The organism is Paenibacillus sp. VMFN-D1, from assembly GCF_003386155.1.
Classification (GTDB): domain Bacteria; phylum Bacillota; class Bacilli; order Paenibacillales; family Paenibacillaceae; genus Paenibacillus_AQ; species Paenibacillus_AQ favisporus.
Genome location: NZ_QRDU01000001.1, coordinates 459,265 through 516,935, shown reverse-complemented (window position 1 = coordinate 516,935; position 57,671 = coordinate 459,265). Strand labels below are relative to the sequence as shown.

The 57,671-nt window shown below is 54.4% G+C and carries 55 protein-coding genes (2 of these 55 only partly in view); 15 read left to right on the top strand and 40 right to left on the bottom strand.

Translation table 11 applies throughout. The annotated features are described in order from the left end of the window. Positions 1 to 245, bottom strand: partial view of a YqhR family membrane protein gene (locus tag C7820_RS02405; RefSeq protein WP_240913293.1) — the beginning only. Its footprint begins 265 nt before the window's first position; 245 of the gene's 510 nt are visible here — the first part of the coding sequence; its start codon is at positions 243 to 245; its stop codon lies off the left edge, out of view. Positions 246 to 374: 129 nt separating this feature from the next. Between C7820_RS02405 and C7820_RS02400 the strand changes: the two genes are divergently transcribed. Both C7820_RS02400 and C7820_RS02395 read left to right on the top strand, forming a co-directional pair. Beyond that, entirely contained in the window at positions 375 to 1,370 is a 996-nt protein-coding gene (locus tag C7820_RS02400; RefSeq protein WP_116229635.1) for a DUF1385 domain-containing protein, read from the top strand. Positions 1,371 to 1,376: 6 nt separating this feature from the next. Then, complete coding sequence (locus C7820_RS02395) at positions 1,377 to 1,697, top strand: MFS transporter (protein WP_076170000.1); 321 nt, start codon at positions 1,377 to 1,379, stop codon at positions 1,695 to 1,697. An 84-nt stretch (positions 1,698 to 1,781) separates the two neighbouring features. On the opposite strand, the gene C7820_RS02390 is transcribed toward C7820_RS02395, so the two are convergent. The 3 genes from C7820_RS02390 to mntR form a co-directional block, all read right to left on the bottom strand. Beyond that, on the bottom strand, positions 1,782 to 2,702 hold the full coding sequence (locus C7820_RS02390) for a patatin-like phospholipase family protein (protein ID WP_116229634.1): 921 nt from the start codon (positions 2,700 to 2,702) through the stop codon (positions 1,782 to 1,784). Between the two features lie 79 nt (positions 2,703 to 2,781). After that, positions 2,782 to 4,365 (bottom strand): family 10 glycosylhydrolase, encoded by a 1,584-nt coding sequence (locus C7820_RS02385; RefSeq protein ID WP_116229633.1) that lies wholly within the window; start codon positions 4,363 to 4,365, stop codon positions 2,782 to 2,784. Positions 4,366 to 4,627: 262 nt separating this feature from the next. Beyond that, positions 4,628 to 5,053, bottom strand: coding sequence for a transcriptional regulator MntR (mntR, locus tag C7820_RS02380; RefSeq protein ID WP_076169997.1), 426 nt, complete (start codon positions 5,051 to 5,053; stop codon positions 4,628 to 4,630). 203 nt (positions 5,054 to 5,256) lie between these two features. Between mntR and splB the strand changes: the two genes are divergently transcribed. Next, positions 5,257 to 6,327, top strand: coding sequence for a spore photoproduct lyase (splB, locus tag C7820_RS02375; protein ID WP_116229632.1), 1,071 nt, complete (start codon positions 5,257 to 5,259; stop codon positions 6,325 to 6,327). On the opposite strand, the gene C7820_RS02370 is transcribed toward splB, so the two are convergent. From C7820_RS02370 to C7820_RS02335, 8 genes are all read right to left on the bottom strand, one after another. Continuing rightward, positions 6,324 to 7,037, bottom strand: coding sequence for a cytochrome c biogenesis CcdA family protein (locus C7820_RS02370; RefSeq protein ID WP_076169995.1), 714 nt, complete (start codon positions 7,035 to 7,037; stop codon positions 6,324 to 6,326). The genes splB and C7820_RS02370 overlap by 4 nt on opposite strands. 13 nt (positions 7,038 to 7,050) lie before the next feature. Then, positions 7,051 to 7,854 (bottom strand): metal ABC transporter permease, encoded by an 804-nt coding sequence (locus C7820_RS02365; protein WP_076170170.1) that lies wholly within the window; start codon positions 7,852 to 7,854, stop codon positions 7,051 to 7,053. Between the two features lie 56 nt (positions 7,855 to 7,910). Further along, positions 7,911 to 8,618: a metal ABC transporter ATP-binding protein gene (locus C7820_RS02360; protein ID WP_411829678.1), complete on the bottom strand. Its 708-nt coding sequence runs from the start codon at positions 8,616 to 8,618 to the stop codon at positions 7,911 to 7,913. 76 nt (positions 8,619 to 8,694) lie between these two features. Then, positions 8,695 to 9,654 (bottom strand): metal ABC transporter substrate-binding protein, encoded by a 960-nt coding sequence (locus tag C7820_RS02355; RefSeq protein WP_116231595.1) that lies wholly within the window; start codon positions 9,652 to 9,654, stop codon positions 8,695 to 8,697. Positions 9,655 to 9,907: 253 nt separating this feature from the next. Further along, entirely contained in the window at positions 9,908 to 11,890 is a 1,983-nt protein-coding gene (metG, locus tag C7820_RS02350; protein ID WP_116229631.1) for a methionine--tRNA ligase, read from the bottom strand. A gap of 447 nt (positions 11,891 to 12,337) precedes the next feature. Next, positions 12,338 to 12,619, bottom strand: a complete 282-nt coding sequence (gene yidD / locus C7820_RS02345) for a membrane protein insertion efficiency factor YidD (RefSeq protein ID WP_116229630.1) — start codon at positions 12,617 to 12,619, stop codon at positions 12,338 to 12,340. A gap of 4 nt (positions 12,620 to 12,623) precedes the next feature. Continuing rightward, a complete protein-coding gene (locus C7820_RS02340) occupies positions 12,624 to 13,091 on the bottom strand; it encodes a Fur family transcriptional regulator (protein ID WP_116229629.1) in 468 nt (155 codons plus the stop codon). Positions 13,092 to 13,231: 140 nt separating this feature from the next. Further along, on the bottom strand, positions 13,232 to 14,209 hold the full coding sequence (locus C7820_RS02335) for an ABC transporter substrate-binding protein (protein ID WP_116229628.1): 978 nt from the start codon (positions 14,207 to 14,209) through the stop codon (positions 13,232 to 13,234). A 300-nt stretch (positions 14,210 to 14,509) separates the two neighbouring features. On the opposite strand from C7820_RS02335, the gene C7820_RS02330 reads away from it, so the two are divergent. Both C7820_RS02330 and C7820_RS02325 read left to right on the top strand, forming a co-directional pair. Further along, complete coding sequence (locus C7820_RS02330) at positions 14,510 to 15,523, top strand: FecCD family ABC transporter permease (protein WP_116229627.1); 1,014 nt, start codon at positions 14,510 to 14,512, stop codon at positions 15,521 to 15,523. Further along, positions 15,520 to 16,578 (top strand): FecCD family ABC transporter permease, encoded by a 1,059-nt coding sequence (locus tag C7820_RS02325; RefSeq protein WP_258875101.1) that lies wholly within the window; start codon positions 15,520 to 15,522, stop codon positions 16,576 to 16,578. Before C7820_RS02330 ends, C7820_RS02325 begins: the two co-directional genes overlap by 4 nt. 145 nt (positions 16,579 to 16,723) lie before the next feature. Here C7820_RS02325 and C7820_RS02320 read toward each other — a convergent pair whose 3' ends face one another. The 7 genes from C7820_RS02320 to C7820_RS02290 form a co-directional block, all read right to left on the bottom strand. Further along, positions 16,724 to 19,219, bottom strand: a complete 2,496-nt coding sequence (locus tag C7820_RS02320; RefSeq protein ID WP_116229626.1) for a copper amine oxidase N-terminal domain-containing protein — start codon at positions 19,217 to 19,219, stop codon at positions 16,724 to 16,726. A 288-nt stretch (positions 19,220 to 19,507) separates the two neighbouring features. After that, positions 19,508 to 21,121, bottom strand: coding sequence for a beta-N-acetylhexosaminidase (nagZ, locus tag C7820_RS02315; RefSeq protein WP_116229625.1), 1,614 nt, complete (start codon positions 21,119 to 21,121; stop codon positions 19,508 to 19,510). A gap of 45 nt (positions 21,122 to 21,166) precedes the next feature. Further along, positions 21,167 to 21,955 (bottom strand): response regulator transcription factor, encoded by a 789-nt coding sequence (locus tag C7820_RS02310; protein ID WP_234489329.1) that lies wholly within the window; start codon positions 21,953 to 21,955, stop codon positions 21,167 to 21,169. Then, positions 21,930 to 23,777: a cache domain-containing sensor histidine kinase gene (locus C7820_RS02305; RefSeq protein WP_089548110.1), complete on the bottom strand. Its 1,848-nt coding sequence runs from the start codon at positions 23,775 to 23,777 to the stop codon at positions 21,930 to 21,932. Before C7820_RS02305 ends, C7820_RS02310 begins: the two co-directional genes overlap by 26 nt. 25 nt (positions 23,778 to 23,802) lie before the next feature. Further along, complete coding sequence (locus tag C7820_RS02300; RefSeq protein WP_089548111.1) at positions 23,803 to 24,630, bottom strand: carbohydrate ABC transporter permease; 828 nt, start codon at positions 24,628 to 24,630, stop codon at positions 23,803 to 23,805. Further along, the gene (locus C7820_RS02295) at positions 24,630 to 25,514 is read right to left on the bottom strand and encodes a carbohydrate ABC transporter permease (protein ID WP_076169984.1); all 885 of its coding nucleotides are present in this window, start codon (positions 25,512 to 25,514) and stop codon (positions 24,630 to 24,632) included. The genes C7820_RS02300 and C7820_RS02295 overlap by 1 nt, the downstream gene beginning before the upstream one ends. A 126-nt stretch (positions 25,515 to 25,640) precedes the next feature. Continuing rightward, on the bottom strand, positions 25,641 to 27,026 hold the full coding sequence (locus C7820_RS02290) for an ABC transporter substrate-binding protein (protein ID WP_181909051.1): 1,386 nt from the start codon (positions 27,024 to 27,026) through the stop codon (positions 25,641 to 25,643). 247 nt (positions 27,027 to 27,273) lie between these two features. Between C7820_RS02290 and C7820_RS02285 the strand changes: the two genes are divergently transcribed. Both C7820_RS02285 and C7820_RS02280 read left to right on the top strand, forming a co-directional pair. Continuing rightward, a complete protein-coding gene (locus C7820_RS02285) occupies positions 27,274 to 27,990 on the top strand; it encodes a Crp/Fnr family transcriptional regulator (protein WP_116229623.1) in 717 nt (238 codons plus the stop codon). 436 nt (positions 27,991 to 28,426) lie between these two features. Then, complete coding sequence (locus C7820_RS02280; protein WP_089548113.1) at positions 28,427 to 29,311, top strand: hypothetical protein; 885 nt, start codon at positions 28,427 to 28,429, stop codon at positions 29,309 to 29,311. A 63-nt stretch (positions 29,312 to 29,374) separates the two neighbouring features. Here C7820_RS02280 and infC read toward each other — a convergent pair whose 3' ends face one another. The 9 genes from infC to C7820_RS02235 all read right to left on the bottom strand — a co-directional run bounded on the left by infC (position 29,375) and on the right by C7820_RS02235 (position 37,067). Continuing rightward, a complete protein-coding gene (infC, locus tag C7820_RS02275) occupies positions 29,375 to 29,857 on the bottom strand; it encodes a translation initiation factor IF-3 (protein WP_116229622.1) in 483 nt (160 codons plus the stop codon). A gap of 140 nt (positions 29,858 to 29,997) precedes the next feature. Beyond that, positions 29,998 to 30,726: a hypothetical protein gene (locus C7820_RS02270; protein ID WP_116229621.1), complete on the bottom strand. Its 729-nt coding sequence runs from the start codon at positions 30,724 to 30,726 to the stop codon at positions 29,998 to 30,000. Between the two features lie 130 nt (positions 30,727 to 30,856). After that, the gene (locus C7820_RS02265) at positions 30,857 to 31,579 is read right to left on the bottom strand and encodes a hypothetical protein (protein ID WP_116229620.1); all 723 of its coding nucleotides are present in this window, start codon (positions 31,577 to 31,579) and stop codon (positions 30,857 to 30,859) included. Positions 31,580 to 31,744: 165 nt separating this feature from the next. After that, positions 31,745 to 32,065 carry a winged helix-turn-helix transcriptional regulator gene (locus C7820_RS02260; RefSeq protein ID WP_076169977.1) on the bottom strand — a complete coding sequence of 107 codons (321 nt, stop codon included), beginning with the start codon at positions 32,063 to 32,065 and terminating at the stop codon, positions 31,745 to 31,747. 273 nt (positions 32,066 to 32,338) lie between these two features. Further along, complete coding sequence (locus tag C7820_RS02255; protein ID WP_076169976.1) at positions 32,339 to 33,070, bottom strand: ThuA domain-containing protein; 732 nt, start codon at positions 33,068 to 33,070, stop codon at positions 32,339 to 32,341. A gap of 12 nt (positions 33,071 to 33,082) precedes the next feature. Then, positions 33,083 to 34,051, bottom strand: a complete 969-nt coding sequence (locus tag C7820_RS02250) for a sugar phosphate isomerase/epimerase family protein (protein ID WP_116229619.1) — start codon at positions 34,049 to 34,051, stop codon at positions 33,083 to 33,085. A 62-nt stretch (positions 34,052 to 34,113) separates the two neighbouring features. After that, positions 34,114 to 35,208 (bottom strand): Gfo/Idh/MocA family protein, encoded by a 1,095-nt coding sequence (locus C7820_RS02245; protein ID WP_076169974.1) that lies wholly within the window; start codon positions 35,206 to 35,208, stop codon positions 34,114 to 34,116. Beyond that, on the bottom strand, positions 35,201 to 35,968 hold the full coding sequence (locus C7820_RS02240; protein ID WP_116229618.1) for a sugar phosphate isomerase/epimerase family protein: 768 nt from the start codon (positions 35,966 to 35,968) through the stop codon (positions 35,201 to 35,203). The genes C7820_RS02245 and C7820_RS02240 overlap by 8 nt, the downstream gene beginning before the upstream one ends. Before the next feature lie 49 nt (positions 35,969 to 36,017). Beyond that, a complete protein-coding gene (locus tag C7820_RS02235) occupies positions 36,018 to 37,067 on the bottom strand; it encodes a Gfo/Idh/MocA family protein (RefSeq protein ID WP_116231593.1) in 1,050 nt (349 codons plus the stop codon). Positions 37,068 to 37,222: 155 nt separating this feature from the next. Here C7820_RS02235 and C7820_RS02230 point away from each other — a divergent pair, with 155 nt between their 5' ends. From C7820_RS02230 to C7820_RS02220, 3 genes are all read left to right on the top strand, one after another. Next, positions 37,223 to 38,071 carry an AraC family transcriptional regulator gene (locus C7820_RS02230; protein ID WP_116229617.1) on the top strand — a complete coding sequence of 283 codons (849 nt, stop codon included), beginning with the start codon at positions 37,223 to 37,225 and terminating at the stop codon, positions 38,069 to 38,071. Positions 38,072 to 38,250: 179 nt separating this feature from the next. Beyond that, on the top strand, positions 38,251 to 39,426 hold the full coding sequence (locus C7820_RS02225; protein ID WP_116229616.1) for a glycosyltransferase family protein: 1,176 nt from the start codon (positions 38,251 to 38,253) through the stop codon (positions 39,424 to 39,426). A gap of 76 nt (positions 39,427 to 39,502) precedes the next feature. Then, complete coding sequence (locus tag C7820_RS02220) at positions 39,503 to 40,576, top strand: glycosyltransferase WbsX family protein (protein ID WP_116229615.1); 1,074 nt, start codon at positions 39,503 to 39,505, stop codon at positions 40,574 to 40,576. Positions 40,577 to 40,670: 94 nt separating this feature from the next. Here the strand turns inward: C7820_RS02220 and C7820_RS02215 are convergent, their stop codons facing one another. The 3 genes from C7820_RS02215 to C7820_RS02205 all read right to left on the bottom strand — a co-directional run bounded on the left by C7820_RS02215 (position 40,671) and on the right by C7820_RS02205 (position 42,716). Continuing rightward, positions 40,671 to 40,979 (bottom strand): hypothetical protein, encoded by a 309-nt coding sequence (locus tag C7820_RS02215; protein ID WP_076169969.1) that lies wholly within the window; start codon positions 40,977 to 40,979, stop codon positions 40,671 to 40,673. After that, the gene (locus C7820_RS02210) at positions 40,972 to 41,937 is read right to left on the bottom strand and encodes a Gfo/Idh/MocA family protein (RefSeq protein WP_116229614.1); all 966 of its coding nucleotides are present in this window, start codon (positions 41,935 to 41,937) and stop codon (positions 40,972 to 40,974) included. The genes C7820_RS02215 and C7820_RS02210 overlap by 8 nt, the downstream gene beginning before the upstream one ends. A 92-nt stretch (positions 41,938 to 42,029) precedes the next feature. Then, entirely contained in the window at positions 42,030 to 42,716 is a 687-nt protein-coding gene (locus C7820_RS02205; protein ID WP_076169968.1) for a TerC family protein, read from the bottom strand. A 396-nt stretch (positions 42,717 to 43,112) separates the two neighbouring features. Between C7820_RS02205 and C7820_RS02200 the strand changes: the two genes are divergently transcribed. Together C7820_RS02200 and msrA are read left to right on the top strand one after the other, a co-directional pair. Continuing rightward, on the top strand, positions 43,113 to 43,727 hold the full coding sequence (locus C7820_RS02200) for a TVP38/TMEM64 family protein (RefSeq protein ID WP_116229613.1): 615 nt from the start codon (positions 43,113 to 43,115) through the stop codon (positions 43,725 to 43,727). Between the two features lie 84 nt (positions 43,728 to 43,811). After that, the gene (gene msrA, locus C7820_RS02195; RefSeq protein WP_116229612.1) at positions 43,812 to 44,777 is read left to right on the top strand and encodes a peptide-methionine (S)-S-oxide reductase MsrA; all 966 of its coding nucleotides are present in this window, start codon (positions 43,812 to 43,814) and stop codon (positions 44,775 to 44,777) included. A gap of 130 nt (positions 44,778 to 44,907) precedes the next feature. Here the strand turns inward: msrA and C7820_RS02190 are convergent, their stop codons facing one another. Continuing rightward, positions 44,908 to 45,699, bottom strand: coding sequence for a lipid II flippase Amj family protein (locus C7820_RS02190; RefSeq protein ID WP_116229611.1), 792 nt, complete (start codon positions 45,697 to 45,699; stop codon positions 44,908 to 44,910). A 128-nt stretch (positions 45,700 to 45,827) separates the two neighbouring features. On the opposite strand from C7820_RS02190, the gene C7820_RS02185 reads away from it, so the two are divergent. Further along, the gene (locus C7820_RS02185) at positions 45,828 to 46,292 is read left to right on the top strand and encodes a DUF2188 domain-containing protein (protein WP_116229610.1); all 465 of its coding nucleotides are present in this window, start codon (positions 45,828 to 45,830) and stop codon (positions 46,290 to 46,292) included. Between the two features lie 134 nt (positions 46,293 to 46,426). On the opposite strand, the gene C7820_RS02180 is transcribed toward C7820_RS02185, so the two are convergent. Beyond that, on the bottom strand, positions 46,427 to 47,131 hold the full coding sequence (locus C7820_RS02180; RefSeq protein ID WP_116229609.1) for a YitT family protein: 705 nt from the start codon (positions 47,129 to 47,131) through the stop codon (positions 46,427 to 46,429). Between the two features lie 652 nt (positions 47,132 to 47,783). On the opposite strand from C7820_RS02180, the gene hmpA reads away from it, so the two are divergent. After that, positions 47,784 to 48,986: an NO-inducible flavohemoprotein gene (gene hmpA / locus C7820_RS02175; RefSeq protein ID WP_116229608.1), complete on the top strand. Its 1,203-nt coding sequence runs from the start codon at positions 47,784 to 47,786 to the stop codon at positions 48,984 to 48,986. A 282-nt stretch (positions 48,987 to 49,268) separates the two neighbouring features. Here the strand turns inward: hmpA and C7820_RS02170 are convergent, their stop codons facing one another. Continuing rightward, positions 49,269 to 49,766 carry a Crp/Fnr family transcriptional regulator gene (locus C7820_RS02170; RefSeq protein ID WP_105444605.1) on the bottom strand — a complete coding sequence of 166 codons (498 nt, stop codon included), beginning with the start codon at positions 49,764 to 49,766 and terminating at the stop codon, positions 49,269 to 49,271. 204 nt (positions 49,767 to 49,970) lie between these two features. On the opposite strand from C7820_RS02170, the gene C7820_RS02165 reads away from it, so the two are divergent. Beyond that, on the top strand, positions 49,971 to 50,354 hold the full coding sequence (locus C7820_RS02165) for a YhjD family protein (protein WP_105444604.1): 384 nt from the start codon (positions 49,971 to 49,973) through the stop codon (positions 50,352 to 50,354). Between the two features lie 134 nt (positions 50,355 to 50,488). On the opposite strand, the gene C7820_RS02160 is transcribed toward C7820_RS02165, so the two are convergent. The 6 genes from C7820_RS02160 to C7820_RS02135 form a co-directional block, all read right to left on the bottom strand. Further along, entirely contained in the window at positions 50,489 to 51,403 is a 915-nt protein-coding gene (locus tag C7820_RS02160; RefSeq protein ID WP_116229607.1) for a hypothetical protein, read from the bottom strand. 16 nt (positions 51,404 to 51,419) lie between these two features. Continuing rightward, positions 51,420 to 52,781: a nucleotide sugar dehydrogenase gene (locus tag C7820_RS02155; protein WP_076169958.1), complete on the bottom strand. Its 1,362-nt coding sequence runs from the start codon at positions 52,779 to 52,781 to the stop codon at positions 51,420 to 51,422. A 69-nt stretch (positions 52,782 to 52,850) separates the two neighbouring features. Further along, positions 52,851 to 53,657 carry a response regulator gene (locus tag C7820_RS02150; RefSeq protein WP_116229606.1) on the bottom strand — a complete coding sequence of 269 codons (807 nt, stop codon included), beginning with the start codon at positions 53,655 to 53,657 and terminating at the stop codon, positions 52,851 to 52,853. A 49-nt stretch (positions 53,658 to 53,706) separates the two neighbouring features. Further along, a complete protein-coding gene (locus C7820_RS02145; protein ID WP_181909050.1) occupies positions 53,707 to 55,074 on the bottom strand; it encodes a glycosyltransferase family 2 protein in 1,368 nt (455 codons plus the stop codon). Between the two features lie 43 nt (positions 55,075 to 55,117). After that, entirely contained in the window at positions 55,118 to 56,311 is a 1,194-nt protein-coding gene (locus tag C7820_RS02140; protein WP_076169956.1) for a HEAT repeat domain-containing protein, read from the bottom strand. A gap of 36 nt (positions 56,312 to 56,347) precedes the next feature. Beyond that, positions 56,348 to 57,671 carry the 3' portion of a hypothetical protein gene (locus C7820_RS02135; protein WP_397334076.1) on the bottom strand. Its footprint extends 911 nt past the window's final position, so only the last 1,324 of its 2,235 coding nucleotides appear in the window; its start codon lies beyond the right edge, outside the window — the gene reads right to left on this strand; the stop codon is at positions 56,348 to 56,350.

Genomic DNA, 57,671 nt, shown 5'->3' with positions numbered 1-57,671 from the left:
ATGGAAAACGCAATAAAAAAGAGCCAGCCAAGCAGATCTCCTGACCCGCTTTTCAAAAAAGAATGCTTGAAGAAAGGCTCGGCCAAAAAGGCCGGGATGACGATCGTGAAACGCAGCCAATGGAAAACCCAGTGGACCGCCCCCCAGAGCAACCCGGCAAAAAAGCCGAGCTCCAGCGAGAAGCTGAGCGGATTCGTATGGCCAGTATTTGTATGCTGCCGGATGGCAGCTCCCTGTGAACTCACTTTGAATATCACCCTTTTTGTTTTTCTTAGTATGTTCATTTGGGGCCGGGGCTAATCCAACTAGAAATCGCACGGGAAATTCGTTACAATAAAGGCATCACAACTAATCATTCGGGGAAGGTGAATTGTTTGTCGGAGCAATCCAAAACGGTCAGCTACGGTGGCCAAGCCGTCATTGAAGGCGTTATGTTTGGCGGTAAGCACGTCAATGTCACCGCTGTGCGGCGGAAGAATCAGGAAATTACATTTTTGGAGGTGCCGCGCGAGGATAAGCCTTGGGTCGGCAAATTGCGCAAAATCCCTTTCCTTCGCGGTATTGTCAGTATTATAGATGCAAGCGCCAAAGGTACGAAGCACCTGAATTACTCGGCGGAATCCTACGCGGATGACGAAGTGGAGCCGGAGGAGCGCGCCAAGCAAAAGCAGAAAGAAGAATCCGGCTGGAGCTTAGGGATGATTATCGGCGTTGCCGCGGTCGGCGTGCTTTCGTTTCTCGTGGGCAAGCTGGTGCTGACGCTGGTGCCTGTATTTTTAGAGGATTTCATCTTCGGCAAGATGTTTGACAACTATATCCTGCATAACCTTATAGAAGGCGGCATTAAACTGCTGCTGCTGCTCGTTTACCTATGGGGCATTTCCCAGACCCCGGTCATCAAGCGGTTGTTCCAGTACCATGGAGCGGAGCATAAGGTGATCAGCACCTATGAAGCGGGTGAAGAGCTGACGGTAGCCAACGTGCAAAAGCACAGCCGTCTGCATTACCGCTGCGGCAGCAGCTTCATGATGCTGACGATCGTACTGGGCGTACTGATTTATTCGCTCGTTCCGTGGGATAATATGACGCAGCGGGTTCTGCAGCGGATCATTCTGCTTCCGGTCGTCATCGCCATTTCGTTCGAGTTTCTGAAACTGACCAACGCGCTTCGCGACGTACCGGTGCTGCGGTATCTCGGTTACCCGGGCCTTTGGCTTCAGCTGTTGACGACGAAGGAACCGAAGGATGACCAGGTTGAGGTGTCCATCGCCTCCTTCAACCGCATGCTTGAGCTTGACGCCCAGATGGAGAAAGCTCCCGGGGCGGAACAACCTGTGAGAAACGGAGTCTTGGATCCCCTGAAAGGATGAGATGACATGAAAAGGCAGGCTGTAATTTTCTGGATCGCCATTGTACTGGCAGCCATCGGACTGCTCGGCAACATTTTGTTTGGCGGTGCAGGATCGCTTATGAATTTGCTTGTGCCCTTGATCGTGTTCGGTGTGGTTTTCCTGCTGTACAAATTCCCGCCTGCCCGTTACAACAAGCGGCCCAAGGTTAAGCCGTCCCAGCGGACGATGGAGAAATACAATGCGTCCAAACGCGGTCAATCTTCAGCCAAGCGCAAAAATTACCCTTTCCAGGTGATTGAAGGCTCAAAGGGTAAGAATGACGATCAACAGCCGAAATACCACTAAGCGCAGTTTGAACATATCAAAAACAAGGCATTCGCCCCTCCTTCTGAAGGAGGACCAGCGAATGCCTTTTATTTTTCTTCGATGTCACGGCTTCCAGCCCGCAAAAAACTTTTTCCCTGCCTGCATGCCGGACTCATACAGCTGCTGACTTTCTTCCGGTGTAATATGAAACTGCGTCGTTCCGACGCCGAGAGTCGGAATTTTGATCGTCCGGAAACGGTTTTCCTGCTCGATGTACCGCTCATCATGAGCGGACAGCATCGTTTCAAACATCGCCTGCAGCATGCTGATCGGCCCGCGGATCAGATGCGGCTTGTTCGTCGTCCTGCCGACCATTTGAAATCCGATCGTCGGAACCGGCTTCTGCCCGGCCCCTTCCGAAGCGTCGTCAAAGAGCCACAGCGGGAAGTTGCTGAGCAGCCCTCCATCTACAATATAGACAAACTGGTCGACGAACGATTTTCCCCTGGCCGCTTCGCCTGTCATTCTCAGCATGACCGGATCAAAAAAGTACGGAATGCTCGTACTCATCCGGATGGCCTTGGAAACCGCAAATCTGGACGGGTTGGCTCCCAGCTTGCCCAGGTCTTCGGGGAGCACCAGAATGCGCCCGTTCGTAATATCCGAGGCGATGATCATCAGCTTGCCTTGGGGGATATCCGCAAACGTCTTGACCCCTTTGGCCGCCAAAATATGGTGGATCCAGACTTCGAGCGCTTCTCCGGAATACAGCCCTTTCTTCAGAAACAAACGCGCGGCGGGTCCGATCACTTTGGTATTGAATATGGGCGCGCGGTGAAGAAAGGACTCAAAAGGGGTCGTCTTCACGATCTCGCTCATCTCGTCGGCCGAAAACCCTGCCGCCAGCAGCGCCGCCACAATGGAACCCGACGAGGTACCCGCCACCCGGTTAAACACAACGCCGGCTTGCTCCGCAGCCTTGACGGCCCCCGCCAGTGATATTCCTTTCACTCCGCCGCCCTCGAACACCGCGTTGACGATCATAATAAAACCCCCGTGTCTCAATATCCCACAGTAAGATATGAGCACGGGGGTTCATTCATGACAATGTTCTATGAATTTATCATTGCTGGTAATAGGCGGTCAGTGCCTGAACGATGCCAAGCGGATTTTTGATCAAATCCTTGGCGCTGTAAAAAATGCTGCCTTTGACTGCGTCGTATTTGGTATTGTATTGAAGCTGGTTGATGATCTCCTGCGCCGACTGCCACCCAGCTTCGGCAGTTCCCAGCTTGTACGGGGCATGGCCGATATAGAGATCCACGCCGGTGCCCTGCACTTCTTGCGCCCACCAGTCGACGAGCTTGTCGTACTGGGCGTTCTTGAAGGACATGCTCCAATAAATTTGCGGTGCCACGTAATCGATCCAGTGCTGCTTCACCCAGGTTCTCACATCCGCGGACATGGAGTCGTACGCCGTAACTCCCGCTTTGGTATCAGAACCCGTCGGATCGGTAGACTGGTTGCGCCATACGCCGAACGGGCTGATGCCAAACTGAACGGCCGGCTTGGACGCGTGAATCGATTGGCCCAGCTGCTGCACGAACTGGTTAATGTTATCACGGCGCCAATCCGCTTTGCTCAAGCCCTGCGTATTGTATGCCTTGAAAGCAGCATCATCGTTAAACGTTACGCTCGACGGATAGAAATAATCGTCCAGATGGACGCCGTCGATATCGTACTTGCTTACCACTTCCATCACGACGTCGATAATATGCTGTCTCGCTTCCGGAATACCCGGGTTGAGGATCAGCTGGTTATTGACGGATACGACCCAGTCGGGATGCTGAACCGCCACATGATTGGCCGCCAGCTTGCTTGTGGTCGTGTCCAGATTCGCCCGGAACGGATTGAACCAGGCATGGAACTGCATCCCCCGTTTGTGGGTTTCTTCGATCATATACTGGAGCGGATCATATCCCGGATCCTTGCCTTGGGTGCCGGTAAGCACCTTCGACCACGGAACCAGATCCGACGGATACAGCGCATCGCCGGCCGTCCGAACCTGGACGAACACCGCGTTCAGCCCCATGGCCTGCAGCTTGTCGAGCAGAGCGGAATATTCCTGCTTCTGCTGCTCGATTTTGCCGTAAGAGGACGTTGTCGGCCAATCCAGGTTGTACACGGTTGAGATCCAGGCTCCCCGGAGCTGGCCGGAGCTGCTTCCCCCGCCCTCAGCAGGCGGCTCGGTAGGTATGTAAGCACTTGATGTTAAGGTAATCGTTCTTGCCACCTGGTCCCAGTCTACCTGCAGACCGAGCTGTTCGCCGACAAAACGGAGAGGGACCAGCACGCGGCCACCCCGAAGCTGCACGGAGGCATCAAGGGCGACAGAGGCTCCATCCACCAAAGCTGTCTTTTTGCCGCTGGTCAACGTAATCGTATGACCTCCGCCCGAGATATCAGCGGTTTTCGCGCTTTGTTTCCATGCGACGGCAGCCCCCAGCCCTTCGCTGATCACGCGGATCGGAACCATCGTCACATTCACTTTTGGCATGATGTACGGAGGGATGTCACTGACCAGCTGCTTCCCGTCCAGGACCATCGTGATGTTGTTTGCAGCCTTCGCCTGCTGCCCCGTAAACGGAATCAGCAGCACCAACAGCAGCGATGCCACGATCCACCTATGAAACTTCCGAAACGCCATTCTACTAATCCTCCACTATTGATAGATTTGCGGGTAAAAAAATCGGTCATTCGCGCTCTCTAGAGATCACTAGCCGGCATCAGACAACCTTGGAATCATGATCTGCTGTATAAAGCGCAAACGACCGATCGGGCAGAAAAGCTGTAACCTTTGCTGCGTGTGCAATCCGGGTTTTGCCAGTCTTGGCTCCAAAAAATTACCGGATTACGTGCTGGGAATGAAAGAGGCACCTGTCGTTTGAGGGTGCGGACAGATGCCTTGTTTACGAATCGCTGACCAATTCATTATGAATGTTCCGCAGCTCCTCCAGACGCTGTCCATCCCGGCGGAAATACTCCACCAGCGTCTCGATACGCGTTATGGAATCCCAGCTTAAGTGATGCTCGATGCCTTCGACATCTCCATAAATATTTTCCTGCTGAACTCCGATCATCGTCAGGAATTCCTCCAGAAGCTGATGCCGGTCAACCAGGCGTTTGCCCATTTTCTTACCTTTGCTAGTCAGAACAAGGCCTCGGTATTTTTCATAAATCAAATATTCGTCCTTGTCCAATTTCTGGATCATTTTGGTAACGGATGAGGGATGAACCTCCAAGCCTTCGGCAATGTCCGAAACACGCGCGTATCCCTTCTCGTCAATCAATTTATAGATACGCTCCAAATAATCCTCCATGCTGGGCGTTGGCATTATATTCCCTCTTTTCTGTAATAAACGTCAATCATCTGGCCCGATTACCTGCTCTTGTAATGATACATGTTCTCAAGAGGACTTGGCAAGTCCTGCCGCCTGCCGTGCTTCCCATCCCGGTCATTAATTGCCACGGGTTGCCCCTGCTGCCCGCACACATACTAAACCGAAGCACTCATATTTTCCTGGAAAGGAGCCGTTCTATGGGAACTGGCGTTAAAGAAAAGCCCAGGCGGACGCTGCGGCCGACCAAGCCGTTTGTCCCCGATCTTGTTTATTTTGAACCGGATGCGCTGAACTATCCCAAAGGCCAGCACATCATGGAATGGGTCAAGTCCAAAGACATCCCTTACCGGATGACCAGCTCTCATAACCGGATCACCAATTTACCAGGCGAAACTGATCAGGAAAAATACAGGAACGCCAAACGAACGCTCGTCGTCGGCGTGCGGAAAACGCTGAAGTTCGACCAGTCCAAGCCTTCGGCCGAATATGCTATCCCGATCTCGACCGGGTGCATGGGGCACTGCCATTACTGCTATCTGCAGACGACGCTCGGGGCCAAGCCCTATGTCCGTGTCTATGTGAACACACCCGATATTATTGGCGCCGCCAAGCAATACATCGAGGAGCGCGCACCGGAAATCACCAGGTTTGAAGCCGCTTGTACTTCTGACCCGGTGGGACTGGAACATATTACGGGCTCCCTCGCGGAGCTGATTACCTTCATGGCCGGCGAAGAGTTCGGCAGACTGCGGTTCGTGACCAAGTATCACCATGTCGATCCGCTGCTCTCACTGAAGCATAACGGCCATACCCGCATCCGGTTCAGCATCAATTCGGACTACGTCATCCGCAACTTCGAGCCATCCACATCGCACTTCGAGGAACGGATTGAGGCCGCGGGAAAGGTCGCCAGGGCCGGCTATCCGCTCGGTTTTATCATCGCCCCGATCATTTGGTATGACGGCTGGCAGGACGGCTATGCCGAGCTTCTGAAGCGTCTGGCGGATACGCTCCCGGCCGAGGCAGCGAAGGATTTGACGTTCGAAATGATTCAGCACCGCTTCACGAAAACCGCCAAAAACGTCATTGAGCAGCGCTATCCCAAAACTAAGCTGGAGATGGATATTGCGAGGCGCAAGCAAAAATGGGGACGCTGGGGCCAATTCAAATACGTGTACCCGGATGAACAGCAAAACGCCCTGCGCGAGTTTATCACAGAGCGGATTTTTGAGCACTTTCCGGAAGCTACCATCGACTACTTCACCTAAAACTTAAGCCATTCGGGCGTGATGGCCTGCAGCCAAATCGTTATTTTGGTCATTTGGTTCGTGAACAGCAGTACGCCCATAAACAGCATGAGCGCCCCGCCGATTTTCATCATCATCCCCGAGTACTTCACAATCCACTTGGTGGACCCGATGAAGAAGGCAAGCACAAAAAATGGAATGGCGAATCCGACGGTATAGGCCGTAATCAGCGGAAACCAAGCACCGGGTTCGGTCGTTGCCAAAGCGATGATCGCCGCCAGGATCGGGCCAACGCAAGGAGACCATCCGGCAGAAAAGCCGATCCCGAAAATAAAAGAACCTATGTAGCCTGCGGGCTTGAACTTCAGATCCATCTTAAATTCGCGCATCAAAAAGCGCGGCTGAAAGATGCCGATCAGAAATAGCCCCATCAAAATGATTAACAGCGCCGACAGCTGGCGGATCAGATCCCGGTTGTTGTTAAAGAAGCTGCCGAACAAGCCGGCTCCGACCCCGAGCGTATAGAATACGGCGGAAAAACCTAAAATAAAGGCCAGCGTATGACTCATCGTCCGGTAACGGACTTCTTTTTTGTTCTGCTCCGTCTTCAGCGTCTGTACCGACATCCCGGTAATGTAGGAAATGTAGGACGGATACAGCGGCAGGCAGCACGGAGAAATAAAGGAAGCCAGTCCGGCGAAGAAGGCAAGCCATATATTCAAGTTTGACAAGGACAAGTACCTCCTACGTTGATAATCCCTTCTTGCCCGCCATCGTCAAGATCAGCAGCGCAATCAGCAGCAGCACGATGGTTGCTCCCGGAGCCAGGTTCCAAACGCCGGCAATCACAAGTCCCCCCACAACCGCAATCTCCGAAATGACCACCGACAGGATGACGGAAGATTTGAAGCTTCTGGCGATCAGGAGGCTGATAGCGACAGGAATGGTCAGCAGTGCCGATACGAGCAAAGCGCCGACGATTTTGATGGCCGTGCTGATGACGAGGGCCGTCAGGACGGTGATCAGCATGTTCATCATGCGCACAGGCAGACCGCTTACGCTTGCGGCGTCTTCTTCAAAGCTCAGCAGGAAAAACTCTTTGAAAAAGAGCGTAATAACGACCACGACGACCAGCGTCACAGCCCCTACCACGTACAGATCCTGGGTATCCAGCGTATAAATGCTGCCGAACAAATAGCTCATCACATCTGTATTGTAACCCATCCCGAGTGTGAAAAACAAAGAAGCCAGCGCAACGCCGCCGGACATAATGATCGCTATCGACAGCTCGGCATAGCTTTTATAAGCTTTTCTGAGCTTTTCTATCGCAAAGGAAGCCAGAACCGCAAATACAAGACCTGCCCCCAAAGGATACAGATTAATCAGAAAACCGAGCGCCACCCCGGCGATCGTGACATGCGCCAGCGTGTCCCCGATCATGGACAGGCGCCGCAGCACGAGAAAAATGCCGATCAGCGGTGCGGTGATCCCGATCAGCAGACCGCCGGCCAGCGCCCTTTGAAAAAAATCACTGAGGATAATTTCTATAGCCAACAATAACGACTCCTTCGGATGCTTTTAATATTTTGTAAACGATGGTGCTTTTATGACAATGAGTGCTGCAGGTCCTGAACCTCGCAGTCCTGAATCTCATGGGAATGTCTGACGAAAAATTCAATCTTGCCGTTCTTCTGCTTCGGCTTCTCGCCTAAATACCCCTCAATCATGTCCATATCGTGCGACACCATCAGCAGCGTCATATGATGATGCCGGTGCATGTGGGTAATCAGCTCGAAAAATCCGGCCTGCGTCTCCGCGTCAATGCCCACCGTAGGCTCGTCCAGAATGAGCAGATCCGGGTTGTTGATCAGCGCCCGCGCCAGGAAGGCGCGCTGCTGCTGACCGCCGGACAGCTCACCGATCCGTTTGCCAGCGATGTCTTGAATCCGCATCACCTCAAGCGCATCGTCACACTGCTGCTGCATGTGTCTGTTTACCCGGCGGAACAGGTTTTTGTTATTGTACAGCCCGGAGAGAACCACCTCGCGGACGGTAGCCGGGAACAACGGGTTAAACGAATTTTTCTGCGGGACATAGCCTACCCGCTCCCAGTCTTTAAACCTGCGGATCGGCTGGCCGAACAGCCGAATGCTGCCCTGGCCGCTGGGCAGAAGGCCGACGATCATCCGCAGCAGCGTCGTCTTGCCCGCCCCGTTGGAGCCGATAATGCCGACAAAATCGCGTTCTTTTACAGTAAAGTTCAGATCGTTGATGACCTTTTGGTCCCTGTATGAAAAGGAGATGTTCTCCATCTCGATAATCGGTTGATGACAATCGTCAATCATCGGCGTAAACATGCGAAATCCGCCTTTCTGTTAGCTGCTTCATTTATTGTAATGCAAGAATGAGGTTATGCAAATTTTTGTCCATCAAGGTAAAATAGTCGTCGCCCTTCTCCTGCTCCTCCTGTGTCAGTCCCTCGAGGGGATTCAGGACGGACACGGTCGCTCCGGTCTCGGAAGCCAGCGTTTTGGCCAGCCGGTCGGAGACCAGCTCTTCGAAAAAGATATATTTGATTCCTTCCGACTTCACCAGGTTCGACAGCTCCACCAAATCGCGGGCCCGGGGCTCGGCATCCGGCGACAAGCCCATGATGGGATGCTGCTCCAAGCCGTAATCGCGGCACAAGTAGCCAAAGGCCTGATGGGATACGACGATTTTGTGATGCGGAACCTGCGACAGCTCAGTTTCGAACTTGCGGTCTAGCTCCTGCAGCTTCCGGCTGAGCTCGGCGTACCGCGCTTCGTAAGCCTGTGCATGCTGCGGATCGGCCTCCACATAGCTGTTCTTGATGTTCTCGGCCATAATGATGGCCGATTTCGGGCTGACCCAGGTGTGGGGGTCGATGTGGTGCTTGTGCCCGGTCCCCGTGCCTTCGCCCTCGAGATCATGCCCGCCGTCTTCTTCGCCTTCAATCAACTGGATGCCCTGGCTGACCTCAACGGCCTTCACCTTGGAGTCCCGGTTCAGCCCTTTCAGAAAATTCGGTACCCAGCCTTCGAGTCCGGCTCCGTTATATAAAAACAATTGCGACTTGGACGTGTTCACGATATCCTGGCTCCGCGGCGTCCAATCATGGGGTTCGACGCCTGCTGGCAGTAGATTGATGACGTTGGCGTCCTCGCCGCCGATTTCCTTGGCAAACTCATAAATCGGATAGAACGTCGTCATGACATTCACTTTATCCGGATCCAGCTGTGCGTTCCCTGAGTTATCGCAGCCGGCAAAAACCAGCATGGCCATCAGAAGAAACGAAGGCGCCAGAATCCGCTTGATCACATTTTTCATATTCACAGATGTACGCTCCCACTAATCGTAACTTTTACTAATAAGATTATGAATGGGCTTATTTTATTTGTCAACCTTGGGTGCAAAATTACCAGAGGAAAGTGAACGATACCTGCCGTGGAGTTCTTTGGAGCTTGGCGTGTCTCCCAAGAGATCGATATACATGGACGACAAAAAGACGGAAGCCCGCTGCTAACGGGATTCCGTCTTCCTATCGACCATACTTACTTATAGGAGCACTATACTTCGCGCCCTACTTCACGACCGCTCCGTTCGGCATGCTGTCCGGCACCGTCGCCAGTGTCAGCTGATCGCCTTGGGATGCCGCCAGAATCATGCCCTGCGACAGCTCGCCGCGCAGCTTCACCGGCTTCAGGTTGGTGACGCAGATGACCTTGCGTCCGACCAGCTCTTCCGGCGTATAGAACTTCGCGATGCCCGACACGACCTGCCGCTGCTCGAAGCCGAGATCCAGCTGCAGCTTGAGCAGCTTGTCGGCTTTCTTTACAGGCTCACAAGCGATAACCTGAGCTACGCGCAGTTCGACCTTGGCAAAATCCTCAATGCCGATTTCTTCCTTCAGCTCAGGCGCTTCCTGCGGCGCAGCCGCTTCGGCAGACTTGCCAGCTTCCGCTTCCTTCGCGGGAGCTTCGGATCCGGTCATCGCCTGCTTGATGTACGCCACCTCTTCTTCCGCGTCCAGGCGCGGGAAGATCGGGTTGCCCTTCACCAGCTGCGTTCCTTCCGGAATCAAGCCGAACGTCTTGCCGCTGTCCCATTCGGTCAGCTCGCCTTGCTGAATGCCCAGCTGCTCCCAAATCTTCAGCGGAGCCTGGGTCAGGAACGGCTGCAGCAGGATCGAGCCGATCCGCAGGCTTTCGACGAGGTGTGTCATGACGGACGCCAGCTCTTCGAGTCTCGCCTCATCTTTTGCCAGCGCCCATGGCTGCGTTTCGTCGATATATTTGTTGCTGCGGCTGATAAACTGGCCGATGGCCGTCAGCGCAACGGAGAACTCCATATTTTCCATCGCTTCTTCAACTTTACCATAAACATCCTTGGCCGCTTCCTCGAGCGATGCGTCAAACGGAGTTACGCCGGAGCGGTACGCAGGAACCCGCCCCTCGAAATATTTGTCCACCATCGCCACCGTACGGTTCAGAAGGTTGCCGAGGTCATTGGCCAGATCGGAGTTGACGCGCTCCACGAAGCTCTCCGGCGTAAACGTGCCGTCCGCGCCGAACGGAACCTCGCGCAGCAGGTAATAGCGAAGGGCGTCCAGACCGTAACGGTCGATGAGCGTGACCGGATCGACGACGTTGCCTTTCGATTTGGACATCTTGCCGTCCTTCATCAGCAGCCAGCCGTGAGCAAACACTTTCTTCGGCAGCGGCAGGTCCAGCGCCATTAGGATGATCGGCCAGTAGATCGTATGGAAGCGGACGATTTCCTTGCTCATGAGATGAACGTCAGCCGGCCAGTACTTGTCGAACAGGCTCGTATCTTCCGAGCCGTAACCCAGCGCGGTGATATAGTTCAGCAGCGCGTCGATCCAGACGTAAACGACGTGCTTCGGATCGCTCTTCACTTTGACGCCCCATTCGTAGGTCGTACGGGACACCGCCAGGTCTTCCAGTCCCGGCTTGATGAAGTTGTTGATCATTTCGTTCTTGCGGGACACCGGCTGAATAAAGTCCGGATGGTCCTCATAGTATTGGAGAAGCCGGTCCACATATTTGCTCATCCGGAAGAAATAGCTCTCTTCCTTCACGCGTTCCACCGGCCGGCCGCAGTCCGGACATTTGCCGTCTACGAGCTGCCGTTCCAGGAAAAACGACTCATCCGGCGTACAGTACCAGCCTTCGTACTCGCCCTTGTAGATATCGCCCTGCGCCTGCAGGCGTTCGAACACTTCCTGAACGACCTTCGTATGGCGCGGTTCCGTCGTCCGGATAAAGTCGTCGTTGGAGATGTCGAGCTTCTTCCACAGCTCCTTGATCCCCGCCACGATGTCGTCGACGAACTGCTGCGGCGTTTTGCCTGCTTCAGCCGCTTTGCGCTCGATCTTCTGACCATGCTCGTCGGTTCCTGTCAAATAGCGCACATCGTAGCCGCGCAGCTTCTTGTAACGAACCATCGCGTCGCCGGCCACGGTCGTGTATGCATGCCCGATATGCAGCTTGTCGCTGGGATAATAGATCGGCGTCGTCAAATAAAATGTTTTCTTGTCAGCCATCGTTCATCTTCCTTTCCAAAATCGCGTTCCTGTATCTTCTGTGTGAACACAAAATAACCCCACGAAGTGGGGCTTTTGCTGTGATACCCTGTTCAGGTACTGTGCGGGGGCCCCGAGGATACAAAAAAACTCCCGCCCCTAATGGGACGAGAGATTCCTCACGTGTTACCACCCAAATTCCCTGCGCCCTCGCAGGCGGCAGGCTCCATCAGTACCGGCCTGTCTCAGCCGCGCACTGTCCATTATCGCTGGATCACGCCGCTCCCTTACGCATCCACTAATTCAGGATGCTGCTCGAAAGCGGTTCCTCCCGGACCATCTTCGGAGACTTCGCTTATACCGGCTCTCAGCTGCCCCGGCTCTCTGCAATAAGCTACTGTTCTCGTACTCATCCGTTCCTCGGAAATGTCATATATTCCATAATATACTGAACCCGCATAGCGCGTGTCAAGTCAGGTGTCCCTCGCCTTCGGAAGGATGAGGGGCGCCTGAGCTTCCCTTCTCCTTCCGCGGGGGAACCAGATCCACGCCCCCCGGATGAAACGGATGGCACTTGGCGATCCGTTTCATGGCTAGCCACGACCCTTTGGCGGCCCCGTGCACCTCGATCGCTTCCATTGCGTACGCCGAGCATGTCGGGTAGAAACGGCAGGTCGGCGGTTTTAACGGCGAAATGTATTTGCGGTAGATGACGATAGGGCCTTGGACGATTCTTCGGGATACGCCCATGGCATTAATGCTCCCCGCTGTGCCCGGACACCGGATTGACACTCAGCCCCGCATCCGCAGGCTGCTGGCAGTCTTTACAATATCCGAATACTTCAAATTTATGCTTCACGACCTGAAATTCGTCGGGCGTATCCGCCATCGAAACCGGGCAGAAGCTGATCGGATACGTCTTCTCGCATTGCAGGCAGATCATGTGATGATGGTGGTGGTCTTCGCTGCAGCTGGCTTTGAATTTGACTCCGTCCTCAAACACGATCTGTTCGAGAACACCAAGCTCCTGCATGACCCGCAGATTGCGGTATACGGTATCGAAACTGAGTCCGCTGTATTTTTTGCCCATAAACTCATAGACATCCTTGGCTGATAAATAACCCGAATGTTCACCAAATAATTTGGCGAGCGTCTTGCGCTGGTCGGTTATGCGCAGTCCCTGCTCGGACATGGCGTCAATAATCTTCTCCGTCGAAAGCATACGCTCATCCTCCCATTCTATGCTTAAAGCCGTAAGCCACTCTTGTTTACAACATTTGTCTACTATTAATAATGCCTCAAATCCGGGCCTCCGTCAATGAAGCAGGGGACCCCTGACGGAGCCCCCTGTGCGCTTAGATTTTATTTAAAATAGGATGCCAGCTGGTCTAGCATCAGATTGGCGGCAAGGACACCGCCTGCGGTGTTCCAGATGGCGTCGTCCACGCGGTGCGCGTTGCCTTTCTTGACCACCTCAAGGTTTTTCCAAAGTTTGTCTTCGGTCCATTCCTTCTCCATCTTGCTGCCTTCGCCGTCGCCGGTTTCATAGGTAAAGTAGAACAGAATGTCGCCATTCATGTCCGGAATGCGCTCTTTGCCGACATCGTCGGAGAATCCGGGATTATCCTGTACCGCCGGGCGGGCGAGGCCCACTTCCTTCAAAATGATGCCGGAGAACGTGTCGTTATAGTAAATCCGTGCCTTGCCCGGCATAAACCGGACCATCGACACTTTCGTGCTCAATTTGTCGCCGATCTGCGCTTTCACGTCAGCCACATGCTTATCATAGTCGGCCAGTACCTGGTCGCCCTTCTCTTTCTCATCGACCGCATTGGCCCACAGCTTGAAGTTATCCTTCCACTCTCCGCGGAGCGTCTCGGAAAATACGGTTGGAGCGATGGCGGACAGCTGCTCGTAAATTTTCTCCTGGCGCATTTTCGTGCCCAGGATGAGGTCCGGTTCGAGCGCAGCGATCGCTTCCACGTTTGGCTGGCCCTCATCGCCTACATTTTCTACGCCCTGCATTTGATCCTTAATATGCGGATACCATGGATCGCCGGTCCAAGATTTGACGGCGCCCACCGGTTTGATGCCCATGGACAGCAGTGCCTCGGTTCCTTCATTGGTCAAAACGACGATTTTCTTCGGATGTGCCGGTACTTTGACCTGCCCCATAACCGTCTCTATCGTGCGGTCTGCATCGTTCGCAGCTCCCGCTTCCGTACTGCTCTCTCCTGTACTTCCGGAAGCGGTGCTGCCGCTGCCGCTGTCTTTGCCGCATGCGGACAGTACCAGCACAGCAGCCAACAGCATAAGTATAAGGCCGTTCCATTTTCTCATAAGTAAAAGCTCTCCCCTTCTAATCTCCTGATAATGATTCTCAGTATCGTCCTAATCCTAATTCATAGCGCCTGTATTGTCAATAAACTTCCTGTATGGAAGTGCAAAAAACGGATATTGAAATTGAGAATCAGCCTCATTGACAAGCCTATGCGCTCCACTTAAACTTTAATATGTTACTTAGAATGAACTAAAGAAATGAATGATATAGGCCGCATTAGGCCCTTATAACAGGAAGTTCAATGCACAACTTTAGTTCAATCTATTTAATTACAGCCTGATTGAAAAGAGGGGTATGCCGTGCAGCCGGAATGGTTACATAGATCATCTGCCAAATGGACCGGTTTGATCGCAGGGCTCGTCCTCCTGCTCTTATGTGTTGCTGCGAGCATCCTCTTTGGCGTGCACAGCACCAATTGGAGGGAAGTTGTCGAAGCCTTTACTTCGTTTAATGGAAGCAATGAGCACATTATCGTCCGGGACGTCCGCGTGCCGCGCGCGCTGATCGCCGCCTTCGTCGGCGGAAGCCTGGGAATTTGCGGCGTGCTGCTGCAGTCCCTGACCAAAAATCCGCTTGCGGATGCAGGGATATTCGGCATTAATGCCGGCGCCTCCCTGCTTGTCGTAGCTTCATTCGTCCTGCTCGGCGTCAGCTCGCTCGCTTCCTTCACCTGGATCGCTTTCCTTGGGGCGGCTGTCAGCTGCCTGTTCGTATTTATTCTCGGCTCCGCCGGGAGGCAAGGCTTAACGCCGCTGAAAATAACGCTCGCCGGGGCGGCCATTACCGCCTTCTGCAGCTCGCTGACCAACGGCATGCTCATCATTAGCGGCCGGGCCATGGAGGAAGTGCTGTTCTGGATGTCCGGTTCCGTTGAAGGCCGGAGCCTGAGCATTTTACTGGGGCTTCTGCCTTACATGCTCGCCGCCTGGATCATCGCCCTTCTCATCGCGTCGTCCGTCAACACGCTCATGCTCGGTGAGGACGTGGCACGCAGCCTGGGGCAGAAAACCGTACTCCTCAAGCTGACCATGGGACTGCTTATCGTCGTGCTGGCAGGCAGCTCGGTCGCCGTCGCCGGGCCGATCGGTTTTGTCGGGCTCGTTATCCCGCACATCGCCAGAGCTCTTGTGGGCCGGGATACCCGCTGGCTGGTCGCCTACAGCGCGCTGCTGGGCGGCATTCTGCTCCTTCTTGCAGATATTGCGTCACGCTTTATCGCCATGCCCCGGGAAATCCCGATCGGCGTCATGACGGCGATCATCGGGGTGCCGTTCTTCATCCACGCTGCCAGAAAGGGGTTGCTTCGCCAATGAGCCGTTCATCCAGACCGAAAGGCCCCATCAGCGTCCGCATGGGTGGGGATGCGGTTTCCTTTCTCACTTCGAAGCGCCAGATTGCCATTCTGTGCATTCTTGCCATTGTCCTTATACTTGCGGTCATCATCAGCATCGGCTTCGGCACCAAATACGTGAATCCCTGGGAGGTGACCCAGGCGATCTTCGGCCAAGGGAACAAGCTGGACGTTGTGGTCGTGCAGAAGCTCAGGCTTCCCAGGGTCATCGTCGGCGTATTGGTCGGGGCCTGCCTCGCCATGTCCGGGGCGATCACGCAGGGATTGATCCGTAATCCGCTGGCTTCCCCGGACGTTATGGGCGTCACGAGCGGCGCCTCTGTCGCGACGACAGCCATCATTACGCTGATTCCGTCGGCCAGCGTCTTCTGGCTGCCGCCGGCCGCCTTTGTCGGCGCCGCGCTCACCACGCTGCTGATTTATGTGCTCTCGTGGAAAAAGGGCGTCAACCCGCTCATGCTGGTCCTGATCGGCGTCGGCATCGGGGCGGTCGCTTCGGCCATCTCCACGATGCTGCTCGTCACAGGCCCGACCGACGTCGCCCAGAAAGCCTTCAACTGGCTGCTGGGCAGCGTGTACGGCAGTTCCTGGAAGCATGTCAACATGATGCTGCCCTGGTTCATCGCGCTGGGCGTGCTCAGCCTGATCTTCGCCCGGCGCATCAACATGCTGCAGCTCGGCGACGACTTGGCCGCCGGGGCCGGCAGCCGGGTGGAGCGCGACCGGACGATCCTGCTCTTCATGGCCGTCGGGCTTGCCGGGGCAGGCATCTCCGTCGGCGGAGCGATCGGCTTTGTCGCCCTCCTCGCCCCCCACATCGCCCGGAAGCTGATCGGATCGTCTTACGGCTCCCTGCTTCCGGCCAGCGCTCTATGCGGGGCCATCATCGTTGTCGTGGCGGATGTCCTCGCCCGCAACCTGTTCACCCCGCTGGATATTCCGGTCGGCGTGTTTACATCGGCTGTCGGCGCGCCGTTCTTCATATTCCTGTTATGGAAGAGCCGCAGCTCTTCCTAGTGCAATACGGCAGCGAATGCATTATAAAAAATAAAGAAGCCCCCCATCTACCGCAGCTGCAGTGGATGGGGGGCTTTTCATTGCTTAAAAGAATAAGAAAGAATAATTGCTGTCTTCCATAATCATGATTCGTTACTGCTATCGTTTACTGCTTCATCTGTGGCATCGGCATCAGGAGCAGGTTAATCGGCAGGTTGCTGCCCGGCGCCGCCGTGTACCAAATTTCTACGCTTTGCTCATAGTTTCCTGTTCGGTACAGAACGCTCGTTTCGTTCGGGGCGTTGACATCCTGGGTGTTGTTCGCGGCCTGCACCTGCTGGCCGTTCACCAGAAAAATGCCGTTGTATACGCCGCCGCGAGGGTTAAGCGTAATCAGCGTATTCGGAGCGACGTGGTTCAGCTTGATTTTGTACAATACACCAAAGTTGCCTGCATTCGAAGCTTCGGTTCCATAGATCCCGTCCAGTCCCTTCAGGTTCGGATCGATGTTATTGTCGCCGAGAACGATACGTGTCTCGGTGCTGCCAAGCACTTCGTCGGTCGACATGTTCACGACGGAATTCGGATACGTGCCCCGGTTGTGTACGTCGCGGTCAAGGACCGGAAGGAATGGCAGCGACTGCAGCGGATCCTTCGTGGCGTCGAGCATAATGACGCTGTATTTTACCGGATAGTTGCTGAATGCGTCCGCCAGAACGGAAATACCTTCACCCGGTTTCATTTTAATGTTGTTGATATTCGTCATAATGACCTTGCTCTCGCCAGGGGCGAGGGTGATATCCTGACGGCCCGAACCGCTCGTCATGGAATCAAAGTAGCGCATCACGGATGCTCTGCCGTGGCCCGTCGCGTACGGGCTAGGTCCCCCCATGCCGAAGTTCTGGATGTTGATCGTGCTGCTCATATCCAGCATCGTGTTGGTGGCGATGACGTAAACCTGCATGTTTTTATTCGTAGCATTGACATGGTGGAGCATAAACCGGGTGCTTCCGAGCGCCGTTTCCTGATACAGGAGGCCTTCGGAATATACCGTCTCCGGACTGTTGCTGCGGATCAGCGTGGCTGGATCGGAAGTTGTCGTAAAGGTCGCCGTTTTCCAGCTAGGCACCGATCCGCCGTTGAACGTAAATTTGTCTCCCACCGGTGTAAAGAGCTTGTTGAACTCGTCTTCGGTGTACAACGTTTCGTTCGTAATGACGACAGTTTTCTGGAACTCGCTTATCGCGCCGTGTTTGTCCGTTACTTTGAGCCGGATTGTCTGCGGTCCAGGCTGGAAGAACGCCTTGCGGTCGTTCAGCCATTCGCGGCTGACGATCGCGTCTTCATCATCCGTACTCTGATCGGTAATGGTGATCAGTTCACCCATTTTGTATTGTTCTTTGTCGGTTGTAAAACTGGCTACCGGCGGCTCGTTCGGCTTGAGCACGTTCACCGTGATGCTGTACGGATCACTCCACTGTCCGCTGGAATCCTGAACATAGTGGGTCACTGTATGCAGTCCGGGTTCTTGGAAAATGTCCTCTTTCCCTTCCCAGCGCTCGTCAATAATTGGCAGTCCGCTTGGAGAGGTCGCTTGGGAAATGTAGTTCACCGTCGTCTCACCTGCAAAAATTTCAGTTGGACCAACGCTGAACGTGGCTACCGGCTTCGTCGACAGGTTCAGAATGACGCGCTTTCCGGGCTGGTCGACCGTGTAAGGTATGCCAAGCGCCTGCGTGATCGACGTGAGCGGGACCATAAACGTATTTTTGTACTGATACGCAGGGCCCTTCATCGGTTTCGCCACGCCGTTGACACGGTAGCTGCTGCTGTTCGTTTTGAACCGGAGCTCGTTGTTATCTTTAATAATAATCGTTTCTTTCGTCTTGGCGTCGTACGTCAGCTTCAGGCCGACGCGCTCTACCATGGCGCGGATCGCCACGTAAGATACGCCTTTCTTGACGGCCATCGGCTGGCCGGCCAAGTACAGTTTGCCGTCCTGGTACATTTTATTGCTGTTCATCATGAGGATCAGCTGGCCGGCCTGACCAGTTGTCGTGCTTCCCGTCGCCGTAATTCCCTGCGGATCGGTCGTTGTTGCGGTGCCGCCTGCCGTATCTTCGGACTGTCCTTCGTTTCCTTGCGTGCCGGCATTTTGGCCGTCCGCCGCTTGGCTACCGTCATTCGCGTTCCCAGTGCTGCCGTCGGTTTGACCGGAAGTGCTTGTTCCGTCTGTCGTGCCGCCGTTCTGGTCAGCGCCTTGCCCGGTGTTACCGGTGTTACCAGTGTTTCCGGTCGTTCCCGCGGTTCCCGAGCCTGTGGAGTCTTGGCCGGAAGTTGTCGTAGTGGTGCTTGTACCGCTTTCAGTTCCCGTCGTGCCGTTCGTTCCCCCTGCATTTCCGCTTGTACCCGTCGTGCTGGACGTGCCTGCAGTTCCTTTTGTTCCGTCTGTGCCTGCAGCGCCCGAATTGCTGGAATTTCCAGTATTGGTCGTGCTGCTCGTGATGTTATTAGTGACTGCGCTTGCCGCTGCATTGTCTACACCTTGGACCGTTCCCGCATTTTGCTGGACCTGTACCGCAGTTTCCGCACCGGCCGGCAAGACCAGAGCGGTTTGTGATGCAGCTAACACTGCAATCATGGTCAATTTCTTGAAATTCATCTCCAGACTCCTTCTGCTCCCATTTTTAAATCACGTTCTCTTCTAACGAGCCTCCCGACCCCATACAAAAAAAAGAGGCTGACGCTAGTTCCCCCCGACATCAGATCCATCAAACTTATTTTTTTTCTGATATCATTGAAAAGACATAGTATTAGACGCTTCATTCCCCGAAAAGTTGCTCTCGATTTTACAGATCTCCAAAAGAAAAAAGGAAGGATATCCCAAATGGGCATCCAACCTTTGGTAAATCTATACCGCATGCCTTTTTCTTGCGGATTATCACGCTCACTAGGACGCCGTGGTTTGACTGCCAAGGCAAACCGGCAGCGTCCCTCCGGCCTTAGCATGCCCCGTTAGAATGGAAGCCAGCCCTTCCATAAAATAAGGCGTATTTTCGTAGCAGCACAGGTATGCCGGCGAGGCCGGTACCGCCGCCAGATCGTACGGGTTGCGCGTGGAGGCCACCACGAGCCGCTGCGGCTGAAGCGCCATCAGCCCTTCGACGAGCCTGCGCTGACCTGCAGGAAGCTCGCTGCCGGCCGTGTATGTGGCGACGACGACCTGACGATATCCTTGGGCGGCGGCCAGCACCTGCTCGACCTCGTGCAGGTCCGGCTCCGCGCTGATCGTCAGCTCATTTACGTCCTGTATGTATTCCGACAGCGCCTGCCCGAGGGTCTTCGCTTCCGTCCATGGCTCATCCACCTGTGTTTCCGAGCGGAGCTCCGGCCACACGACAAGGACCGGCTCGTCTTCCTGGAGCGGCAGCTGGCCTTCGTCTTTGACGAGCGTAATGCTGCCCGCTGCCACTTCCCTCAACAGCCGTTCCGTTTCCGGCTTTTCGTGCCGTTCAAGGAAGGCTGGCGCGCTTTCTTGGGTACCCGAAGGCCGCAGCCGCTTCTCCTTCAGCTTCAGGACCCGGTTCACGGCAGCGTCAATAATGCTCTCCGGAATTCTTCCGCTGCGCACAGCCCCGGTGACCGCTTCAATCGCTTCGATTTGATCCTGAAGCGTATGGCTGACCAGGACGATGTCCGCTCCCGCTTCCACAGCAAGCACCGCGCCTTCGCCTACGCCAAAATGCTTGGCAATCGCGTGCATTTCCAGGCAGTCGGTCACGATGACGCCCTCGTAACCGAGCTGCTCACGGAGCAGGCCGGTGAGCACCGCTTTGGACAGCGTCGCCGGAACCGCCTCCTTCTCAATGGCCGGGAAGACGACATGTGCCGTCATAATGACGTCCACCCCGTCCCGGATCGCCCGGACGAACGGCTTCAGCTCTACTTCGTGCAGCCGCTCCATGCCGTGCTCTACCGATGCCAGCCCCAGATGGCTGTCGACGCTGGTATCGCCATGCCCCGGAAAATGCTTCGCTGCCGCCGATACGCCGTGCTCCTGGTACGCCCGAATGGCGGCCGAGCCATGCTCAGCCACCTGCTCCGGATCTTCGCCGAACGATCGGACGCCGATGACCGGATTCCGCGGGTTGTTGTTCACGTCAAGCACAGGCGCGAAGTTCATATTGATCCCAAGCGCATGCAGCTCCTGGGCACTGATAGCGGACACCCGGTAGGTAAAATCCGGGTTCCCCGTCGCCCCAAGTGACATGTTTCCCGGAATGCGGCTCACCCTGCGATGGTCGATGCGGGCCACCATGCCCCCTTCCTGGTCGATGGCGATCCACAGCGGCAGGTTCCCCTGCTTCGCGGCCATCTCCTGCAGGGAGGAAGACATCGCGGCCACCTGTTCCGGCTCGCCGATGTTCCGGCGGAAATAGATGACGCCGCCTACATGGTACTCTTCGATCAGACGGCGGATTTGCTCATCCGGCTCCTGCGCGTGGAACCCGCAGATGAACATTTGCCCGATTTTTTGCTCAAGGGTAAGATCCGATACTAACATGACATGCCCACTCCCCATTCATATATTGCTCCGCCGATACACCCGCTACCCCGCCGTTCTTCCCTTCGTCTGGTCACGGAATTCGGACGGTGTCAGCCCGGTATGACGCTGGAACACTTTGGTAAAGTACCTCCGCTCCTGGTAGCCGATGCTGCTGCCGATTTGCGTGATGCTTTTGTCGCTGTGGGTAAGCAGATATTTAGCGGTTTCGATCCGTTTCCCTGTCAAATATTCGACAAAGGTGACGCCGAGATGATTTTTGAACAGCAGACAAAAATAGCTGCAGCTGATGCCCAGGTGTCCCGCCAGCTCCTCGATCCCCAGATCGCTGCCCAGCCGCTCGCCGATATAAAGAATCGCTTCCGACATCAGCTGCTGCGGGGTCTTTCTTGCCCCGCTGTCGCTGCTGTCCTCCTCAATCCGGGCGACGGTCACCTGGAACGGATCGCTGCGCCGTTTCCGGAGAATATCCTCACGGGCGGAGCGAATCGTATTCTCCAGCTCCTTGTAATGGATCGGCTTGCAGATGTACTCCCTGACATTATACTTGATCGCCTGCCGGGCATACTCAAATTCCTGATATCCCGTCAGCAGAATGATTTCGGCGGCGGATCCGCCTTTGCGCAGCTCGCCGATCAGGGTCAGTCCGTCCATCACCGGCATGCGAATGTCGCACAGCACGATATCGGGAGTATGGAGACTGCAAATGTCCAGCGCCTCCTGTCCGCTCCGGGCGGTGTAGACCTGCATCTGCATGTCGTTCCACGGAATAACGCTTTTCAGATTGTTCAGAATCGGGGCTTCATCATCAACCAGCAGCACGTTCAGAATCATCCATGTCCCTCCACTCGTTGTCTGGTATGATACATTGAATTATCGTTCCGGTGGTCCCGGACGAACAAATGAACAACCCGTATACATCGCCGTAGTGAATCCGGATGCGGTCGGCAACGCTGCGTACGCCGAGTCCCCTCCGTTCGTGGTTCACCTGCATATCCTTTGCTTCCGGCGGTTCCCCGCCATCGCTCTTCATGTATTCAAAAGCCGCCAGCTGCCGCGGACTGATGCCGATGCCGTTGTCCTGTACCTGCAGAACGAGCCGGCCGCGCTCTTTCCAGCAGGACACATAAATCATGCCCTTATAGCCGATCCCCTCAAAGCCGTGCTGGATGCAGTTCTCGACGAGCGGCTGCAGGGTCAGCTTCAGCACGCTGCGGCTCCGCAGCTCCGGCGGAATATCGATCTCATATTCAAACAAATCCTGAAACCTGAATTTCTGGATTTCCAAATAGCTCTGCAAATGCTCGATTTCCTGGCCAAGCGTAATCTCCTCATTGTCCTGGATGCTGATCCGCAAAATGTTGCCAAGCCGGTGCACCATTTCGCTGACCTTCTCCCCTTCGTTCTGAACCGCAAGGACGTTAATCGACTCGAGCGTATTGAACAGAAAATGCGGCTTAATCTGGGCCTGGAGCACCCGCAGCTCCGCCTTCGCCTTCTGCTTCTGCTCCTTCTGGATCTGTTGGAACAGGCCGTTGACCCGTTCAACCAGATCGTTAAAGCCCTTCGCCAGAATATGAAGCTCGTCTTTGCCCCGGTGATGTACCTGGACATTGAAGTCCCCGCCTTCCACTTTACGCATGAAGCGGACGATGACCGCGATCGAGCCGGTAATCCGGTTCATGAAGACCATGTTGAAGGTCACAGCCGCCAAAAGGCAGACGAGCGTAATGCCGATAAACCATTTGGCAAAGACCAGCGTTTCCTGTGACAGGGAGCTCCACGAAGTGACGGAAACGAGACTCCAATTGTATTCTTTCATATGATAAATCGAAACGATGCTTTTTTCCCCGTTAAACGCCGTCTTGAAGCTTTGAAAATCACCGCCGAATTTGACGTCCCTCTTCATCACGGACTGGATGGGCTGGCCGTCCAGCACTTTATTCGGATCATACAGAATAAGTCCTTTATCGTTCACGAGCATAAAATCGGTGGACTGCATATCTCGGTTTAAAGACAGGTTGCGGAAGATCAGCTCAATATCCCAGTTTTTGATTTGGGTCACCAAAATCCCGATATTTTTAAAATAGCTCAGCTCCTTAATGAGCCGAATTTGTGTAAACACCGGGTCGGATCCGGTGATTTCCGGGTATTCATGCGGCCCGAGCCATTTGGGGACCCCGTTCAGGGCCATAACCTCTTGATATAGCGGATGGGCTTTAAACTCTTCGAATGACAGCGTATTAAAGTCTTCCTTGGTGAAAATGGAGACCGTGCTCGACGGCCCGCTGCCCTGCAGGTTGTACAGATAGGCATAACTGATGGCAGGATGGTTGTACAGCAGGCTCCGGAAGTTGCGCTGGCTGTTGTTCAGGTTCAGCTGCTCGGCATCGTTCAAATCCTGTTTGGTCGGGTCCTTCGCGATGAGCGCCATATGAAACACCGAGGTCGCGATGCCGTTATCCGTCACGTTGTCCATCTGCTTCAGCACGCTGTTGATGCTGTAGCTGATGGCTTTAAGGGAATATTCCGTCTGCCGGCTGTATTTGGTCTCAATCGAATGAGAGGTCACCATAAAGGTGACGACGCCCAGCACGCACAGCGGAACGATGATCAGTGTAACAAATGCCGTAAACAATTTTACCCGCAAATTCATTGGCATTCATCCGTTTCTTCGCATGTTATCCCTTAACACTGCCTGCTGTAACGCCTTCAATGATTTTCTCCTGAAGGATCGCGTAAATCACGATGACCGGTACGACGCTGTAGACGATGCCGGCTGACATCTGCGCGTAATTCATCTGGTATTGATCCCGGAACTGCACCATCCCGACCGGGAGGGTCCGCAGCGAATCATTGGAGAGGAAGTAGTTGGCTAGCAAAAATTCGTTCCAGTTGCCGAGGAAGTTCACGATAAACACCGTAACCATGGCCGGAACCGTCAGGGGTACGACAATTCTAGCAAATATACCCTGGGCTTTCAACCCGTCCATGACGGCTGCTTCCTCGATTTCGCCGGGCAGGGACCGCATGAACGCCGCCAGAATGATGACCGAGAACGGGAGCGCGTTGGCGATGTACGGAATGATGAGCGCCAGATGCGTATCCAGGATCCCAAGCTTGCGCACGAGCAGATAGATCGGGAGCATAAGCGCGTTGTTCGGGATGAGCATGCCGACCAGGATCAGGCCGGACAGCAGCGCGCTGATTTTGAAATGCCGCATGCGGGTGATCGCAAACGCAAACATCGCGGCGATCAGGATCGAAACGACGGCCGACAGAATCGAGATATACAGACTGTTGAAAAAATAGGTGCTGATCTTGGCGTTGACCCATGCCTCCACGTAATTACCTAGCGCAAACTGCTTTGGTATGCCGAACGGGTTCAGGGCGATCGCATTGTTATCCTTTTTGACCGAAGAGAAAAGCACGAACAGAAACGGGAAAAGAATAACCAATAAGTAGGCCATCAGGACGATGTGGGGCAGCAGTTTTTTGAGCCTGGTCATCAGTATTCAATCCTTTCGCTGCGCCTTGCAATCAACAGTTGGTACAGGGCGGTCAATATTAATGTAAAGACGAAGATGAGAACAGAAATGCTGTTGCCGTACCCGTATTTGAAGTTGGTAATGGCATATTTGATCATGTAGGTGGCCATCACGTCGGTCGAACCCGCCGGTCCGCCCTTCGTCATGACGATGACGATGTCCGCGGCTTTCATCGCACCGGCGATGGACAGCATAATGACGACGGAGATGATCGGCTTAATGAGCGGCAGCGTAATGGAGAACGCCCGCTGTACAGCCGTTGCACCGTCGATGGCGGCGGCTTCGTCTAACTCGCGGGGAATGGAAATAATGGCGGCGAGCACCATGACGATATAAAAGCCGGTCCACTGCCAGGCATTGGTAATCAGGATGGACAGCATCGCGTATTTTTCGTCGGACAGCCAATACAGCGGCTCGATGCCGAACACTTTCAAAATATTGTTCAGCAGCCCGATGTTCGGCTCATAAATAAATCCCCAGAGGATACCGATTACGGCCGTGGACATGATCGAGGGCAAAAATACCGCCGTCTTGTACAGCCCCTTCAGTTTTTTGACATGGGCGATCAGGAGCGAAAAAAAGACGATCAGCGGCACTTGGATTCCGCAGGAAAACAAAATGAAATAGCCGTTGTTTCGGACCGCGGTCCAAAACCGCTTCTCCGTCAGCGCCTTCACGAAGTTGTCGAAGCCGATGAATTTCGGATCGCTGGATACGCCGTTCCAGCTCGTCAGGCTGTAACGGATGGAGCTTACAATCGGATACAGAAAAAACATGGCAAACAAAATCAAGCAGGGAAGAATAAACAGGACGTATAGCGCAGGATTCTTCAATGCTTTGTTCATGGAGTTCCTCCCAACGCGGGCGCTTGGTCGTCCGCCCGAAAAAATGTCATGCTCCCTCAGACTTGAGGGGGTTGAGTAAAAAACATGTGCCCCGGTTTGACCCGAGGCACACCGCATCAGCTGCCGTTATTCTTCCAGGGAATTCGCTTCCTCTTGTGCCTTTTGGAGCGCTTCGCCCATCTTTTCAGGCGTCGTCTGGTTGCCGATCAGCTTTTGAATCTGAATGTTGCTGATTTCCGTCGTCACGTCAGCCTGTACGAGCGAGTCGAATGCCGGGAAGGAGGATTGTGCGGAGTTCAGCACGTCGACGATTTGCTTCATCAGATCGTCGGTAATGCTCGACTCCAGCACAGATGCGTCCAGCTTCATGGCCGGCAGGACCCCGTCTTCCACCAAGCCGCGGATCTGCATTTCCTCATTGAACATATTCTTGATAAAGGCTTTCACCGCTTCCAGCTTGCGCGGATCCTTGGCGACCGCGGACGAGAAGCCGTAGCCGTTGTTAACGTCGCGCATCAGCGCCGTCTGATCGCCTACACCGCCATCCACCGGCGGAAGGTTGAAGAAGCCGACTTTACCGATCATGCCTTCGCCGGATTCCCCTTGCTTGAACACCGAAGACTTCCAGGTTCCGTCATACATCAAAATGGCTTCCCCGCTCGTAAATTGAGTCGTGTACTCGGCGTATTCAAAGCCCAGCTCGCCCTTTTTGAAATAACCCTTGTCGACCCATTCCTTATGCTTCGCAAACGCCTTGACCATGTTCGGATCGTTCCATTTGGCTTCGCCGGTAGCAAATTTGTTCGTAATGTCCGGTCCCGCGTAGCGCGACCACAGATGGTTGGTCAGCATCAGCGGCACCCAGCCTGCCTTGGAAGCTGCCGCCATAGGCACCTTGCCGTCGGCCTTGATCGCGGCCAGCTGCTCTTCCAGCTCGGCGAACGTTTTAGGCGGCGCCCAGCCCTTTTTATCGTAATACTCCTTGTTGTAGAAGAAGCCTTCGCCGGATCCGCCGATCGGCAGTCCGTAGACTTTACCTTCGTAAGTGAACGGCTCGAGCGAGCTGAACTTATCCTTGATCCCCAGCTCCTCAATGATCGGCGTCAAATCAAGCAGCTTGCCCTCTTTGGCGTACACTTTGGAATCGGGGCTGCCGAACAGGTCGAAAATATCCGGCGGATTGCCTGCCGCCATTTCGCCGCGCAGCTTCTCTTTCCGGTTGACGTCGGATTCCACGCCATCCAGCTTGAACGTTAACCCTTCGATTTCGCCCTCCGTCTTTTTCACGACGTCCTGCAAAATGGCAAAACGCTTCTCTTTGTCCTGGCCAACCTGCGTATGTCTCAGTGTCAGCTCGAACGGTTCGGCCTTTTGCGCTTCCTCCGTCTTCGGCTCCGTTCCCGATGAACCCCCGCCCGTCTCTCCGGCCGATTTGTTATCGCTTCCACAACCGGATAACGCGAGCGACGCCGCAAAACATAACGAGATCAGCAGCATCAAACTTCTTTTCATCTTCATCTGGTTAAGCCCCCCTTAGCAATCTGGTTTACATGCTTAATTATAAGAAGCGGCCGCCAGATCCGTAAGGAGAATATTCCGCTAATGCAGGGGGAAAATCCTCTACACCAAGTGAAAATAATCACATTGTTAAAAATTTGACACTTTTCCCCCGCCCAGCGCGCACTCAGCCGCTCGTATTCCCGCTATAATATGGATAAAGGCAATCACATTACAGCAAGCCAAAAAGGGGAAATGAACGATGAGCACACTGCCTGCACTCGAGGACACGGTCCGGAATACATGCTGCTTCTCGGACGCCAACTTCACACGGATGCTTTCCATGATGACGGAAATAAAGATGCCTGCGGGTTCCCACCTGTTCTGGGAAGGGGATGCTGCCGACAGATTTTACTATATCTACAGCGGATGCGTTAAATTAAGCAAATCCTCGGTTGAAGGGAAAGAGCTTATCGTCTATATGTATACAAGCGGCGATATCGTCGGCCAGGCCGACCCGATCGGCAGCCGTACGCACAGTTATACCGCCGAGGTGCTTGAGGACAGCGTCGTCGGCGTAATCGACCAGCAGGATATGGAATTCCTCATTTGCCAGGACGGCGCTTTTGCGATGGACTTTATGAAATGGATGGGCAACCATCACCGCCTCACGCAGACCAAGTTCCGGGATCTCATGATGTACGGCAAGCCCGGTGCGCTCTGTTCGACACTGATCCGGCTCGGCAATACGTACGGAGAACATACCGGAGGACGTATCATCATCCATAAAAAGCTTACCAACACGGATCTTTCGAACCTGATCGGAGCTACGCGCGAAAGCGTCAACCGGATGCTGGGCGACCTCCGCAGATGTGGTGCGGTGGACATTGTGGACGGCCTGATTGTCATTAACGACATTTCTCATCTGCAGGGCATCTGTCACTGTGAGCATTGCCCGAAGGAAATATGCCGGATTTAAGAGAAATCATCACTTCCCTCTGCGTGCAGCGCAGGGGGTTTTTCATGCGCTAAAAGAAGGCTGTATCCCTTCGATTCCATTCTACCCCCTCTAATTATTCTATTTTCACCCTTCCAAATACCTATATTCATTAAAGCGCTTTCTTCATATACTATTAAATGATTCTTAAGACCTATATATAATGCGGAATAAAGAACCGATCAATTGGATAGCACCTATTTCCAAGGACTCATCCACTACGCAGATCTACCTATTATGTCGTGGGCCTGCTATCAGACTACAGATCCTTGTAAGGAGGACTGAGATCCGCCAATACCAGGAACATCATATGCCTTACCCGCTGTCAGATCTGGTCATAAGGAATCGTGTTTGTCGTGAAAGAGGGTCCATCGAATCAGGTAGTACCGCATATCACATAAAGGAGTGTACGATTGTCATGTCAAGTAAATATTCATTGCGTTCAGGATGGATTGCCGCCTTCGTTGTATTATGGTTTGCCGCGGGTCTCTTCCCGGGAAATGAGGCTAAAGCGGAAGGTTACACCAAAGCAACCTGGCTGTGGAACACGGTGCTGATCAAGACGGAAGCCAAGGAGATGCTGAAATTTTCGGCCGATCACGGCGTCCGTACGATTTATCTCCAGACCAACAGCGATATTCCTGCTTCCTACTATAAGAGCTTCATTAAGCAGGCCGGAGCTTTGGATATCCGGGTTGATGCGCTCAGCGGCGCCCCGTCCTGGGGACTTACGTCGGAACGTTACAAAATCACAAGCTTCCTCGATTGGGTGAAGGCGTACCAGAACGGCGCTGCAGAGGACGAGAAGTTCCAGGGCGTTCATGTCGACATCGAACCCCACGTGCTGCCTCAATGGAAGTCGGACCAGACCTCGGTCATCCGCCAATGGCAGGAGAACGTCCAGTATTTAACCGATAATGTGCGTGAAATGAATCTTCCAGTTGCCGCCGATATTCCGTTTTGGCTCTGCAACTATACGACAGCGGACGGAACAAGCACGCTGAGCCGCTTCATGATCAGCCAATATGACGCTGTTGCGATCATGTCCTATCGGGATACCGCCGATGGCATCTACAGCACCGCCAAGCGCGAACTGGAAGAGGCGAACTATCTCGGCAAACCGGCCTTTGCTTCTGTCGAAACGAAGCCGAGCAGCGAAGGCGAATTTATTACCTTCTATGAGGAAGGAAAAGCTTATATGGACTCCCAGCTGGGCAAGCTTCAGCAATTGGCGCAGGTCAATACCTCATTCGCTGGGGTGTCCGTTCACGACCTCGACGGCTGGAGATCGCTTAATGACTAACCCGAACCGCAGAAAAGCCCCTGAGTGCCTGAATAAACGGCGCCCGGGGGCTTTGTCTTTTATTTATGCGACCGGATCGATCTGTACGGCAGCCTGCTTGCCGCTCACCTGGATGCCTGTTTTGGCGCGGCCCCACTCCTTTAATTCCCGAACCAGGTCCTCCAGCAGAACCTTGGCGGCGGCGCCCTCCTTGCCCTGCACCCGGACCACCAGCATGACTGCATTTCCCGCTTGTAATATTCGCACGGCCTGCTGCTTCTTCGTGTCCAGATCGTGCTCCTCGATGTTCGGGGTCAGCCGGATCTCCTTCACCTTGACTACCCGGTCGGAAGATTTGGCTTTGGCTGCCTGGGCTTCCTTCTTGGCGTCGGCGGCAGCCACCAGCCGGCACGGCGGCGGACTGCTCATCAGCGACGTGCAGACGAGGTCCACTTTCAGCTTGCGGGCCATGGCCAATGCTTCCCTGGTCGGGACGATTCCGATATCCTCGCCGTTCAAGCCGGTTAATTCCACCTCAGAAGCCTTGATCTTCTCATTCATCCACATAGGGGTACCCTTCCTTTTACACACGACATGAATCATTTATTCTAGATTTTCATATCACATTTGCTGTCGGCCCAATTCGGGCTTGTCCATTTGCTTGTCCGTCGCTTGTTGATTTGCTTGTCGATTTGCTTGTTTTGCTACTATACGCTTGCCCGTTCCAGCCTGATTTCCACTTCATCCTGCGGCGTCAGCTTCATCTCCAAACCGCTGTCCACCAGTTCCTTCCCGTTCACCTTGACGACCCACTTCTCCACCGATTTGGGACTGTACCCCTGGACGGTGTCTACGTACATTTTATTGTCCGTCAGCTTCACGAAACCGCTGTGCGCCATAACGTCCCTGACGCTTTGATTATTGGTGTACGGAAATACATAAGAATGCGTCATATCAGGCTTCATGGACCCGCCGTCCAGCTTCAGCACGGTAAATTCGGGAGCCTTTGCATCTTTCCCGTCCTTTTTAGGGTCAGCGTATTGAATGTTGATGGAAATTTCGTCATGGTCCTGCAGGACGGTGTCGAGATTGTCTTTGCCCAGCTTCTTGCCATTGATTTCAAATGCCCACTCAAATAAAGGATCCAGGGACACCTGGCTGATCGTCAGGACGCTGCCGTTGTCGCTGAAACCGACGATGCCGCTTCTCTTCAGCCCTTCCCGGACCGTCACGCCCTGCTGCAAATATTGTCGTAAATTTTGGATGACCGCCGGTGAGAAGAAGCCGTCTTTTTCCGAGAGAGAGACCTCCCCATTGACGTCATTCGAATAAACGTTGGCCGATGCCTCCTCCTGGTCGGCTTGTTTGCAGCCTGTCAGCAGCAGTGTTGCTATGATCAACATGATGAATGCAGCGTGTAAAACCGGCTTCCTCATCGAATAACCACCTTTGCTTCCGCAATCTCGCAGGACTCTTCCAAAACGCAAATAGAGCCCTCCCCTGAGGACTCTATTTTACCATATTCGAGCCGGGCCCGCATAATCCGCGCATTCCGGAAGATGTTTCCTATGAATCGATAAGAGGCTCCATGAACGTCCGTGTGCCGTCGGTATTTTTCAAATAAGGGCCCAAACCGAGAAAATTCGCCTGATCCACGTATACACCTGTCATCCACGTGCCCTCCAGCACCTCTCCTCCAAACTGCAGCATCAGCGGCGGAGCTGAAATATATTCCTGGTAGATCGGAATTTTCGTGTTGTGTTTCTTGTAACTTTTGCCAAGCTGGATCAGAGGGGCTTCATGGACATAGGTAGGCACAAAATAAGTGGAGATGACCTCCAGTTCTTCTTCTGTGAAAAAAGGAGTGTCGCCGAGAAAGGGGTGAAACATGGTGATTTCTTCGTATTGGGACCAGATGATGACCTGCAGCAGCATGCTCTGATGACGGCCGTTGTGAAAGATGTATTCATGCTTGGACCTTCCGTCCGAGGCATGATTCGCATCAAGGCTCTCGACATTATGCCGCTCACAGCCGATGCATTTCCAGCCCGTAGGACCTTGAATCCATTTCTGAAAAATCGTACTGCTCTTGTCTTTGTCTTCGTCGGCAGGTGACGCCTGAGCAGGCCTGTCTATGGTCCAGCGTTTCCAAATCGATTCCGGCCAATACCGGCTCAGCATGCTGAGTGTCTTGTCGTAAATGCCCCGAACCTTGACCGAAGCGCTTTCAAGCTCGTGTACATCGTCCTTGCCGTACCCGATTCCCTGGGAGAGTAAGATCTTCCTCATCGTCATCCGCCTCCTTATACGCCGAAAAGGCAGTTTTTTACCAATTATACTACAGACTCCGTCATTTGGTGCAAGTCTTTTCCTATAATTAACAAAAACCCTCCTTAATGGAAGGAAGGTTTGTCGTTAACGGGGTTCCCGCAAAACCGTACCTTTCGGACGGTTTTACAGCTCAACCCACTGTTCTGCCCACTCTTGAACCTGCTCCATAACGGGACGCAGCGCACGGCCTTTATCCGTCAGCTCATATTCGATACGGACAGGCGTTTCGGGATAAACGTGCCGAACCAGAATTCCTTCCGTTTCCAAGTCTTTCATGCGTTCGGACAGCATCTTATCGCTCATCGAAGGAATTAATTTCGATATATCCTTGAACCGTTTCGGACCATCCATCAGGGAAAAGACGATCAAGCCGTTCCAGCGTTTTCCTAATATGGAGAAAGCATTTTCGAATCGCGGACACATGTTAAATTGTTGTTGATTCATGATCTTCACCTCTTTACAGAATCCATGTAAACAGTTACGTCTCATGAACGCTTACATTAAGTTAGTATATTTCATTTTACCACATTTTTGCGCAAAATGAAACAAGACAACTGCTGGAAAGCTCCGCAAATGTTCTTTCCCTTGCTAAATGGGACTCCCGATTCCTTGCTGATCCCATGATTTGCAGATCATCCGAAAATCATGCATGCTCTGCAAGCAAGCAAAAAAGCGGCGGTTGGACCGCCGCTTTAGGCTGATGCGCCTTGCGAAAGCTTATAATACTGCCGCCGGCTTCAGCTCTCTGACCGGCTGCATGTTGCCGAATACCGGAGCCGGCGTTTGGAGAGGATACGCCCAATTGATCGCGTTGGCGATGACTTTCAGAATTTCCGGCTGGTAATAGGTCGGGAACGTCTCATGGCCAGGACGGAAATAGAAGATCTTCCCTTGGCCTCTGCGGAAGGTGCATCCGCTTCTGAACACTTCGCCGCCTTCGAAATTACTGATAAACACAAGCTCATCCGGAGCCGGAATATCGAAAAATTCGCCGTACATTTCCTCATGCTCGAGGATAATCTTGGCGTCAATGCCCATGGAAATCGGATGGGACGGATTCACGTTCCAAATGATTTCCTGCTCCCCTGCTTCTCTCCACTTGAGGTCGCAGGAGGTTCCCATCAACGCTTTAAACGGTTTGGAGAAATGGCCGGAGTGCAGCACGATGAGTCCCATGCCGCCAAGCACGCGTTTTACGACACGCGCCACCACTTCGTCGCTGACCTGGTCGTGGGCCATATGGCCCCACCATACGAGCACGTCCGTGGCATTCAGCACTTCTTCGGTCAATCCATGCTCCGGCTGGTCCAGCGTCGCCGTTGTAATCGCAAAGCCGTTGCCGTCCAGCCCTGCCGCCAGTGCGGCATGAATGCCTTCCGGATAGACTGCCTTTACTTCATCGTGAATATTTTCATGAACGAATTCGTTCCAAATGGTTACATTAATCAATGGTTTATCCCCCTAGACCCACCACATCTCACCGAGTGGCTCTTCAATAAGTACTTGCTGCAGGTTTTGAACGGCTTTGGAGAAGCCTTCTTCAACAGACATCAGGCCGTCTTCATGCTCGATGCTGACGACATAATCATAGCCGACGAGGCGCAGTGCGCTGATAATGTCAGCCCACGTTTTCACATCGTGTCCGTAGCCTACGCTGCGGAACTGCCAAGCGCGGTCCAGCATGTTCGTGTAGGACTGCATATCGGTCAGGCCGTATTTGTTCACATTGATCGGATCGATCACGGTATCCTTTGCATGGAAGTGATGGATCGCACCCTCACGGCCCAAAATGTGGATCGCCTGCACAGGATCGATACCCTGCCACCACATGTGGCTCGGATCCAGGTTGGCGCCGATCGTTTCGCCGGCAGCTTCGCGCAGGCGGAGCAGTGTCGCAGGTGTATGCACCGAGAATCCGCCGTGGAGCTCAAGCGCGATTTTTACGTTATGCTCTTTGGCAAACTTCGCTTGTTCGGTCCAGTAAGGGATGACTTTGTTCTCCCACTGCCATGCGAGCACTTCCTGATAATCGTTTGGCCAAGGCGCTACCGGCCAGTTCGGATATTTGGCATCCTCATGGTCGCCAGGGCATCCGGAGAACGTGGTCACCACTTCTACGCCCAATTTCTCAGCCAGCAGCACCGAGTTCACGAAATCCTCGTGGTCGGCTTGAGCCAGATGCTTCTGCGGATGCAGCGGGTTGCCGTGGCAGCTCAGCGAGCTGATCGTCAGACCGCGGGACTCGATTGCGTCCTTGAATTGCTTTAATGCGGCTTCGTCCTTCAGCAGCTCCGCCGGCTTGCAGTGGGCGTTGCCGGGATTGCCCCCTGTTCCGATTTCAACGGCCTTCAATCCTTTGGAGGCGACATAGTCCAAAGCGTCCTCCAGTTTGCGTCCACCAAACAATACCATAAATACTCCCAGTTTCAAGTGTACTCCTCCTCATTCTTGGTTATCGTAGCTATAAATAATTGCTTCTATGCAAAGGATGACTATTCCTCAAAATAAACGGCTTTGCCTGTTTTGGCAGACTCGTAAATGGCTTCCAGAATCTGCGTGACCACATAGGCCTGCTCCGGCTTGACCACCGGCTCTTTATCTTCCAGAATGGCTTCGAGCCACAGGCGCTGCTCCTTGTCGGCATCGGTCTCTGCCGACCCGGAGTAGAAGGCTACGCCGCCGGCGTTCAGATCCACCGTAGTTTCATAGAGGCGGCTCATTTTCTCGCCGTTGATGCGCAGGCCGTCCTTCATGTCGGCCCCGCCTTCCGTGCCGGCAAGAACCGTCTTCGCTTCCCCGGTTTCCACGACGTTCAGCGCCCAGCTGGACTCCAGCACGATCGTTGCGCCGTTCTGCATCGTGATGAAACCGAATGCGGAATCCTCTACCTTGAACTCTTCCGGATTCCACGGGCCGAACGCGTTGGCCGCATTCTCTTTATGGCCCAGCTTGTGGAAGGTGCTCCCGAGCACGCTCTTCGGCTTATAGTTGTCCATCAGCCACAGCGTCAGGTCGAGCGCGTGGGTGCCGATATCAATCAGCGGTCCCCCGCCCTGCTTCTCTTCGTCAAGGAACACGCCCCAGGTCGGAACGGCACGGCGGCGGATGGCCAGCGCTTTACCGTAATAAATGTCGCCGAGCTCCCCGTTCTCGCACAGCTCCTTCAAGTATTGGCTGTCGTTGCGGAAGCGGTTCTGGTAGCCGATCGTCAGCTTCTTGCCGGTGCGCTTGGCGGCTTCCACCATCGCTTTGGCCTCGGCGGCCGTCTTGGCCATCGGCTTCTCGCACATGACATGCTTGCCGGCTTCCAGCGCCGCCACCGAAATGACGGAGTGGGAATCGTTCGGCGTACATACATGAATGACGTCGATGCTTGCGTCCTTCAGCAGTTCGCGGAAATCTGTATACACTTTGGCGCCTTCTGCGCCGAATTCGGCAGCGGCCTTCTCGGCGCGCTCCTGCACGATATCACAGAACGCGACCATTTCCGCCTGAGGCTGCTTCTTGAGACTCGGCATATGCTTGCCGTTGGCGATTCCTCCGCAGCCGATGATGCCGATTTTCAGGGTTTTGCTTGAGCTAGACATTTACGGGTCCTCCGTTTCTGGCATAAGATTTGATCCATTCCATGCTGGCTGCAATGCTTTCGAGCGGTGGTCTTTCACAGAAATCCTGCTCCACAACGATCCACTCCACTCCGGATTGATCCGCTGCTTCGGCTACGGCTTCCAGATTGACTTCGCCTGCGCCGAGCTCGACCGTCTGCGGCGTGCCGTCCTCTTTCCGCTTGACGTCCTTCCAGTGCACAATCGGAAGGCGTCCCGCATACTTCTCGATGTACTCCACCGGATCGTAGCCGGCAAAATATACCCAGCACGTATCCAGCTCGACCTTCAGCAGGTCGGCGGGCACCGCTTCGTACATCGCGTCGAACACCGTTTCCTCGCCGCGTGTTTCCGTAAATTCAAAATCGTGGTTATGGTACAGCAGTGTGGCCCCCTGCGCGGCGCATTTCTCGCCGATACGCTTCAGGTTGTCAAACACCTCGTCCCACTTGCGCTGCTCCTCCCCAAGGTAAGGAACGATCAGGCTGCTGTTGCCGATCTCCTTGTTATAGGCGATTTCCTCGTCCAGTGCGTTTTGCATCCGGTCATACGGCGTATGGGTCCCGATGGCGACCAGACCGTTCTCGTCCAGCAGCTTCTTGACCTCGGCGCTGGAGCGTCCGAAGAAGGTGTGGAATTCCACGCCCATATAACCCAGCTCTGCTACTTTCTTCAACGTACCCTCAAAATCCTTTTCCATTTCTTCACGAACCGTATATAACTGCAGGCCAAGCTTCAACATAATGGTTCACCCCTGTGTTCGCTTATAGGTCATCTTATTGGGATGACCGTTATTCAAGGCTGCTCTCAAGTACGACATGGCTGCCGCTGATGGATGACTCTTCAAAAGCATACATGGCTTCCAGCACGTGGTAGGCCAGGTTGCCGTTGGCCCGGTGCTTGCGCCCCGAGCGGATCGCTTCGACCATGTCGTTTACGCCGCGGCCGCGTTCGTTCTGGGTGCTCTCAAAAACAGGCGTCAGCACTTCCCATTCGCTGGAACCGCTGGGACGAAGCTTGACGTCGCCGTTAAAGAAATTCGGATCCGGCAGGCTGAGCGTCCCTTCCGTACCGTAAATTTCAATCCACGGCAGATTGGCCCCGGCTTTAATATCAAAGCTGGTTATCATCGTGGCGATGGCACCTTGTTTAAAATCGATGGTGCCGGCCAGGTGGGTCGGTGTCTGTACCTGAATCAGCTGGCCGCTCTTCGGCCCCGAGCCGATGGTCCGCATCGGGATCTGGGCACCTACCGAAGCGCTGATCCGGCGGATCGAGCCCAGCAGCTCAACCAGCGCTGTCAGGTAATACGGACCCATGTCCAGCATCGGACCACCGCCCGGCGCGTAGAAAAATTCAGGGTCCGGATGCCAGCCCTCCGGGCCGCCGCCCATCATAAATGCGGTTGCCGCCACCGGTATGCCGATCTTCCCGGCTTCGATCGCCGCTTTGGCGGTCTGCACGCCTGATCCGAGGAACGTATCCGGCGCGCTTCCGGCGCGCAGGCCTTTCTGCTCGGCCAGTTCAACCACGCGCTTGCCGTCCTGCAGCGAGGTTGCCAGCGGCTTCTCTGCGTATACATGCTTGCCGGCTTCAAGCGCCGCCAAATCGATGGAGGCATGGCTGCCGGGAATCGTCAGGTTGATGACGAGCTCAATCTCTTGGTCACCGAGCAGCTCATCCACGGTGTATGCGTTTGCAATCCCAAACTCCTCAGCCCGTGCCTGGGCGCGTTCAGTCACCAGATCGGCAACCGCCACCACTTCAACAACCGGGCTTTTCTTCAAATTTTCCAGGTAAATGGCACTGATGTTGCCGCAGCCGATAATGCCGGCTTTCATTTTGTTCTCCACGAAAGTCACTCCTTACGATGCTGAATGCGTATTCAACAATCTAGTAACATGGTATTCCGAATTTATTTATATTAAAATGAATTATATGATCGAAACATGAACAATCTGGTCATTATTTTTTTGATTGCAAAGGGAGCCCTATCATGTCCACCCAAGATTCAGTGCACATTTATACAGCAGGATTTTCATTTCATCATAAACCGTTCTACATGAGCGAGATGGACGGCGTTAAAAATTACCTCATGCGTCTGCAGACCGACGGAAGATGCCGCGCACTGGTAGACGGTGAGCTTGTTCCCGTCGAATCGGGCGATCTGTTGATTTATTCCCCTGACGAGCCGTACGAGCTGTTGATCGGCGAGGAGCCGAACGCTCAGGGCGAGCTTGCCGTAGAAAGCGGCGACTATCATATTTTCTTCGGCGGGGAATGGATCGACCAGTGGTGGGCCAAGCAGAAACGGCCGACGCGCATCCGCGTCCCGCTTAACGAGAGCCTGCTCAGCCTGTTCCGCCAGATCGTGCTGGAGCAGCGTAGAATGTCCAACCCATATCCCGAAATATCCGGATACTACATGCGGATTTTATGCCTCGAAACGGACCGCCTCCTTAGCGAGCATCCCTCCACGACCCCGAGAACGTACCTGGCTTACCGCATGAAGCATTTTATTGAAGAACACGCCTCGTTATCCTTCAAGCTGGAGGATGTCGCTTCACATGTCGGCATCAGCGTCTCGAGGGCGGTCCATCTGTTTAAGGAGGCCTTCGGGACGAGCATTATGCAATATACGCTGGACGTCCGGCTGGAAATGGCCCGCGAGCGGATCGTGTTTAGTCCGATGTCGCTCGAAGACATTGCGGAAACTTCGGGATTCGGCAGCTATACTTATTTCCACCGGGTATTCCGGTCCCGGTTCGGCAAGTCGCCCAAGGAATACCGCATGGAGAACAGGGAGCAGATCCAGACCGGGATCGGCGTCCGTTCGCCGAACTAGAACATCGGATAAGACAGGCTGAAGCCGGCGCGGATAAGCGCCGGTTTTTTTGTGCTGCCGGCTGCAGCATCCGCCCTTTTTTCCCTTTTTGTGTCAGGTGTCCGGGGGGCAGCTTTCACGATACAACCATACACTGGTATGACACTATGCTAAGGCGATGAGGAGGGAAACCAAACGCCATGAACAAAAAAAGGAGCCGCGAGCGATCCCGCCGCACCCAGATCCGTTTGCATCCCGTTACCGAGCAGCGCATCGCCAAAATGGTGGTCCGCGTGCTGAAGAAAAACGGCGGAGGAACACCGCAGGTGCCAGCTCCCCTTCCCGGCGCGGCCCCAAGTCTGCCAGGCCCCCCCGTTGCTGCCGAAACGGAAACCGTCCCTTCCGAACAACCGGCCGCGGCGCCAACCGTTCTCGCTGAATTAGACGAAGCACGCAAACCCCCGGGCCCGGTGGATACCAAACAAATGAAAGTTCTTGTGCGGTCGCTGCTCTCGGAAGATAGCCATTGGCATACCGAACAGTCCATTCTTGACGGGCTCAGGCTGGTCACACAGGCGGCCGCTCCCGTGAAGCACCTCTATAACCTGCCCGCAGGGCTGACTGCCATTCCGTTCGATCTCCTGCTGGTGCTCGGCAATCCCGATGCAAACTTTTTTGACGAATTGCGGGATCCGGTCCTGTCCGGCTCCCCAGTAAAAGCGGTCTGGCTGGCGGATGCCGCCGCGCCTGCCGAACAGCTGCCTTCGATTGCGGATGCATTCGACCTCGTATTCACGCAAAATATCAACCACATACCTCTATACCGCTATATGGGCTGCAGACAGATCGTATATTTGCCTTTTGCCGCAGATCCATCCGTGTATTTCCCCAAAACCGTGAACATCGCTTATCAATCCGACATTCTGTTCATCGGAAATGCGGATCCGCGTACCCGAGAGATGTTCGCCGGCATGAAGCCGCTGCTCGCGGACAAAAAAGTGTTTGCCATGGGCTTAGGATGGCGGCCCGAAGATGGCGTAACCTGCGTGCGGCCGCTGGCCGATATCCAGGAATATTATAACGGCGCCACCGTGATCATTTATGCGCAGCCGGAGCCCGGGCAGGTTTTGGCCATTGGTGCGTGCGGAGGCTTTCTGCTCGCGGAGAACGATCCCAATCTATACGAGTACATGCGGCCGGACGAAGATATCGTCATTTTCCGCTCCGCCGGCGACCTGCAGGAAAAACTCGGCTATTATTGGGACCGGCCTGAGCTCATGCGGTATGTGTCGACCAACGCTCTGTACGGCAGCAAATACCGCAATTCGTGCCTGCAAATGGTGCTGAAGCTGCTCCATCTCGCCGCCCGGCGCTAAAGACTGCATCCCATCCGGGCAGCCTGCAGGGATCAGAATTGAGCCGCTGCCGAAGTTGTATGGGAGGTAAATCAACTTGAAGCTTATCGCGTTTTTACTGCCGCAGTTTCACCCGATACCCGAAAACGATTTGTGGTGGGGGGAGGGTTTTACCGAGTGGACAAATACCCGAAAGGCCGTCCCCTTGTACCCGGGGCACAAGCAGCCCAATGAGCCCTTCGATCAGTATTTCTACGATTTGACCGACCCTGCCGCGCGGATGTGGCAGGCGGACACCGCCCAGTCCTACGGGATTTACGGCTTTTGTTATTACCACTACTGGTTCAAAGGAAAGCGGCTGCTCGAAAAGCCTTTTAACGAAGTGCTGCGGCTGGGAGAGCCCCGGATCCCGTTCTGCCTGTCCTGGGCCAACGAGCCGTGGACCCGGAGGTGGGACGGCGGTGATCATCACCTGCTGATGCCGCAGGATTACGGGGATGAACGTGACTGGGAAGAGCACTTTTATGCGCTGCTGGATGCCTTCCGGGATGAGAGATACATCCGTGTTCAAGAGAAACCGATGTTTATCATCTATCGGCCCGGGAACATCCCCCGCTGCGAGGAGATGATCCGGTTATGGAACGATTTGGCCCGGGGAAACGGGCTTGAAGGCATCTATTTTGTGCGCACGCTAGGGGGGTTCCCTCTTCCCAACCAAGCTGGCTTCGAAGCAAGCCTGGAGTTCGAACCGCACTATACGTTCGGTCACAGCCGTTCCCAGCAAATCTGGAGCTATGTCAATACGTACGACGGCGATCCGCACATCGTTGTGGATTATGATCATGTCTGGGAAAACATATTGAACCGTTCGCCTCATCGTGCCGGGGAGACGATTTTCCCGGGCGCTTTCGTCAACTGGGATAACACGCCGCGGCTCGGCGCCAACGGGCAAAGCAGCATGGGGGCTTCCCCGCGCAAGTTCGGCTGGTATCTGGCGAGACAGATCGAAAGGGCAAGCCGGCTGTACCGCAGCGAGTTTCTGTTTATCAACGCCTGGAACGAATGGGCGGAAGGAGCTTACCTTGAACCGGACCGGCATCACGGCTATCAATATTTAAAGGCGGTGAAAAGTGCGCTGGAAGCATCCGCGAGTTATACCGGCCGCAAATAAGGCTCCCTATGAGCAAAGAAGCCATGCCCCGGATATGGGGCATGGCTTCTGGGCTGCATTTACCATTCAATGCTGCAGTCAAAAGTGCTGGTGCTTATTTTTTGGCTCTCGCCGCGATCGTTTCGGATACGACAAACGCCAAGTCTTCGTTGCCGAACAGCGACAACACGCCAAGCACAGTATCGTCCGGAATCGGCCCGGCCTCCTCTTTAGGTACGGTCAGGTCCAGCACCCGCTGCAGCCGCTCGTTGTCACCCTGCTGCGGGTACGCCTGCCGGTACAGCTCCAGGGGGTCCAATCCGTGATTGACGCACCACTGGGCAAAAACCAGGATCATCATATCCTCATCCTGCCGGTAGCTTTCCACGATGCCTTCTTCCAGCGACTTCTGCCGTTCATCCATTGTCAGTCCCCCCCTTCTGCTGCTCCGCCAGTCTCGATGCCAGCTCATGGCTGCGCATGACCCGCTCGGCGCGAATAGTGCAGTCTTCCGGAGAAGCAAGATGTTCCAAAAAATGATCTACGGCCCCGCTGAAGCCGCGCCGATGCAGGATCGTATCCCAGCTTCCAAATTCGCGGGTCTCGGGCGGCCTTCCCTGCTCACACAGAACCGCACGCTCCAGATTAACGACTTCCGCCGACCGGCCGCTTCCGTGCAGCTCGAGCTTCTCCATATCCGCTCCGGCCTGCCTAATCATACTGTACCTTCCAGTGACGTTCCGGCCGAGGCCCAGATCGCCGGAGGTGTTCAGCAACCGGCCCTGTTCATCTTCGCTTAGATGGTGATGAAGCAGCTCGTAGTCACTTCCGCCCAGCCAGAGCAGCAGGTCCAGCATATGGATCAGATCGTCGTAAATCGTGTCGCTGCTGCTCCCCTTCTGCAGGGTGGTCCGGTGCTTGGCTGCAGCGGCCTGGACAAATCCGCCGGTCTCCTCGACCCATGCCTTTGCCCGCACATATAATGGAGCAAACCGACGGTTAAAGCCTACCGCGAGCAGCAGTCCTTTCTTTGAAGCCAGAGCGGCCAGTTCCCTGGACTTGGCGAGATCCGTCGTCAGCGGCTTGTCGACATAGACGGACACCCCGCGTTCCAAACAGGCTTTGACCACGTCATAATGGGTTTCTGTCGGGCTGTGGACAAAAACGGCGTCCAGGTTCCATGACAGCAGTTCTTCCAGATCGGTCGTCCCATGAGGAAAGCGGTAAGTCTGTGTCACGCGCTGCACCGTAGCTTCGGAGCGGCTCATCACCCCGGCAACCTCCACCTTCTCGTGGTGGGCCAGCAGAGGAAGATATACCTTGTGGGCGATGTCCCCGAGCCCTGTCAGCGCAACCTTTCGCTTATGGTTTATTACATTCATGCCTATGGTCCACCTTTCTCCAATCCAACGAACCTTCCGGACATGCCGGACAGATACCCATTATACCGCTTTTGGCCGGCAAATTTAAGCCGTTACATCGACTCTGCCGCCCGGTTTTCCTTCTGCTTTTTCTTTTTGGTCATCAGTCCCAAAGCAACGACGGCGGCGATGACCACCACTTCAAACCCGTATTTCAGGATCGGGCTCGCAAACCAGTCGTGAATCAGCGGCTCTTCCACCAGCATTTTGGATGCCGTCCAGGCGAGCACCGCCGCGCCGATCGTAATAATGACCGGGAAGCGTTCCGTCAGCTTCAGAATAATCGTGCTGCCCCATACCATAATCGGCACCGAAATCGCCAGTCCGATAATGACGAGCAGGAAGTCTCCATGGGCCGCTCCGGCTACCGCCAGCACGTTGTCGAGACCCATCATGGCATCGGCGATAATGATCGTGCGGATGGCCGCCCACATTTGGTTGCCTGCGGATATGTCATGCTTTTTTTCGTCAATCAGCAGCTTATACGCGATCCATACAAGCGCGATTCCCCCGACAAGCCGCAGTCCCGGAATCAGCAGCAGCTGCACGACGAGCAGCGTAGCGATAACCCGGATGACGACGGCACCGACGGTCCCCCAAATAATGACTTTTTTCTGGTCTTCTTTTTTGACGTTCCGTGCGGCGAGTCCGATTACAATGGCGTTATCGCCGGCAAGAACCAGGTCAATGATGACGATGGACATAAGCGCTGCCCAAAATGCCATAGTAAACAATTCCATACGATTTCCACCTTTCTGTTGTTTGAGATAGAATGAACTAAAGTTTTACCTATAACGTTCATTTCTTTAGTTCATTCTATATAGATAGAATGATTAGTCGCCGCACTAAAAAAGCGCCCCTTACCTTCATTAGGTAAAATGGCGCTTTTTGCCCACCAAAAAAGACCTTTACCTAATGAAAAATCAGGCAAAGGTCTCGCAAAACAACATAATCGTTGCCAATAAAGCCGGGGATACCGATCCCGTAATGACGACTTTATTGCATGAGCTACTCCCCTTTGGGAACTATTCACTTGTTGGAATCATTATAGCAAAACTCTAAGGCAATTACTATGATTTTTATTCATTAATTTTTGGTATGATGGAGATTATAGGCTAAGTGGAAAGGAAATCACGATGAAAAAATGGCTGCTGCCCCTCTTGTACATCCTTCTGCTCGTTTGGGCTTTCCTGTACCGGGACGCGATCATGGAGCAGCTGGGCGAAAGGCCGTCTTTCCTTCTGCTGGTCGGAATAGCCGCACTAGTCGCCCTGTTCCCTGTCGTTCCCTATAAGCTGGTCATCGCGGCGCTCGGCTACGCTTACGGTACCCTGTGGGCGGCGGTCGTCTCCTGGATCGGAACGATGCTGGCGGCCACGATTCTGTACGGACTTGTCCGCTACCTGTTTCGGGACCGGGGCAGGAGGTATCTGGAACGGATCAGGCCGCTGCAGACTTTCACCGCATTCATTGAAACGCATCCGTTTGTCAGTATCGCCGCCGCGCGGATTATTCCGATCGTTCCGCAGATGGCGGTCAATATATTCGCCGGGGCCGCGGCGCTTCCCTTCTGGAGCTACACCGCCGCTTCCGGGATCGGCAAAGTGCCGGGCATCCTGTTATATGCCTACCTGGGCGGCAATCTGTCTGCGCACCCGTGGATCTCCGCCGCTGTGGCCTCCGCCTATGTCCTCTTGCTCGGACTGATCGCGGTAATGTACCGCCGCCTCTCCCGCACGAGACCGAAATAACCGGGCGCCTTGGTTCCCTTGCGCGGATGGATTATAATGGAGTTGTACACCTTACTTACGATTTGAAAGAAACGGAGTGATATCATGAGCGACGTACAGCCAGTTGAACATAAAGCCACTTTTGCGGGTGGATGCTTTTGGTGCATGGTAACCCCGTTTGAGGAGCTGCCGGGCATCGTCAGCATCGTATCCGGGTATACCGGCGGCCATAAGCCGAACCCGACTTACGAGGAAGTATGCTCTGAAACGACGGGGCATGTGGAAGCGGTGCAGATTACGTTCAACCCGGACATTTTTCCTTATGAAAAGCTGCTCGAGCTGTTCTGGCAGCAGATCGATCCAACCGATGCGGGCGGGCAGTTCTACGATCGCGGCTCTTCCTACCAGACCGCTATTTTCTATCACAGCGAGGAGCAGCGCGAGAAGGCTGAAGCGTCCAAGCAGGCGCTCGAAAGAAGCGGCCGCTTTGACAAGCCGATCGTTACGCCGATTTTACCTGCCGGCCCGTTCTATGAAGCGGAAGAGTACCATCAGGACTACCACAAGAAAAACCCGGGACATTACAAACGGTACCGGAAAGGATCGGGCCGCGATGACTTCCTGGAGAAGCACTGGGCTCCCAAGATAAACAAGGAAGAGCTGAAACAGCGCCTGACGCCGCTTCAATACGAAGTCACCCAGAACAACGCCACGGAGCGCCCGTTCGAAAACGAGTTCTGGGATCATCACGGCGACGGCATTTACGTCGACATCGTATCCGGCGAGCCGCTGTTCAGCTCCACGGACAAATATGATTCCGGCTGCGGCTGGCCGAGCTTTACCCGGCCGATCCGCGATTACCACATTAAAGAGAAGCTGGACCTGAGCCATATGATGGTACGGACCGAAGTGCGCAGCAAAGGCTCGGATTCTCATCTGGGCCATGTATTTGACGATGGACCGGGGCCGAACGGCCTCCGCTACTGCATCAACTCCGCGGCGCTTCGCTTTATTCCGAAGGAAGACCTGGATAAGGAAGGATATTCCGAATATAAAGTGCTGTTTGAATAAACGGCACTGCCGTTCTATGCGAGACCAGCAAGCGATAGGCGCTGGGGTTCGTTCTTTATACGAAAAGAGGGTAAGGCTTGCAGCCTTACCCTCTTTTTGATGCGCCTTCCTTATTTCCGGCTGCATTAGGTCAGCCGGAGATAAGCCAGCCGATCCAGAACGCGCAGGGAACGAGCAGCAGCTGGGCCGCGATCGTCCCGGCACAGCGGGATACGAGCATCAGGCCGAGCACCTGGTTCATCCGTCCCAGACGCGACTCTCCCCGCAATGTCCGGTCCGACAGCAGGGCGATCCGCGGATCGACGAGCAGCGTCAGCAGAATCGTCGCCACCCCGTTGATCAGACCGGAGGAGGTCGATGCCGCCAACCGGGATTCCGGCCATAGATAGGCGGCATACAGCGCGGACAGCACGCCGACGGTATAAATGGCCGTGACGGCCATATTGATCGCCATCAGGCGTCTGGGCAGGCGGCCCCGAAACAGGCTGCGCAGCATCTGGAGATTCGGTAGCTTGACGTACGCCGCCCCGTTCTTCCATTTTCGCCCGGCAGTCAGCTGCTTTACCATTTGCGGGATGGAACCGGCGGCCTCCAAATGGACGACCAGCCGCGAGCAAATCCGCACCACGCTTGGAAACAGCAGCATAGCTGCGGCTGTACCGGCTGTGGCGGCGGCGATGATCCAATGCAGCCTCGACTCCAAATGAAAGGAGGCCGACGCCAGCGCCTTGTCCACCATACCGCCGACCATCGGCCCCTGCGCCATGTTGGAAGTCCTCGACACGATCACAAGCAGCCCCGACAAGGACAGGGCCAGCGTAATCCGCCGGCTGCGCAGCCCGCCGAGCCGGAGAGCATAGGAAAGGCTGTCCACGGTATGGATGATCCCCGTCAAGAGCAGTACCAGCAGCATCTGCATCATCACGATTCCTCACTCCTTTATTCTCAATCTTTTCCATTATAATGCATATCGGGCGGATGAACATCGTTTGATTCGCGCGGCGCCGGGTAATATAGGGGTAAACGAGAACTGGTTTGGAGGGATTGATAATGCCTTGGAATAAGCATGATTACCCTGTATCCATGAAAAACTTGGAGCCCCGGGTGCGGAATAAGGCGGTCGAAATCGCCAATGCGCTGCTCGAGGAAGGCTACGAGGAAGGGCGTGCCATTGCCATCGGCACCGCTCAGGCGGAAAAGTGGAATGAGGACCACCCTGCCGGTGAGGAAGGGCAATCGAAGCATGCATCCGGCCGTTCGGATGACGAGCATGACGAGCACGCCGGCAAAACCTCCCGGTCCCGCAGCGGCCGGGGCGGCGATGCCGACGTCCATGTCGTCACCCATGAGGACGGATGGGCGCTCAAGGTGGAAGGCAAAGACAAGCCCTTGTCGACTTTTGGATCGAAGAAGGAAGCCATGAACGAAGCGGAAGACTACGCCTCAAAACACGATGTCCATGCCATCGTTCACGGCAAAGACGGCAAAATCGAGAGCAATCGAAGTTATTCGTGATGCTGTTCATGCACGCAAGACGGCAAATTCGAGCGATTCGTGGCATGTCTTCGCGGGGAGGCTCCTTACAGTGCCCCCCGCCCTGCCATAAACAGCAAACCGCCTGATTCCCTCAGGAACCAGGCGGTTATCTATCAGTGGACACTCCGAACTTTGTGAACGGGTTTGGCTGCAGGCTGTTTCTGCCCCGCGGTCATCTTAGGTGCGACATCTCCCGCTGCCGGCGAGGTACGATGCGCACGAAACGAGACCGTATACGTAATCATTTTCCCTGCAATGCTCACGGCCAAAATCGTAAACAACGTTTCCTGCAAAGGCAGGTAGAACAAGGATACGAGCAGGACGGCCGCATCAAGCAGAATAAATACGGTGCCGACTTTAAGGCCGGTGAGACGGCTTAGCAGCAGAGACACGATATCGTCGCCGCCTGTCGCTCCTCCGAACCGCAGTACCAGTCCGGTCGCAAAGCCGGACAAGACGCCTGACAGCAGCGCTGCCAGCAGCAGGTTGCCGTGAAGATTGATGTCAAGCACAGAGTAGCGTTCCATCAGATCGTAAAAAACGGAAAACGAAACGGTCGCCACAAGCGTGTTCACAATAAATTTGCGTCCATTCAGCAGCAGCGCAACCAGGATCACCGGAATATCCAGGATCAGCACGGTCACTGCCGGGTCAAATCCGAATGCGTACTTGCCGAGCAGCGACAGGCCAACGAAGCCGCCCTCGGACAGATGATTCTGAAAATTAATGTGATAATACGTAAAAGCCAGCAAAAAAGTACCTAACATCATAATAGCGATTGGTCGAAGCGTTGAAATTACATGGTCTTTCTTCCTCATACAGGTTACCCCTCATCGTAGTTAGTTCGTCAGGGACGCGACTAACTTCCGCGGGAAGAAACCTGTAGGACCGAGTCCTTCGCATCTTAAGCTTCCTTCTTTCGCGAGAAGTTTGTCACAACCCAATATCCGGGCGCTTGTTCTCTACGATGGAAGCTAAGTGTAAGAGAGATCATAACGTTTCCAAATCGTCCTTTGGGGAATGTTCCTTCGGGGACACATGGTATCCTGATCCTTTCTTTTGTTTGATAACTTCTATACTTATTATACCACAGTTGCACTGCCTGCTAAACAGCTTGCTGAGGAGAATGCGTTAGAAACGTCTTTCGTCGTGCATTCCAAGAAGCCGGACCGCTTTTATATGATAGTTTTGGTTGCGATATAAGGAAACCAGTCTCCGAAACTTATAACTTTCTTATACCTAAAAAAGGGCTTCTATGCCGCAGGCGCTGTCATCCAGATTTCAGGAATGATACCGTGATACCGTGTCATATCCTATGCCCTTTTCCGTCGGATCATGTCTTCAGAACGTAAATTCAAGTTCACACAATGTCAATTTTTTATGTGACTGAAATCACAATAAAGGGTTATCGGCTTTTCTATACTTAACTTATGAAATCGTTAAATATTACGTTGAAAGAAGGAACCCTTTATGCTGAGCCAACAAACCATTGATACGATCAAATCGACCGTTCCGGTACTGGAGGTACACGGACAGTCCATTACATCCGTCTTTTATAACAATCTCTTCAAGGATCATCCAGAGCTTCTGAACATATTCAACCATGCCAACCAGCGCCAAGGACGGCAGTCGGCCGCCCTGGCGGGCGCCGTCTATGCTGCAGCCGCGCATATCGATCATCTGGAGGATATCATTCCAGCCGTCAAACAGATCGGGCAGAAGCACCGGGCGCTGCAAATCAAGCCGGAGCATTACCCGATCGTTGGGCAGTATTTGCTTGGGGCCATCAAGGAAGTTCTTGGCGATGCGGCCACGCCGGAAATTCTCGAAGCCTGGAAAGAGGGTTATGGCGTCATTGCAGACGCATTTATCAGCGTGGAAGCGGAAATGTACCGGGAAGCTGAAGCCGCACCAGGAGGCTGGTCCGGTTTCCGCCCATTTGTCGTGGAACGGAGAGTGAAGGAGAGCGAAGTGATCACTTCCTTCTATTTAAAACCGCAGGACGGTGAACCAATCGCCTCTTATTTGCCGGGACAATACATCACGGTGCGCGTGCAGCCTGAAGGCCAGCCGTATACGCAGATCCGCCACTACAGCTTGTCCGCTGCGCCGGGCGGTTCTTCCTACCGGATTTCGGTGCGTCGCGAAGATGCCGCGCCAGGTAAACCCGCAGGCGTCGTCTCCAACTATCTGCACGAGCACGCCCAAGAAGGCACCGTCCTTGAAATCAGTGCACCGGCAGGCACATTTACGCTGGATCAGACCCAAGACATTCCCGTCGTACTGATCAGCGGCGGGGTCGGCCTGACGCCAATGGTCAGCATGCTGGAGACGCTGCTGAAAGAACAGCCGGCCCGGAAAGTCACTTATGTTCACGCCGCGATTAACGGAAGCCATCACGCGATGAAGGAGCATATCGCCGAGCTTGAAGGCGCGCATCCGCAAATGTCCTCCTACCTTTGCTATGAGACACCGCTTGAGGGCGACAGCTGCCATAAAACCGGATATATCGACGCTGCATGGCTGCAGCAAATCGTCGATCCAAGCGCTGATTTTTACTTCTGCGGCCCGGTTCCGTTCATGCGCACCGTCTACAGCGCCCTTAAGGAGCTGGGAATCCCCGCAGAGCGGATCCATTACGAATTTTTCGGCCCGGCAGGCCAGCTCGACTAACGTATCGGCGGCGGGCCACGCTCGGTCAGCTTATCAGCTGGCGGAATAACCCGCCTATCGGACTCCGGTGTGAAGCCAATGCAACGCACGGATAGGTCAATGCAATGCTCTGAGTTAGCTAATGCGATGCGCTGATTTAGCCAATACGAATTCAAACCGGTCAAAACGATTTACTAAAATGCACAAAAGGGTTGCCCCCAGGTTCAGAGAACCTGAATGGGGCAGCCCCTTTGTTTGTTTACCGGACCGTTCGCGTATGGCGGATGGCTGGATGGCGTTATGTTAATGCCCCCGGAGCAGCCGGTTGATCGTTTCCCTGCGTACACCGATCAGCTGGCCGATCTCCTCCTGGGTCAGCAGCTCGGTAAAGTGGATACCGTGGGCATAGCTGTCCAGCCAATCGGTCAGCAGCGCCAGCCTCTCGGCCGGAGTCCCGACGGTTAGATGGTCGATCCGCTGCTGCATAAAACGTACCTTTTCCTGCAGCAAAAGGGCGATTTCAAGCGCCTTCTCCGGGTGCTCACGGAGCTCGCGGTACCACTCCTCTGCCGGAATTTTCTCGACTTCGCTGCGCATCAGGGCCGTTGCCGTACCGTGGATATCCTTCGGGGTGATCAACGAATGGTGAGGCACCGTTTCCCCCGGATAAAGCACGTTAAACAGAACGCTGTTCCCGTTTTTATGGAGCCTTGTAACCTTGAACAAGCCGCTCTTGATATGGTATAAAAACTCCCCGCTGTCCCCCTGTCTGAATAATATTTCTCCTTTGTTCAAAAACATGATTCTTCCTCCAACCTAAGTTCCGCGATTCCAAGTTTCTTTTGTTCAATGCCGCTTCTCTTTATTATACCAAATCCACCCGTCCGGACCGAAACGCTGCGTGCTTCCATAAATTCGTTATTGCCTTCCCGAATACTTTTGCCTTAACATGAGTATAATTAGAACGTATGTTCCTATACTGTTAGTAAGGAAGTGCCATGCCTCATGAAAGCATCCCTCTCCCCTCCGGCCCCCTCGGAAGAAGACGGCCGTCTGGTCAAAGCCTACCTGCTGCACGTGGTTTTGCTTGATGCGCTGGAGCAGGACGTTCGCCTGATCGGCACTGTCCCGCTGAAGATGGCACAGCTGTATATCCGCGCCCTGTCGTCCATCCAGGATCAGATTATGGCGAGCCTCACGTCGATCCGCCGCGAGATGAAGGCCCGAGGCATTCGGGTCTACGAGGAAACCCGGACCGCCAAGGGCATTGAGGCGTCGTACCTGTGCCGCGGATACCAGCGGCGGTTCGCCATGCTCTGGACGTACGTGCAGGCGGAATCGGGCCTCGTGCTCAGCCGTTATCTCGGCATCCGGCTGCCGGATGCCTGAAGCAAAGCCCCCGTCAAGCGGGGCCTTTTATATCGGTGTGCGATGTGCGTTCAACCTTGTGCGGTGCCGAGACTGCTCTCCATCCACGAAAAAAAGCGTGCGAATGGTTTCCCTCTTCGCACGCCTGATTCCATTTACTGATTGGACTTCTCGGGCTTCTCGTCCGAAGCCGCTGAAGCGATTTTGTCCTGCCAAATTTCATAATGGTGTACCGCCAGTCCGGCAAAGGAAGGATGGCTGTCGCCCAGACTGTTCACAGACTTCATCTCTTCCTCCATCACAGGCACGGCCTTGCCAAAAAACGTGATGTGCGAACCTTCTTCGGTGTCGCCCAGCTCCATGCCGATCCATACCGATTTACCGAGCTGGTCCGCTTCATCCAACTGCTCGCGGGCCACATCGTAAATCTTCCGTCCACTGTCCCGGTACGACATGACGGCGACGGCATCAAACTGGCTGATCATCCACCGGCTCAGGTTCCCGCTGCCGTTGGCATCCTTAACGTTGCCCAGCCAGAAGGGAACGGCCGCACTCATGTACAGGCCATTCTCCTTGCCTTGGGCAACCCATTTTTCCACATTGCTGCTCCATTCGCGCACTACGCCGTCCTGATCCCTCTCCCAGCGTCTTAACTGATAGGGCTCCACATCCAGCTGGATGCCGGCAAACTTCTCGCTTGGGGCTGCTTTTGCATTATAATCAAACACCCACTGCAGAAATTGATCCGCCTCCCTGCGCTGGCGTTCATAGGCCCAATCGGGCTGCCCGTCCAGCGCGTGCACGGCAATGCCTTCCTCATAGGCTGCCGCAATAAAGCGGCGGTAGTCCTCATCGCTAACCTTTTTCTGAACCTGAAGGAAGATCGTGCCTACGTTCTGCTCCCTGCAGAATGCTATAATTTTGCCGGGATCCTTGATCAGCTCGGTATCCCACAGCCAGGTCGCTTTTTGATCTTCCATTGATGACGATTTTAACAGGAGAGGCAGGAGCAGCAAGCCGCAGATGACTAGGATCACCGGGATTTTCGCTTTTTTGAGCAGCTCTCCCAAACCATCCCCTCCTTTATTATACGATTAACGCCACATCCGGCTCTTCCACGTGCTGCACCGAATGTCCGATTTTGTAAATATGAGGCAGGGTGTAGTTTTTAAATGCATTGCGCGTATCGATGATCGGCACGCCCATCGCCGCGATTTCGCCGTAGTCGAGTCCGCTGTGATTGGTGATCAGCACCATGCAGTCGTATTTTTTAAACTGCGCCGGATCGTAGGCTACGCTGTGCACGGTCTCGCCGTGTTTGTCGCGGAAGCTGACAGCGTACGGATCGTAGTACTCCACGTTCGCGCCGTTCTCTTTGAACAGCTCGTAGACTTCAAGCCCCGGAGATTCGCGCAGGTCGCTGATGTCCGGCTTGTAAGCCATGCCGAGGATAAGGATCGACGATTTCTTGATGGACTTCGCGTATTCGTTCAGAATCGTCGACGTCTTGCCGATAACGTAATACGGCATGTTGTCGTTGGTCGACTGTGCCAGCTCGATAAACTTGCTGTAGAAGCGGAAGCCCTTCGCCTTCCACGACAGGTACATCGGATCGAGCGGAATGCAGTGTCCGCCGATGCCAGGACCCGGATAGAACGGCATGAAGCCGAACGGCTTGGTCGCTGCTGCGTCGATGACTTCCCAAATGTCGATGCCCATGCGGTCGCACATCATGGCCATTTCGTTGATGAAGGCGATGTTTACGCTGCGGAACGTGTTTTCCAGCAGCTTGGACATTTCGGCCACTTTCGGCGAAGTGACAGGCACCACCGTCTGTACATACTGGGAGTAGAGGGCCGTCCCCAGCTCAAGGCAGGCCTCGGTCGTACCGCCGATAACTTTTGGCGTATTGAAGGTGTTAAAGCGCACATTGGAAGGGTCCACCCGCTCCGGAGAGAAGCAGAGGAAGAAGTCTTCGCCCACCTTGTAGCCGAGCGCTTCGATTTCCGTCTGGATCAGCTCTTCGGTCGTACCCGGGTAAGTCGTGCTTTCCAGGGTAATCAGCATGCCTTTTTTCATGTGCAGCTTGATTTGATCCACGACGCTCGTAATATAGGACGTATCCGGATCCTGGTTTTCGCTGAGCGGTGTCGGCACGCAAATGCTGAGCGCGTCGATGACCGCGATCATGCTGTAGTCCGTCGTCGGCTTGAAGCGTCCGCTAGCCACGACCGCGGCCAAGTCTTCGGAAGAGATGTCGGTGATATAGGATTCGCCCTGATAGATTTTATCGATTTTCGCAGGATCCACGTCGATGCCGATGACGGTAAAGCCCTGCTTGACCATTTCCACGGCCAGCGGAAGTCCAACGTATCCCAGTCCTACTACGCCCAATACGGCCTTTTTGGTTTTAATTCCTTCCAACAACTGCTCATATTCGTGATTCACAAGCACTCAACCTCCATTAGATGTAAGTTTTGGTCTGCTGCTAAGTAACGCTCAAGAAAAGCGGATGATTTAGTGAAAGCACCGGTGTATACGGGCATCCAGCTCTACCGGAGAGAAAGGCTTGGTCACATAGTCGTCTACTCCGTGTTTAAAGCACTGGCTGATGGTTTGCTCCACGCGCTGTTCGGTCAGCACGACGATTTTCGGCGTGTTGTCGACCGGCAGCTGCTGGATTTGGTGAATGAACGGCAGCCCGTCAATCCCGTAAAGGTTGAGCTCCGTCAGCACCAGATCCGGCTCCCATTTCTCGATCAGCTCCAGGGCGGACGTGCCGTCATGAGCGGCCAGCGTCTCGTAGCCCTGCATTTTCAGACGAATCTGGAGAAACTCGCGGACGGTGGCGTCATTGTCGACGATCAAAATTCTTCCAGCCTCTTCCGCAGCCTCCTCTTTCGTAAATATATGAATATCGGACGATGTGCTGAGCTTTGTGGACTCGGCCATCTGTTTGAGAACGCCAGGCGTAGGTTCGACCTGCCCCGGGAATACGGTCAGCGTAATCCGCGGATCGGCATCCTTCACCGTCTCCTGCAGCTGCTGCTTCAGAAGCAGCGCCTGGTAATGGGCCGCATCCAGCGTAAGTCCCGGCAGCAGAATCGCCAGCGTCCGGGTTTGCGCATCCTTCAGCACCTCATAGTCGAGCCCGGAACCATGCTGCAAAATCTCCCGAACCCGCTCTTCCAGCTGCGGGGGGTTCGCACTGCTGTACAGAAACATGATTCCGCAAGTGTCCGGCGACGTTTCCTTCAAACGCTCTCCCAGATGGTGGTACACATCGGTCGTCTGTTCTCTCTGTAAAGTTACGGTTTGCGGCATAATCCACTCCCACCTCTCTCAAATGTATAAATCTTTGAATCGGGGCCCATCAGGCTGTTTTGCTTTCTTCGCTCCAGCTTTGCCGGGTCATCGTTCCCCAGGAATTGTTGTTCTGGAGATACTGGATATGTCCTTGGACGCGCCACAGCACGCCGAGCTGATGGTATCCGAAAAACTTCAGCGCGGAGAACAGCAGCATTTTCCACAGATCGGACAATTTCTTGTATCGCCGGAAGGCGATTTCCTCCAGGATGATGGCACCGACGCTGAGCAGATAGCCGCTCAGGAAGTTCAGAAGAAAGAAAGTCAATAGAATGCGCCAGTGAGTCATGTCCAGCAGCGTATATCCTACCAGAGCCAACAGGCCCGTGATTCTAAAATAAGGGTTTAACGTTTCAAACAGGACGTTGTAAGGCATCGTGATCATACCCATGACCTTGTACTTCGGATTAAACAGCATTCCGCGGTTCTCGATCATGTTCTTCAGATTTCCCCGCCCCCAGCGCTTGCGCTGGTTGGAGATAATCTTGTACGTATCCGGTGCCTGCGTCCAGCAGACGGCTTCAGGGCAAAATGCTACCTTGTACGGGATTTTATGGCTGAGCATGTATCGGTGAAGCTTGATGATGATGTTCATGTCTTCTCCCGGATAACCGCCGCGGTATCCGCCGACAGCAATAACATAGTCCTTGCGGAACAGGCCGAACGCGCCCGAGACAATGATCAGGCCGTTCATATGGCTCCAGCCGATCCGTCCGCCCAGGAAGGCTTTCATATACTCGATGGACTGGAACATCGGCCAGATCTTACGCGGCAGCGACACTTTCTGCACCGCACCGTTCTCGATCAGACAGCCGTTGGCAATACGCACGTCGCCGCCGATCGCCACCATTTCCTCCGGATTCTCCATGTACATGCGGGCCATGCGGATCAGGGCGTCCTTCTCCAGCAGCGAGTCCGCGTCGATGGAAGAGATCAGCGGATAATGCGACAAGTTGATACCTGCATTCAGCGAATCGGCCTTGCCGCCGTTTTCCTTATCTATTACAAACAGGGAGGGATAATCGGGATTATGATAAACGCCTCGAATCTCCTGCGTGTCGATCGTCCCCCGGAACTCCGGATTCGGCATTTTCTTCAGCCGGAACTCCTTAATGAGCACATCCACCGTATTGTCGCTGGACCCGTCGTTAATCACGATGACCTCGTAGGTCGGATAGTTGAGCGTCAGCAGGCAGTTGACGTTCTCGCTGATGGTCAGTTCCTCATTGAAGGCTGGCACCAGCAGCGATACCGGCGGCACCAGCTCCGAGCCGGACAGCGTATTGTAATTGGAATATTTGGACCTCCGGTAGATGGTCCCGATGTTCCGGTACGATAAAGCCATAATGGTAAAATACAAAATGTTGACGATCATGACGTAATACACGGCGATCATGCCGTAATACATAAGTATGTCTCTAAGCAGAGTAATCCCCTCCTACAGCGGCTACCCCGCCAACCCGTTTGGCCGGCTGCTTCACGCCGAAATAACGGTCGTACAGAAGCCGTTTCTTGTTGTAAGCCACCATTTGTTCGATCGCGCTGTGCTCGCGCTCCTTTTCCATCACCAGCTCGATCCGGTGCAGGGCAGCCTCGCGCTGGATGCCGGCGCCGGTCAGCGCGGCCTGGCACAAGGCCTCAAAGCCGGCTTCTCCCAGCTCCGCCAAGCTCTCGGCGCTGTTATAACGCACCTTCCAGCTGGAATCGCGCAGCGCATCGGTCAGCAGCGGAATGCTGCCTGCGGCGTGCAGCTGGCCAAGCGCTCTGGCCGCTTCGGCCCGAACCTCCCAGCTTCGGTCGCTCATCAGCTGGGCGATCGTATCGTCCTTGAGCGCTGGATTTGTCGTGAGATACAGCTTGACCGCTTCGGCGCGAACGTCCTTCTCTTCCGCACCGACCAAACGTCCCAGAACCGGCATGACTTCCGGTACAGCCTGTCCCCACATGGCCACCAGTCCCACCTTGACCAGCGCGGAATCGGAGTCGTTCAGCAGCTTGAGCAAAATCGCGCTCGAATCGAGCCCCGTCTCCAGCATAATATCCGCCGCCAGGTTATGGATCGGCTTGCCGTGGGACAAGAGGGCGCGCAGCATCTGGAGCAGATCCTCGCTGTTATCCGCCGCTTTCGCAATGGAGCGGGCCAGAACGATCGACAGCGAGCTGTATTTGCGTTTTTGCAGGATGTTCTGCAGCATCGGCACCGCCTCCGGTGCGCGCATGCCTCCCAAACGGTAGGCCGCCTCCAGCCTCCGGCCGTACCGGATGCTGCGGAGTGCTTTCAGGTCCTCCTCCACAAAGCCGGCCTCCCGGCACAGCTCGATCAGCTTGGAACGGTAATCGCCTTTAAACTGCTCGATCCACTCGATGAATTTATCTTGAATCACTCTCTTCTCAAGCTTCTTCAGCTTGCCGGGCGGAAGCCTCAATTCGACATTATCCTGCAGATTGGCCTGAACGTACACAAAGTAGTCATGATGCTTCTTCGCATACGCTTCACGGTTCCGCTGTTCCCGGTTATGCGATATTTTCATCTGGAACAACAGCAGAATCCCTAGGGCAATCAAGCCGAGGCACACATAGATGAAAATATAGGCAACGGTTAAATGAAACATGTTAGCAGGTTCCTCCTTTTTAGAAAGTCAATTCTCCTACTCCTTTTTCTCTTTAGGGCCGGAAATTTTCGTAAAAGCATCCTTCATGATGTAATAGCTCTGCTTCAACTGTTCACTGTACTGCACCGTGTCCCACTGCTTCCAGGTATACAGCGGCAGGCTTTGCACGTTCAGCGTCTTCTGATCTCCTCCGGGCCAGGACACGCCGCTTCCGTCACGCTGGACGATCCACGGAATAAGCCGTATCCCGTCGGTTGTGGTCGTGCCGAAGTAACTCCGTTCCTTCAGCGGACCGTAGTCGATGACCTGAAGGGAACTCGGATCCGAGAAGCCCAGCAGCATCCACGGGATTCGCATTTCTATCGAATCACCGCTGTACTGCCAAGAAGTCAGCGAGTCGAACGTCTCCTTGCTGCGGTCCGTCGTCCCTCTTTTCAGCGTACCAATCGTCTTGTCGATGAACGGATGCGAAAAGCGCGTATCCGGCGGATTCATGAGCAGGCTGATCGCCAGCTTCCACGGATGGAACGGCGCCGTGTTTCCTGCCTCCGCCTCGGGCAGCATCCAATAACCGTCTTTGCCGTACAGCCGCTGGTGAAAATCATAATCGGCCGCGATTTCCACCTGGGACTCCTCGTCCTTGCCGATTTCGATCAGCGTCTCGGGCGCCCCGCCTTCCAGCTTCCTCCCGGGAAGCTGCTTCGCGGACGGCTGGTTGCCGCCTGTGATCGTGTCGGCACCGATGTAGAGCTTCGACTTGGCCGGATCAAATGGATGGTCCAGCTTCATGCCGATGTACAGGTAGCCCTCATCATGCGTAATTTTCATATCCTGGACTCCCGGGATCTTGCCCTGCCAGTGCTGTACTTCCCCTTCCGGGAGCCTGTCCCAGTCGGTGAGATTGCCGTCAATCGTAATCAGCTTCTCCTTGCCCGGCAGCATGCCGAGCAGGCCGAACATTTTCTCATTGGTCAGAACGTTGATCCAATAGGACCTCCGGTCTTCAGGCAGCTCCATCGGCATCGTGTTCCAGGTTTTCTTGAACCATTCGTCCTGCCACATGAACAGGATGGCGCCGGCGTAGCCTTCGTCGTGAATGTCTTTGGTCAGGGATGCATCGATCTCTCCCTGCTCCTGTTCGTTATGGCCGCCCTGGTCGCGCCCTCCGGCGCCAAAATGCGACACGCCGACAGAAGAAGGAACACCGTACTCCGTGACCATCAGCGGCATGTCCTTATACTTGGCCTTTAGCTGACGGAGATAAGCTTTGTAGGTATTGTAGTTCCCCTGGTCGTCCTTGATCGTCTGGAGCGTCGAATCCGTCCGGAAAAAGTCCGGGTAATACGGATAGACGTGATAG

Coding starts and splice junctions, on each gene's coding strand:
- C7820_RS02180 (WP_116229609.1), bottom strand. CDS start 47,131: ATGAGGAAGAAAGACCATGTAATTTCAACGCTTCGACCAATCGCTATT.
- C7820_RS02280 (WP_089548113.1), top strand. CDS start 28,427: ATGTCAAGTAAATATTCATTGCGTTCAGGATGGATTGCCGCCTTCGTT.
- C7820_RS02320 (WP_116229626.1), bottom strand. CDS start 19,219: ATGAATTTCAAGAAATTGACCATGATTGCAGTGTTAGCTGCATCACAA.
- C7820_RS02240 (WP_116229618.1), bottom strand. CDS start 35,968: ATGTTGAAGCTTGGCCTGCAGTTATATACGGTTCGTGAAGAAATGGAA.
- mntR (WP_076169997.1), bottom strand. CDS start 5,053: ATGCCAACGCCCAGCATGGAGGATTATTTGGAGCGTATCTATAAATTG.
- C7820_RS02235 (WP_116231593.1), bottom strand. CDS start 37,067: ATGAAAGCCGGCATTATCGGCTGCGGCAACATCAGTGCCATTTACCTG.
- infC (WP_116229622.1), bottom strand. CDS start 29,857: ATGTGGATGAATGAGAAGATCAAGGCTTCTGAGGTGGAATTAACCGGC.
- C7820_RS02360 (WP_411829678.1), bottom strand. CDS start 8,618: ATGGAGAACATCTCCTTTTCATACAGGGACCAAAAGGTCATCAACGAT.
- C7820_RS02165 (WP_105444604.1), top strand. CDS start 49,971: ATGAAAGCATCCCTCTCCCCTCCGGCCCCCTCGGAAGAAGACGGCCGT.
- C7820_RS02385 (WP_116229633.1), bottom strand. CDS start 4,365: ATGGCGTTTCGGAAGTTTCATAGGTGGATCGTGGCATCGCTGCTGTTG.
- C7820_RS02290 (WP_181909051.1), bottom strand. CDS start 27,026: ATGAAAAGAAGTTTGATGCTGCTGATCTCGTTATGTTTTGCGGCGTCG.
- C7820_RS02270 (WP_116229621.1), bottom strand. CDS start 30,726: ATGAGGAAGCCGGTTTTACACGCTGCATTCATCATGTTGATCATAGCA.
- C7820_RS02215 (WP_076169969.1), bottom strand. CDS start 40,979: ATGGATGAACGGCAGAAGTCGCTGGAAGAAGGCATCGTGGAAAGCTAC.
- C7820_RS02205 (WP_076169968.1), bottom strand. CDS start 42,716: ATGGAATTGTTTACTATGGCATTTTGGGCAGCGCTTATGTCCATCGTC.
- C7820_RS02395 (WP_076170000.1), top strand. CDS start 1,377: ATGAAAAGGCAGGCTGTAATTTTCTGGATCGCCATTGTACTGGCAGCC.
- C7820_RS02210 (WP_116229614.1), bottom strand. CDS start 41,937: ATGAATGTAATAAACCATAAGCGAAAGGTTGCGCTGACAGGGCTCGGG.
- nagZ (WP_116229625.1), bottom strand. CDS start 21,121: ATGTTAGTATCGGATCTTACCCTTGAGCAAAAAATCGGGCAAATGTTC.
- C7820_RS02305 (WP_089548110.1), bottom strand. CDS start 23,777: ATGAATTTGCGGGTAAAATTGTTTACGGCATTTGTTACACTGATCATC.
- C7820_RS02260 (WP_076169977.1), bottom strand. CDS start 32,065: ATGAATCAACAACAATTTAACATGTGTCCGCGATTCGAAAATGCTTTC.
- splB (WP_116229632.1), top strand. CDS start 5,257: ATGGGAACTGGCGTTAAAGAAAAGCCCAGGCGGACGCTGCGGCCGACC.
- C7820_RS02225 (WP_116229616.1), top strand. CDS start 38,251: ATGAACAAAAAAAGGAGCCGCGAGCGATCCCGCCGCACCCAGATCCGT.
- C7820_RS02185 (WP_116229610.1), top strand. CDS start 45,828: ATGCCTTGGAATAAGCATGATTACCCTGTATCCATGAAAAACTTGGAG.
- hmpA (WP_116229608.1), top strand. CDS start 47,784: ATGCTGAGCCAACAAACCATTGATACGATCAAATCGACCGTTCCGGTA.
- C7820_RS02140 (WP_076169956.1), bottom strand. CDS start 56,311: ATGTTTCATTTAACCGTTGCCTATATTTTCATCTATGTGTGCCTCGGC.
- C7820_RS02285 (WP_116229623.1), top strand. CDS start 27,274: ATGAGCACACTGCCTGCACTCGAGGACACGGTCCGGAATACATGCTGC.
- C7820_RS02265 (WP_116229620.1), bottom strand. CDS start 31,579: ATGAGGAAGATCTTACTCTCCCAGGGAATCGGGTACGGCAAGGACGAT.
- msrA (WP_116229612.1), top strand. CDS start 43,812: ATGAGCGACGTACAGCCAGTTGAACATAAAGCCACTTTTGCGGGTGGA.
- C7820_RS02230 (WP_116229617.1), top strand. CDS start 37,223: ATGTCCACCCAAGATTCAGTGCACATTTATACAGCAGGATTTTCATTT.
- C7820_RS02200 (WP_116229613.1), top strand. CDS start 43,113: ATGAAAAAATGGCTGCTGCCCCTCTTGTACATCCTTCTGCTCGTTTGG.
- metG (WP_116229631.1), bottom strand. CDS start 11,890: ATGGCTGACAAGAAAACATTTTATTTGACGACGCCGATCTATTATCCC.
- C7820_RS02190 (WP_116229611.1), bottom strand. CDS start 45,699: ATGATGCAGATGCTGCTGGTACTGCTCTTGACGGGGATCATCCATACC.
- C7820_RS02145 (WP_181909050.1), bottom strand. CDS start 55,074: ATGATCGTCAACATTTTGTATTTTACCATTATGGCTTTATCGTACCGG.
- C7820_RS02170 (WP_105444605.1), bottom strand. CDS start 49,766: ATGTTTTTGAACAAAGGAGAAATATTATTCAGACAGGGGGACAGCGGG.
- C7820_RS02245 (WP_076169974.1), bottom strand. CDS start 35,208: ATGTCTAGCTCAAGCAAAACCCTGAAAATCGGCATCATCGGCTGCGGA.
- C7820_RS02355 (WP_116231595.1), bottom strand. CDS start 9,654: ATGAAAAATGTGATCAAGCGGATTCTGGCGCCTTCGTTTCTTCTGATG.
- C7820_RS02295 (WP_076169984.1), bottom strand. CDS start 25,514: ATGAACAAAGCATTGAAGAATCCTGCGCTATACGTCCTGTTTATTCTT.
- C7820_RS02390 (WP_116229634.1), bottom strand. CDS start 2,702: ATGATCGTCAACGCGGTGTTCGAGGGCGGCGGAGTGAAAGGAATATCA.
- C7820_RS02335 (WP_116229628.1), bottom strand. CDS start 14,209: ATGAGAAAATGGAACGGCCTTATACTTATGCTGTTGGCTGCTGTGCTG.
- C7820_RS02310 (WP_234489329.1), bottom strand. CDS start 21,955: ATGATTCTGAACGTGCTGCTGGTTGATGATGAAGCCCCGATTCTGAAC.
- yidD (WP_116229630.1), bottom strand. CDS start 12,619: ATGGGCGTATCCCGAAGAATCGTCCAAGGCCCTATCGTCATCTACCGC.
- C7820_RS02340 (WP_116229629.1), bottom strand. CDS start 13,091: ATGCTTTCGACGGAGAAGATTATTGACGCCATGTCCGAGCAGGGACTG.
- C7820_RS02150 (WP_116229606.1), bottom strand. CDS start 53,657: ATGCCGCAAACCGTAACTTTACAGAGAGAACAGACGACCGATGTGTAC.
- C7820_RS02300 (WP_089548111.1), bottom strand. CDS start 24,630: ATGACCAGGCTCAAAAAACTGCTGCCCCACATCGTCCTGATGGCCTAC.
- C7820_RS02325 (WP_258875101.1), top strand. CDS start 15,520: ATGAGCCGTTCATCCAGACCGAAAGGCCCCATCAGCGTCCGCATGGGT.